The organism is Kribbella sp. NPDC031520 (genome assembly GCF_055580825.1).
The window spans coordinates 1062138-1116197 of sequence record NZ_JBVIKS010000001.1 but is presented as its reverse complement, the minus strand read 5'-3'; the positions used below and the strand labels follow the sequence as shown (position 1 = coordinate 1116197).

Sequence of the window (54060 nt, the reverse complement as noted above, 5' to 3'; positions counted from 1 at the left end):
TACTGCTGAACTATGAGCAGGTGCTCGAGCTGCTGCCAGACCTGCTCGCCACCGCGAACGCGATCAGTGCCGACTACAAGTGAGAGGTCTCATGTCCGACAAGAGCGCAGTGTCCACGACCGACGCGCCGCCGCCGATGCCCGTGTTCTCGCAGGGCGTCCGCAAGGGCAACATCCTGCAGGTGTCCGGTCAGGGCTCGGTCGACCCGGCCAGCGGCGACTTCGTCTTCGCCGGTGACGTGAAGGGCCAGACCACTCGGGTCCTGCAGAACATCGAGGCCATCCTGAAGGCCGGCGGCGCGAGCATCGACGACGTGGTGATGCTGCGCGTGTACCTCACCCAGCGCGAGGACTTCGCCGCGATGAACGAGGCCTACGCCGACTTCGTCTCCACCCGCACCCCGAGCGGCGTCCTGCCGTCCCGCACCACCGTCTTCACCGGCCTCCCCCTCCCGGACATGCTGGTCGAGATCGACGCCCTGGCTGTCCTCAGTTAGTTCTTCAGTGGTACGCGGACCAGCGGCTCGTCGTTCACGCTCCGCTGGTCCGGGCCGCGATCCCACCAGAGCTCCTGGCGGGTGGTGAGGTACGGGTACCAGCCGTTGACGCCGGTGCCGTGGTGCAGCGAGTGCACCACCTCCGCGAGGTACGTCCCGAGGTCCGGCCACGAGGCCGTGAATTCCCCGACCCCGTCGTGAGCCGCCATCCCCAGCCGCCCGCGCGACGGGCCCGGCCGTAGGTCGATGACCTGCAGGTCACCGTCACTGTCCGCCCACGGGATCCATGCCGGATGCCAGTAGGGCTCCGAGGCAGGGTCGGCGACGACGTAGTCCTCGGCCAGGTCCATCCGCAGTTGCCAGTTCTCGGCAATCTGGGCCGCACTCGACGGCAACGCCTCGGGCAGGAGGTTGGCCCAGGCCGTCACGCCGTTGTGGCAGCTCAGCGACTCGACGAGCTCGGATGGCAGCTCCGGCGCGCTCTGCAGGTCTGCGGAGGTGGCGGGCGGAGCGAGTACGGCGTATGTCGCCGGAGCATGTTGCGCGAGCCAGTGGTCGAGCTGGGTCCAGGAGGCGGTGATGCTCACCGGCTGGACACTACCTCGACAGGTTTCCCGTATTGCGGGATATGGTTTCACCATGCAGGAAGCGCGTGGTTCGGTTCAGTCGATCGACCGGGCCGTGGCGATCCTGCGCTGCTTCGACGCGCGGACCCCGGATCTCGGGATCAGTGACCTGGCCCGCGCGACGGGGTTGTCGACGAGCACCGTGCATCGGTTGTTGCTGGCGATGCAGGAGAACGGGCTGGTCCGGCAGACGGCTCATCGGCGGTACGCGATCGGGCCGCTGGTTGTGCAGTTGGCGCACAGTGGTGGGATTCCGGCCGGTCTGCGCGACGCGGCCCTGCCGGTGCTGCGTGCACTCCGCGATGACACAGGCGAGACCGCGGCCGTGCACGAGCTGTTGCCGTCAGGGCAGCGCGTCGTCCTGGACCAGGTCGAGAGCTTCCACCAGTTGCGCCGTACGTACACCGAGTTCGGCCTGCCGGTCGCCTTGCCGCAGGGGGCGCCGGGGAAGGCGTTGCTGGCGTTCTTGCCGTTCGAGCGGCAGCAGGAGGTTCTGAAAGGCCCGCTGGAGAAGGTGCAGCCGGCAACGATCACGGACCCGGAGGTGCTCGCGCAGCAGTTCGCGGAGATCCGGCGGCGCGGCTACGCGATGTCACGGACCGAGCGGACCGCGGGGATCTGCAGCGTGGCCGCACCGGTGTTCGGCTACTCCGGCCAGGTCGCCGGTTGTCTGAGTGTGTCCGGCCCCGAGATGCGGATGCCGGTGGAGCGGATGGAGGAGTTCGGGATGAGGGTCGCCGAAGGTGCCTGGTCGGTGTCGGAGTTGCTGGGAGCCACCCCAGCCACCCGGGACCGCAGTACGGCGCTGGCCGGCGGCCGGTGATGTCACAGGCCCGGAGTCTCTGGAAGATCGCACCTGCTGTTTATCTGCCTGCACTGCTCTACGGGATCGGACAAGGCGCTATCGCGCCGGTTGTCGCGCTCTCGGCCACCCACCTCGGTGCGTCGGTCGCTGTAGCAGGTCTGGTCGTTGCGGCAGCCGGTCTTGGGCAGGTGATCGGTGACATCCCGGCAGGTGCGTTGACGAACCGGATCGGTGAACGCAGCGCGATGCTGGCGGCCACGGTCTTCGTTTCGTTTGCTCTGGCAGCCTGTCTGGTCGTCCCTAATGTCTGGGGCTTGGCCATTGCTATCGGCTGCACCGGACTGGCCGGTGCGGTCTGGGGCCTTGCCCGGCAGGCCTATCTGAGTGAGGCGGTGCCTGTTGAACTCAGAGCACGGGCCTTGTCGACGCTTGGCGGTGTACAGCGCATCGGGTCGTTCATCGGTCCGTTCCTCGGTGCGGGCGCGATGAGGTTCCTCGGTACGGACGGTGCGTACTGGGTGCACCTGGTAGCCGCACTACTGGCCTGTGGCGTCCTGCTGAGCCTCCCGGACGTAGAGCACCGGCGTAGCCGAGGCCCCGTGGCTGCCCAATCCACCTGGGTTGTCATCCGCGACCACTTCCCGGTACTGCGGACCCTTGGCGTCGGGGCACTCCTTGTCGGCGCTGTGCGTGCGTCGCGGCAGGTGGTGATTCCCCTCTGGGCGTTGCACATCGGGCTGGATCCGCAGACGACCAGTGTGATCTTCGGGCTGTCCGGTGCGGTGGACATGCTGCTGTTCTATCCAGCTGGGTCCGTGATGGATCGGCTCGGGCGGAAGTGGGTCGCCGTACCGTCGATGGCTGTGCTGGGGTTGGCGCACTTGCTGCTGCCGTTGACGCATACGACCGTGACCCTGACCGCGGTGGCGTTGCTGATGGGGATCGGGAACGGATTGGGCGCCGGGGTGATCATGACGCTGGGGGCGGATGCGTCGCCGCCGGTCGGGCGGGCGCAGTTCCTGGGGGCGTTCCGGCTGTTCGCGGACACTGGGAACGGTGCTGGGCCGTTGCTGCTCGCGGGGGCTACGGCGGTGCTCGGACTGGCGCCGGCGATCGTCATCATGGCGGGCACGGGATGGGCCGCGGCCACCGCGATGCACCGCTGGATCCCACCCCATCCGCAACGGATTTGATAAAGCAGGTGTCCAGCAGGCACACTGTCTACTGCCGAAGACCGCTGGTCGCTGCCCTAGGTAGCTGAAGGTCCCACTCAGGTGGGCGGCCCGCGCAGGTGACTTGGAAGTGACACAGTATGTTTCACGCCCTTGCGCCTGCGCAGGGGTGTTTCTTCTTTTCAGGGGTCCGAGGCGTGGAAGCCGATAGAAGGAGACCCCCATGGCGAGGCCGGACAAGGCAGCCGCTGTCGCGGAGCTGACGGACGAGTTCCGTAGTTCCAACGGCGCCGTGCTGACCGAGTACCGCGGTCTCACCGTTGCGCAGCTCAAGCAGCTTCGAGTTTCGCTCGGTGACGACGTGAACTACGCCGTGGTGAAGAACACGCTGACCAAGATCGCGGCCAAGGACGCCGGCGTCGACTCGTTCGACAGCCTGCTCGAAGGCCCCTCGGCAATCGCCTTCATCAAGGGCGACCCGGTGGTTGCGGCCAAGGGTCTGCGGGACTTCGCCAAGGCGAACCCCCTGCTCGTCATCAAGGGTGGAGTGCTGGACGGTAAGGCACTCGGCTCTGACGAGATCAACAAGCTCGCTGACCTGGAGTCGCGTGAGGTCCTCCTCGCGAAGCTCGCAGGTGCGATGAAGGCGGCCCCGCAGCAAGCGGTGTCGCTGTTCGCTGCTCCGCTGTCGCAGGCCGCGCGCCTGTTCGCGGCGCTGCAGGACAAGCTACCGGCCGACGCTGCTCCGGCAGCGGTCCAGGACGAGGTCCAGGACACGGTCGAGGCACCTGCCGAGGCGAGCACCGAGGAGACCGCCGCAGCGGACAGCTGAGGCATCTCACGTAACACCCCATCAGTGATCACCAAGCAACATTTTGTCAGGAAGGACCGCCATCATGGCGAAGCTCAGCACCGAAGAGCTCCTCGGCCAGTTCAAGGAACTGACCCTGCTGGAGCTGTCGGAGTTCGTTAAGGCGTTCGAGGAGGAGTTCGGCGTCACCGCCGCCGCCCCGGTCGCCGTTGCCGCTGCTCCGGCAGCCGGTGGCGCCGGTGGCGCTGCCGAGGAGGCCGCCGAGCAGGACGAGTTCGACGTCGTCCTCGAGTCGGCCGGCGACAAGAAGATCCAGGTCATCAAGGAGGTGCGCGGTCTCACGAGCCTCGGCCTGAAGGAGGCCAAGGACCTCGTCGAGTCGGCCCCGAAGGCCGTCCTGGAGAAGGTCGACAAGGCTGCCGCGGAGAAGGCCAAGGAGGCCCTCGAGGGCGCCGGCGCCACCGTCACCCTGAAGTGACCTCAGTTACGTTCTGTCAAGGAGCGTAACGAATGTGTAGAGAAGGGCGGTTCCCGCTAAGGGGCCGCCCTTCTGACGTTCGGTCTCGCTAGGATCGCGATCGCAATCGCTTGACAGCTAGGGGTTACGCAAAACCGTACTCGTGCGTAACCTAGGCCACTGCCCCGTCGTTGGGACGGCATAACGTCGTCGGTCGGGGACCAGCAGACATCCCGTGAGGAGGGCCGGTGGGCGTAGAAGTCCGCGTCGAAGGTCTCACCAAGTCCTTCGGCAGCCAGCTGATCTGGGGCGACGTGTCCCTGACCCTGCCGGCCGGTGAGATCTGCGTGATGCTCGGTCCTTCCGGTACCGGCAAGTCCGTGTTCCTGAAGACGCTGATCGGCCTGATCAAGCCGGACCGCGGGCATGTCTTCATCGAGGGCACCGACATCGCCACCTGCAGCGAGCGCGAGCTGTACGAGGTACGCCGGCTGTTCGGCGTGCTGTTCCAGGACGGCGCGATGTTCGGCTCGATGAACCTGTACGACAACGTCGCCTTCCCGCTGCGCGAGCACACCAAGAAGTCCGAGTCCGACATCCGCTCCATCGTGATGGAGAAGATGGAGATGGTCGGCCTGGTCGGCGCCGAGCGGAAGCTGCCCGGCGAGATCTCCGGCGGTATGCGCAAAAGAGCGGGCCTGGCCCGCGCGCTCGTCCTGGACCCGGAGATCCTGCTCGTCGACGAACCCGACTCCGGTCTGGACCCGGTCCGTACGTCGTTCCTGAACCAGGTCATGATCGACCTGAACGAGGCGTTCGGCGCCACCTTCCTGATCGTCACGCACGACATCAACACCGCGCGGACCGTGCCGGACAACATCGGCATGCTGTACCACCGGCACCTGGCCATGTTCGGCCCGCGGGAGATGCTGCTGTCCAGCGAGGAGCCGGTCATCCGGCAGTTCCTGAACGCGCAGATGATCGGCCCGATCGGCATGTCCGAGGAGAAGGACGCCGACGAGCTGGCCCGGGAGAGCGGCCAGGAACTGCCGCCGTTGCCGCCGATCCCGATCCAGCAGCTGCCCAGCAGCGGCATGCTCCGCCCGACCCAGCGCCCACCGGGCGAGTGGTGCCGGGAGAACGGCATCACCCCACCACCGGGCTCGTTCGCCACTTCGACCGTGGGGGCCAGGTGACCGTATCTGCGACCGCCCCGCTGAAGCACGCAGGATCGCTCTTCGCGTTTGCTCTCGACACCTTCCGGGCCATGTTCCGGCGGCCGTTCCAGCTGAAGGAGTTCCTCCAGCAGGCGTGGTTCGTGGCGAGCGTGACGATCATCCCGACCGCGCTGGTCGCGATCCCGTTCGGTGCGGTGATCGCGCTGCAGGTCGGTGGCCTGATCAAGCAGTTCGGCGCGCAGGCGTTCACCGGTTCGGCCGCCGTACTGGCCGTGGTCCGGGAGGCGTCGCCGATCGCGACCGCGCTGCTGATCGCCGGGGCTGGTGGCTCGGCGATCTGCGCGGACCTCGGCTCCCGGAAGATCCGCGAGGAGCTGGACGCGATGATGGTGCTCGGGATCGACCCGATCCAGCGCCTCGTCGTCCCGCGGGTGCTGGCCACGATGCTGGTCGCGTTCTTCCTGAACGGCTTCGTCAGCGTCGTCGGCGTGATGGGCGGCTACGTCTTCAACGTCGTGCTCCAGGACGGTACGCCCGGCAGCTACATCGCGTCCTTCACTGCTCTGGCGCATCTCCCAGACCTGTGGCAGGGCCAGGCGAAGGCCCTGGTGTTCGGGGCGATCGCCGCGGTCGTCGCGGCGTACAAGGGTGTCAACGCGGGCGGTGGCCCGAAGGGCGTCGGCGACGCGGTGAACCAGTCGGTCGTGATCACGTTCATGCTGCTGTTCGTCGCGAACTTCTCGATGACGGCGATCTACTTCCAGCTCGTCCCGCCGAAGGGGGCCTGACGTGTCGGCCCTGATGGACACCCTGGTGAAGAAGCCGCTGAACTCGCTCGACAAGCTCGGCGAGCAGCTCGCGTTCTACATCAAGGCGCTGGCCTGGTCCGGGAAGTCCGTCACCCGGTACCGCAAGGAGATCCTCCGGCTGCTCGCCGAGGTCACGCTCGGCACCGGTGCGCTCGCCGTGATCGGCGGCACCGTCGGCGTGATCACGTTCCTGGCCTTCTTCACCGGTACCGAGGTCGGCCTGCAGGGCTACTCGGCGCTGAACCAGATCGGTACGTCGGCCTTCGCCGGTTTCGTGTCGGCGTACATCAACACCCGTGAGATCGGTCCGCTGATCGCCGGGATCGCGCTCGCCGCGACCGTCGGCTGCGGGTTCACCGCGCAGCTCGGCGCGATGCGGATCAGCGAGGAGATCGACGCCCTCGAGGTGATGGCGATCCCGTCGCTGCCGTTCCTGGTCACCACCCGGATCATCGCGGGCCTGGTCGCGGTCATCCCGCTGTACGTCGTCGGCCTGCTCGCGTCGTACTTCGCGACCCGGCTGACCGTGACCACCTTCTACGGGCAGAGCACCGGTACGTACGACCACTACTTCCACCTGTTCCTGCCACCCGGGGACGTGCTCTGGTCGTTCGGCAAGGTGCTGGTGTTCTCGGTGCTGGTCATCCTGGTGCACTGCTACCACGGGTACCACGCGACCGGCGGCCCCGCGGGCGTCGGCGTCGCCGTCGGGCGGGCCGTGCGTACGTCGATCGTCGTCATCAACGTCGTCGACCTGCTGCTGTCGATGGCCATCTGGGGTACGACGACCACGGTGAGGCTGGCCGGATGACCCGACTCATCTCGCACAAGGTGCTGGGCGTCGCGTTCATCGGCGTACTGGTGTTCCTGCTCTGGCTGACGTACGCGTTCTACGCGAAGGTCTTCGTCAAGACCGTGGACGTCGAGCTGAAGACGAGCCACATCGGCCTGCAGCTGAACAGGCACGCGGACGTGAAGCTGCGCGGGATCATCGTCGGCGAGGTCCGCAAGGTCTCCACCGACGGCGACGAGGCGACCGTCGACCTGGCCCTGAAGCCGGACCAGGTGGACGAGATCTCGGCCGCGGTGAGCGCCCGGATCCTGCCGAAGACGCTGTTCGGCGAGAAGTACGTCGCCCTGGTCCCGCCGAACGGCCCGCAGGGCGCGCACATCAAGGCCGGCGACGTGATCAGCCGGGACCGGACCGCGGTCGGCATCGAGATCGAGAAGGTGCTGAACGACGCGCTCCCGCTGCTCCAGGCGGTTGACCCGGCCGACCTGAACGCGACGCTGAACACACTCGCGACCGCGCTCGAGGGCCGCGGTACCGAGATCGCCGGCACCCTCACCCAGCTCGACGCGTACCTGAAGAAGCTGAACCCGAGCATCCCGAAGCTGATGGACGCGCTCGCCAAGCTCAGCCAGGTCTCGGACCTGTACGGCGACGTGACACCCGACCTCGTCCGTGCCCTGCGCAACCTGACCATCACCGGCAACACGGTCGTCGAGAAGGAGAAGCAACTGCAGGCGTTCTTCGTCGACGTCCAGCAGCTGTCGACGACCGGCGACGCGTTCCTGAAGGCGAACGAGGACCGGGTGATCCGGCTCGGCCAGGTGAGCCGCCCGGTGCTGGACCTGCTGGAGAAGTACTCGCCCGAGTTCCCGTGCTTCCTCGGGGTGATGGCCGACACCTTGCCGCGGCTGAACGACACCTTCCGCGACGGCCGGCTGAACATCAACCTCGAGCTGATCACCAACCAGCCGACGCCGTACGAGCCGAACGAGCTCCCGGCGTACAAGGACCACCGCGGCCCGACCTGTGTCGGCAGGAACTACAGCGTCCCGGGGGAGAAGCCCGGCCCGTACAACCAGGAGAACCCGGCGCCGTACGTGACCGGTGACGACGGCGTGATCGGCGACCACAACAAGAACCAGCGCTTCCCGCTCAACCTGCAACTGAACCGCGCGATGCCCGGGTTCGCGATGGACACCCAGGGCGTCGGTACGCCGGCCGAGCAGCGGGTCGTCGATGCGGTCGTCGGCCCGGAGATGGGTCTCGCACCGAACGACGTACCGGACCTGACCACGCTGATGGTCGGCCCGCTGCTGCGCGGAGGCCAGGTGAATCTGAGATGAGCCTCTTCGACAAGAAGACCACCCTCGACACCGTCCGCCTCGGGATCTTCGTCGTGGTCACCACGATCGCGACCGCGCTGCTGGCGGTGACGATCGGGAACATCACCTTCAACACGACCACGAAGTACCGCGCGGTGTTCACCGACGCGGTCGGGCTGAACCAGGGCGACGACATCCGGATCGCCGGCGTGAAGGTCGGCCAGGTCGACAAGATCCAGCTGTACCAGGACTCGCTGGCGATGGTGACGTTCAGCGTCGACTCGAACGAGGTCCTGGACACCTCGACGCACGCCACGCTGCGCTACCGGAACCTGGTCGGCAACCGGTACATCGCGCTCACCGACGGCGTCGGCGGCGGCCCGCGGCTGAAGAAGAACGGCATCATCCCGAAGGAGCGGACGACGCCCGCGCTGGACCTGTCCGTACTGTTCAACGGCTTCAAGCCGCTGTTCACCGCGCTCACCCCGGCGGACGTGAACCAGTTCGCGTTCGAGGTGATCAAGGTACTGCAGGGCGAGGGCGGGACGATCGAGTCGCTGCTCGCCAAGACCGCGTCGCTGACCACCACGCTCGCGGACGCCGACCAGGTGATCGGCGACCTGATCACGAACCTCACCTCGACCCTGCAGATCGTCTCGCAGCGGCAGCAGAACTTCTCCCAGTTGCTGGTCAACCTGCAGCAGTTCATCACCGGCCTGAGCCAGGACATCAACCCGATCCTCGGTTCGCTGACGTCGATCAACTCGCTGAACACCAAGACGGCCGGCCTGCTGCAGCAGACCCGGGTACCGATCAAGGCCGACCTGAACCGGCTCCGTACGGTCGCGACCACGCTCGACGACACCCAGTCGATCTGGGTGAAGACGCTGCAGTTCATGCCGGAGAAGCTGAACACGATGACCCGGACGGCGTCGTACGGCTCCTGGTTCAACTTCTACCTGTGCAACTTCGACGGCAACGTCACGCTGCCGACCGGCACCCGCATCCCGGTCTCGTACGACCTCAACTCGGCGAGGTGCAAGAAGTGAAGCCGTTCCGGGAGCAGAACCAGGTGACGATCGGCGTCATCGGCCTGACCGTGATCGGGCTGATCATGCTGGCCGCGTTCAAGGCGCAGGACCTGCCGCTGATCGGCGGCGGTACGAAGTACTCCGCGCAGTTCTCCGAGGCCGGCGGCCTGAAGGCGAACGACGAGATCCGGGTGGCCGGGGTCCGGGTCGGCAAGGTCCGCGACGTCGTGCTCGAAGGCACCCACGTCCGGGTCGACTTCGTCGTCGACAAGGGCGTCAAGCTCGGCGACCAGACCGGCGCCGAGATGAAGATCAAGACGCTGCTCGGGCAGAAGTACCTGAAGCTCGACCCGGCCGGTTCGGGGCAGCTGAAGCCCGGCTCGGAGATCCCGCTGGACCGGACGATCTCGGCGTACGACGTGGTCGACGCGTTCACCGACCTGGCGAACACGACCGAGCGGATCAACACCGCGCAGCTGGCGAAGGCCCTGGACACGTTGTCGGCGACGTTCAAGAACACGCCCGACGAGGTGCAGGCCTCGCTGACGGGCCTGTCCCGGCTCTCGAGGAACGTCGCCGCCCGGGACCAGCAGCTCAAGCTCCTGCTGCAGCACTCGAACGTGGTCACCAAGGTCCTTGCCGACCGCAACCAGCAGCTGATCAAGCTGATGAAGGACGGCAACAAGGTCTTCCAGGCGGTACAGGCCCGGCGCGTGCTGATCCACCAGCTGCTGGTGTCGACGCAGGCGCTGTCCGCGCAGATCACCGCACTCGTACGGGAGAACCGCAAGGACCTCGCGCCGACGCTGCAGAAGGTGAACGCGGTGCTCGCGGTCCTCCTGCAGAACCAGAACTCGCTGGACGCGAGCCTGAAGGGCCTGGCGCCGTTCGTCCGGGTCTTCACCAACACGCTCGGCACCGGGCCGTGGTTCGACACGTACCTGCAGAACCTCGCGCCGGTCCCGGAGATCCCGCTGCCCAAGGTGCTGCCCACCGGGTTGCCACCGATCCTGGGAGGTGGCGGCTGATGCGGGTGAACGCACTGTCGCGGCTGATCGCGGTGGCGGTGGTCCTGGTGATCATCGTGGTCAGCGCAGTCACGTTGTGGCCGAAGCCGAAGCGGGTGACCGCGACGGCGTACTTCCCGCGCGCGGTCTCGATCTACCCGGGCTCGGACGTCCGGATCCTCGGCATCAAGGTCGGCGAGGTGGAGAGCATCACGCCGGCCGGCCGTTCGGTCCGGGTGAAGTTCTGGTGGGACGCGAAGAACAAGGTACCGGCCACCGCGAAGGCGGTGATCGCGTCGCCGTCGATCGTCGCGGACCGGTACCTGCAGTTGACGCCGGCGTACTCCAAGGGCGCGGTGATGGCCGACGGCACCGAGATCCCGCTCGACCGGACCGCGGTACCGCTGGAGCTGGACCAGATCTACCAGAGCCTGAACGACCTGTCGGTGGCGCTCGGCCCGAAGGGCGCGAACGACCAGGGCGCGCTGTCCCGGCTGCTGGACGTCTCCGCGAAGAACCTGAACGGCCAGGGCGCGAAGATCAACCAGACGATCACCGACGTGTCGAAGCTGACCAGCACGCTGTCGGGGAACTCGTCCGCGCTGTTCAACACGATCCGGCAGCTGCAGACGTTCGTGTCCGCGCTGGCGGCGAACGACGGGCTGGTCCGGCAGTTCAACGCGAACTTCGCCGCGACCTCGACCACGCTGGCCGCCGAGCGCAAGGACCTGGGCAACGCGCTGGCGATGCTGGCGACCGCGCTGACCGAGGTCGGCACGTTCGTCCGGGACAACCGCACCCTGATCAAGGGAACGGTCTCCCAAGCCACCCAGCTGTCCCAGATCCTGGTGAAGGAGAAGGCCGCGATCGCCGAGGTACTGGACACCGCGCCGCTCGGGCTCGGCAACCTGGCCCGGATCTACAACCCGCAGTTCGGCACGCTGGACCAGCGGATCAACCCCGGCCAGCTGGACGACCCGGCGACGTTCATCTGCTCGATCCTGCTGCAGGCGAACCAGTCGATGTCGACGTGCTCGGCGCTGAAGCCGGTGCTCGACGCGCTCGCGAAGCTGCCGCTGATCACCCAGCTGACCGGTGCCAACGCGCCGATCAGCGGTGGCCCGGGCGGTACGCCGTGGGCGCCCGCGCCGCAGCCCCCGCTGAACAGGCCGGACCCGGTCGACCCGACGCTCGGGGGGCTGGTCAAGTGAGACGCCGTACCTCTTTCGTCGCCGGAGTCGCCGCCCTCGCGATGCTGCTGTCCGGGTGCGACTTCTCCGTGTACTCGCTGCCGCTGCCCGGTGGCGCGAAGATCAAGGGCCCGTCGTACACCGTCACCGTCGAGTTCGCCGACGTATTGGACCTGGTACCGAAGTCGTCGGTGAAGGTCGACGACGTCACCGTCGGCACGGTCCAGAAGGTCTGGCTCGACGGGTACGTCGCCAAGGTGCGGATCAAGCTGCCGAAGAGCCTGGACCTGCCCGACAACACGCACGCCACGATCCGCCAGACCAGCCTGCTCGGTGAGAAGTTCGTGTCGCTGTCCCGGCCGACCGGGTCGGAGCAGCCGCGCGGCAAGCTGGAGAACGGCGAGCTGATCCCGCTGTCCCGGACGACCAGCAACGTCGAGGTCGAGGAAGTCCTGTCGGCGCTGTCCCTGCTGCTGAACGGCGGCGGTGTCGCCCAGCTGCAGATCATCACCCAGGAGCTGAACAAGGCCCTGACCGGGAACGAGCCCGCCATCCGCAGTGTGCTGACCCAGCTGAACACGTTCGTCGGGACGTTGGACCAGAACAAGGCGACGATCATCACCGCGATCAAGTCGGTGGACGCGCTGGCGAAGAAGCTGAACGCGCAGAAGGCGACGCTGGCGACCGCGATCGACTCGCTGCCGAAGTCGATCAAGACGCTCGACCAGCAGCGGGCCGCGCTGGTGAAGACACTGCAGGCGCTGGCCACGCTCGGCAACACCGCGACCCGGGTGATCACCTCCTCGCAGAAGGACCTGGTCGCGAACCTGCAGTCGCTGTACCCGACGCTCACCAAGCTGGCCGAAGCGGGTGCGAACCTGCCGAAGTCGCTGGAGCTGCTGTTCACGTATCCGTTCCCTGACCAGGCCGCCAGGGCCGCGAAGGGCGACTACACCAACCTCGGGATCACGCTCGACGTCAACACCCAGAAGGCGCTCCAGGGCCTGCTCGGGCTGAAGCTGCCGACGGTCGGGCCGACCGCGCTGCCGACACTCGGGATCAGCCTCCCGCTCCACCTGTCGACCGGTCCGGGCGCCGGTGGCACCGTGCTGCCGTCGCTTCCGGTGCCGACCGGTACCACGACGACCTGCATCACGCTGCTCGGGCTGCCGGTCTGCTCTGCACAGCTCAAGCGGTCCGGGTTCGATCCCGACCTGGCCCGGGCACTGATGCCGGGGGCGGTCTCATGATCACCAGAGCGGTCCGGATCCAGCTGATGGTGTTCCTGCTGATCACCGTCGTCGGCGTCGCCTTCGTCGGCGCCCGGTACGCACAGGTCGACCAGCTGGTGGTGAAGAAGAACTACACGGTCAGCGCGAGCTTCGCCGAGTCCGGTGGGATCTTCTCCGGCGCCGAGGTGACGTACCGCGGTCAGCCGGTCGGGCGGGTCGGCGAGCTCAAGCTGCTGCCCGACGGCGTCGACGTGAACCTCGAGATCGACAAGAAGTTCAAGATCCCGAACGACCTGCTCGCGGTGGTCGCGAACCGGTCCGCGATCGGCGAGCAGTACGTCGACCTGCAGCCGCGCCGCGACGGTTCGCCGTACCTGCAGGACAACTCCAAGATCGCCCGCCAGGACACCGCCGTACCGATCGACACCACCGAGCTGCTGCTGAACCTCGACCAGCTGGTCAACTCGGTCGACAAGGAGAGCCTGCGGACGACGGTGCACGAGCTCGGGGCGGCGCTGAAGGGCAAGGGCACCGACCTGCAGAAGATCATCGACAGCTCCGGCAAGCTGATCGACAACGCGGACGCGAACGTGCTGCAGACGATCAAGCTGATCAACGACGGCGACACCGTGCTGGCCACCCAGGTCGCCAGCGGTGACGCGATCAAGACCTGGGCGAAGAACCTCGCGCTGCTGTCCGACACCCTGGTGGCCTCGGACAAGAACCTGCGTACGGTGGTCGACCAGGGCTCGTTCGCGTCCACCCAGCTGACCGGCCTGATCCGGGACAACAGCGCGGACGTCGCGGTGCTGCTCGGTAACCTGCTGACGGTGAGCGAACTGACCGCGGTCCGGCTGGATGCCGTCGAACAGCTGATGGTGGTGTACCCGGCGGCGGCGATGGGCGGGTACGTCGTACCCGCGAAAGACCCGGGCACCGGGCACTACGACGCGCACTTCGGGCTGGTCGTCGGCCTCAGCCCGCCGGCCTGCCGGCCCGGGTACGGCGGCACCGACAAGCGGGTGCCGCAGGACGTGACGGCCACCCCGGCGAACACCAAGGCGGGCTGTACGGCGAGCCCGTCGAGCGGGATCAACGTCCGCGGTTCACAGAACAAGCCGGCCCCCTCGTCGCGGTACCTGAACCGCATCGGGTACGGCGTCGGCTACGACCCGGCGACGGGCCAGGCGGGCGGCTCCGGCGGGATGCCGTCGATGGTGCTCGGCTCGACCGGCGGACAGCAGGAGTTGCTCGGCAGCGACTCCTGGAAGGCTCTCATTCTCGGACCGGTGACCGGCCAGTGATCGCACGGAACGGCCGGCTGCTGCTGGCCTGGGCGCTCAGCGTGTTGCTCGTGGTGGCACTCGCCGGGCTGACGTTGTCGGTGGTCGCGCTGCGCAAACAGCGGGCGGAGGACGCCGAGCGCGACGGCGCGATGAAGGCGGCGCGGCAGCTCGCGCTGGACTTCACGACGTACGACTACCAGACCTCGGACGCGGACTTCCAGCGCGTGATCGACGAGTCGACCGGGCAGTTCAAGCAGGAGTTCCAGACCGGGATCGACGCGGTCCGGACCGAGGTGGTGCAGAACAAGGCGACCTCCAAGGGGGACGTCAAGGAGGCGGGCGTGGTGTCGAACGACAAGGACTCCGCCCAGGTCCTGGTGATCGTGAACGCGGTGGTGACCAACACGGCCTCGGCCACCGGGACCGAACGCCGGTACCGGATCAAGCTGGACATGGTCCGCGAGAAGAACCGCTGGCTGACCGCCGACCTCCAGGTGGTGGGCTGATGCCGGGCTCACGGAACCGCCCCCGAATCGCAGGCCAGCGTCGTACGGCGAAACCTGACGAACCGAACGTCATCGACCCAGGACTCGAGTCAGAGGTCGCCCCAGAGCTCGAGCCAGAGGTCGAGCCGGAGGTCGAAGAGCAGCGTCCCGAGGATGTGACCCCGGCCACAGAGGAGCCGGAGAACGAGGCAGCAACCGCGTCGCCCACTCCGGAATCGTCTACGGAGAGTGACCAGAATCGCGGGCTCGGGAACACGCTGACGGCCGCGCTCGGCGTGGTCGTCGTACTGACCCTGGCCGTCGCCGCGGTGCTCGGGGTGAAGGCCTGGCACGGCAAGGAGGCCGAGGACGCCCGCGACCAGGCGGCCGCGGCCGGCCGGAAGGCGGCCGAGACCGCGCTCAGCTACGACTACCGTGACCTGGACAAAAGCTTCGCCGCGGCGCGGGCGACGATGACCCCCGACTTCGCCGCGAAGTTCGACGAGACCGCCAAGGTGGCCGGCGAGCTGGCCACCAAGACCAAGGCCACGGTGAAGGCCGACGTCCGCGAGGTGGCGGTCCGCGACGGCAACGCCGACCGGGTCACGCTGATCATCTTCGTCAACCAGACGACCACCAGCACGATCACTAAGGGTAGTCCCCGGGTGGACCTGAACCGGACCCGATTCACAATGGTCCGAAACGGCCGTCAATGGCTGGTCCAGGAGATCGCCGGACTGTAACCTCTAGGTGACTCCGCACCAGAGGGGCGCCGGAGGTCTCGTGGGTGATCTACCTGCTGGAGATCCCGGGTCGGTCCTTGACGGAGAGGGTGGTCCGACGGCAAACTGTTGGACCCCATTGGACAGGCTTGCCTGGATCATGTAGCCTATTGCTTTGCGCTGCCTTTCTCTCGCCTCTGCTCGGGTCTCCGACTTGACTGGGGCGGCTTGGCGTGCGCTCCCAGCACCGATGTGATTTTGCGAGCCCGTGGAAGGACGCCCCTTGGTCGCCTCGCGCAACCCCCAGTCCGACAGCATTTCCAACGTCACCGGCCCCCGCCGCATCTCCTTCGCAAAGATCTCCGAGCCGCTCCAGGTTCCGGATCTGCTTGCGCTTCAGGTGGACAGTTTCGACTGGCTGGTCGGCAACGAAACGTGGCAGGCCCGAGTGGCCGCCGCCGAGGCCGAGGGACGGTCGGACCTGTCCGGCCCCAGCGGCCTGGAAGAGATTTTCGAGGAGATCTCCCCGATCGAGGACTTCAGCGGCACCATGTCGCTGTCGTTCCGCGACCACCGCTTCGAGCCGCCGAAGAACACGGTCGACGAGTGCAAGGAACGGGACGTCACGTACTCCGCTCCGCTGTTCGTCACGGCCGAGTTCATGAACAACGAGACCGGCGAGATCAAGAGCCAGACCGTGTTCATGGGCGACTTCCCGCTGATGACCCGCAAGGGCACGTTCGTGATCAACGGCACCGAGCGTGTCGTGGTCTCGCAGCTCGTCCGGTCCCCCGGTGTGTACTTCGAGCGCACCCCGGACAAGACCTCGGACAAGGACATCTTCACCGCCAAGATCATCCCGTCGCGCGGCGCGTGGCTGGAGTTCGAGGTGGACAAGCGCGACATGGTCGGCGTCCGCCTCGACCGCAAGCGCAAGCAGAACGTCACCGTGCTGCTGAAGGCGCTCGGCTGGACCGACGCGCAGATCCTCGAGGAGTTCGGCGACTACGAGTCGATCCGCCTCACCCTGGAGAAGGACCACACCTCCGGGCAGGACGACGCGCTGCTGGACATCTACCGCAAGCTGCGTCCGGGTGAGCCGCCGACCCGCGAGGCCGCGCAGGCGCTGCTGGAGAACTACTACTTCAACGGCAAGCGCTACGACCTGGCCAAGGTCGGCCGCTACAAGATCAACAAGAAGCTCGGCCGGGACGAGGCGCACGACCAGGCGGTGCTGACTGTCGACGACATCGTCGCCACGATCAAGTACCTGGTCGCGCTGCACGAGGGCAAGACCGAGCTGCCGGCACCGCGCGGCGAGATCGTCGTCGAAGAGGACGACATCGACCACTTCGGCAACCGCCGGCTGCGTACCGTCGGTGAGCTGATCCAGAACCAGCTGCGCACCGGCCTGGCCCGGATGGAGCGCGTGGTCCGGGAGCGGATGACGACCCAGGACGTCGAGGCGATCACGCCGCAGACCCTGATCAACATCCGTCCGGTGGTGGCGGCGCTGAAGGAGTTCTTCGGGACCTCCCAGCTGTCGCAGTTCATGGACCAGACCAACCCGGTCGCGGGCCTGACCCACAAGCGCCGGCTGAACGCGCTCGGCCCGGGTGGGCTGAGCCGTGAGCGGGCCGGCTTCGAGGTCCGCGACGTGCACCCGTCCCACTACGGCCGGATGTGCCCGATCGAGACCCCGGAAGGCCCGAACATCGGCCTGATCGGTTCGCTCGCGTCGTACGGCCGGGTGAACGCGTTCGGCTTCGTCGAGACGCCGTACCGCAAGGTCGTCGAGGGCCAGGTCACCGACCAGGTCGACTACCTGACCGCGGACGAGGAGGACCGGTTCGTCATCGCGCAGGCGAACGCGGCGCTGAACGACGACAACCGGTTCGCCGAGGAGCGCGTGCTGGTCCGTCGCCGGCACGGTGAGGTCGAGCTGGTGCCGGTCGACGACGTGGACTACATGGACGTCTCGCCGCGCCAGATGGTGTCGGTGGCGACCGCGCTGATCCCGTTCCTCGAGCACGACGACGCCAACCGCGCGCTGATGGGTTCGAACATGCAGCGCCAGGCGGTGCCGCTGATCACCTCGGACGCCCCGCTGGTCGGTACCGGCATGGAGTTCCGCGGTGCGGTCGACGCCGGCGACGTGGTGGTGTCGGACAAGGCGGGTGTGGTCAAGGAGGTCTCGGCCGACCTGATCGAGATCGCCGCTGACGACGGCACGTACCAGACCTACCGGATGGCGAAGTTCCGCCGCTCGAACCAGGGCACCTGCATCAACCAGCGCCCGCTGGTCGACGCCGGGCAGCGGGTCGAGATCGGTACACCGCTGGCCGACGGTCCGTGCACCGACGAGGGCGAGATGGCCCTCGGCCGGAACATGCTGGTCGCGTTCATGACGTGGGAGGGCTACAACTACGAGGACGCGATCATCCTCAGCCAGCGCGTCGTGCAGCAGGACCTGCTGACCTCGATCCACATCGAGGAGCACGAGGTCGACGCCCGCGACACCAAGCTGGGTCCGGAGGAGATCACCCGGGACATCCCGAACGTCTCCGACGAGATGCTGTCCGACCTGGACGAGCGCGGCATCATCCGGATCGGCGCCGAGGTCACCACCGGTGACATCCTGGTCGGCAAGGTCACCCCGAAGGGCGAGACCGAGCTGACGCCGGAGGAGCGGCTGCTGCGCGCGATCTTCGGTGAGAAGGCGCGCGAGGTCCGCGACACGTCGCTGAAGGTGCCGCACGGCGAGGAGGGCACCGTCATCGGTGTCCGCGTCTTCGACCGCGACAACGGCGACGAGCTGCCGCCGGGCGTCAACCAGCTGGTCCGCGTCTACGTGGCCCAGAAGCGGAAGATCTCGGTCGGCGACAAGCTGGCCGGCCGGCACGGCAACAAGGGCGTCATCTCCAAGATCCTTCCGGTCGAGGACATGCCGTTCCTCGAGGACGGCACCCACGTCGACGTGATCCTGAACCCGCTGGGCGTGCCCGGCCGGATGAACGTCGGCCAGGTGCTGGAGACCCACCTCGGGTGGATCGCCTCCCGCGGCTGGGAGGTCGACCCGGAGAACGAGGAGGAGTGGGCGCAGCGGCTGATCAAGCTCGGTGCCGGTTCGGCCGAGCCGATGACGAACGTCGCCACCCCGGTCTTCGACGGCGCCACCGAGGAAGAGGTCACCGGCCTGCTGTCCTCGACGCTGCCGAACCGGGACGGTGTCCGGATGGTCAACGGCCAGGGCAAGGCCCGGCTGTTCGACGGCCGTTCGGGTGAGCCGTTCCCGGACCCGATCGGTGTCGGCTACATGTACATGCTGAAACTGCACCACCTGGTCGACGACAAGATCCACGCGCGCTCGACCGGTCCGTACTCGATGATCACCCAGCAGCCGCTGGGCGGTAAGGCCCAGTTCGGTGGCCAGCGCTTCGGCGAGATGGAGGTGTGGGCCCTGGAGGCCTACGGTGCCGCCTTCGCGCTGCAGGAACTGCTCACGATCAAGTCCGACGACGTCGTCGGGCGGGTCAAGGTGTACGAGGCGATCGTCAAGGGCGAGAACATCCCGGAGCCGGGTATCCCGGAGTCGTTCAAGGTTCTGGTCAAGGAAATGCAGTCCCTCTGCCTCAACGTCGAGGTGCTCTCGTCCGACGGAAGCCGGGTCGAGATGCGCGACAGCGAGGAGGACGTCTTCCGGGCGGCGGAGGAACTGGGCATCGACCTGTCCCGGCGCGAGCCGAACAGTGTCGAGGAGGTCTGAGCGGGTTGCCGCTTGACATCAACAACCAACCCACTCAGACCACTTTTAGCAACGGGAGATAACACATCGTGCTCGACGTGAACTTCTTCGACGAGCTTCGGATCGGCCTGGCCACCGCGGACGAGATCCGCCAGTGGTCTCACGGCGAGGTCAAGAAGCCGGAGACGATCAACTACCGGACCCTCAAGCCCGAGCGTGACGGTCTGTTCTGCGAGAAGATCTTCGGTCCCACCCGGGACTGGGAGTGCTACTGCGGCAAGTACAAGCGCGTTCGCTTCAAGGGCATCATCTGCGAGCGGTGTGGCGTCGAGGTCACCCGCTCCAAGGTGCGCCGCGAGCGGATGGGCCACATCGAGCTGGCCGCGCCGGTCACCCACATCTGGTACTTCAAGGGTGTCCCGTCGCGGCTCGGCTACCTGCTCGACCTCGCCCCGAAGGACCTGGAGAAGGTCATCTACTTCGCGGCGTACATGATCACCGACGTCGACGACGAGGCGCGGCACCGCGACCTGTCCTCGCTCGAGGGTCGCGTCGACGTCGAGCGCAAGCAGCTCGAGAACCGTCGTGACAACGACATCGAGACGCGGATGAAGAAGCTCGAGGAGGACCTGGCGCAGCTCGAGGCCGAGGGCGCCAAGGCCGACGTCCGCCGCAAGGTCAAGGAAGGCGCCGAGCGTGAGGTCAAGCAGCTGCGCGACCGCGCGCAGCGCGAGATCGACCGCCTCGACGAGGTCTGGACCCGGTTCAAGAACCTGAAGGTCCAGGACCTGGAGGGCGACGAGATCCTCTACCGCGCCATGAAGGAGCGGTTCGGCAAGTACTTCGAGGGCGCCATGGGTGCCGCCGCGATCCAGCGCCGGCTGGAGACCTTCGACCTGAAGGCCGAGGCGGACAACCTGCGCGAGACGATCAAGACCGGCAAGGGCCAGCGCAAGACGCGTGCCCTGAAGCGGCTCAAGGTCGTCACCGCGTTCCTGGCCACCAACAACAGCCCGATGGGCATGGTCCTGGACTGCGTCCCGGTCATCCCGCCGGACCTGCGTCCGATGGTCCAGCTCGACGGTGGCCGGTTCGCCACCTCGGACCTGAACGACCTGTACCGCCGGGTGATCAACCGGAACAACCGGCTCAAGCGGCTGCTCGACCTGGGCGCGCCGGAGATCATCGTCAACAACGAGAAGCGGATGCTGCAGGAGGCCGTCGACGCGCTGTTCGACAACGGCCGCCGTGGCCGTCCGGTCACCGGTCCGGGCAACCGGCCGCTGAAGTCGCTGTCCGACATGCTCAAGGGCAAGCAGGGCCGGTTCCGCCAGAACCTGCTCGGCAAGCGCGTCGACTACTCCGGCCGTTCGGTCATCGTGGTCGGCCCGCAGCTCAAGCTGCACCAGTGCGGTCTGCCGAAGGCGATGGCGCTGGAGCTGTTCAAGCCGTTCGTGATGAAGCGGCTGGTGGACCTCAACCACGCGCAGAACATCAAGTCCGCCAAGCGGATGGTCGAGCGCCAGCGCGCCCAGGTCTGGGACGTGCTGGAAGAGGTCATCACCGAGCACCCGGTCCTGCTGAACCGTGCACCAACCCTGCACCGGCTCGGCATCCAGGCGTTCGAGCCGCAGCTGATCGAGGGCAAGGCGATCCAGATCCACCCGCTCGTCTGCTCCGCGTTCAACGCGGACTTCGACGGTGACCAGATGGCGGTGCACCTGCCGCTGTCGGCCGAGGCGCAGGCCGAGGCCCGGATCCTGATGCTGTCGACGAACAACATCCTGAAGCCGGCCGACGGTCGTCCCGTCACCATGCCGACCCAGGACATGATCATCGGCATCTACTTCCTGACCATGCTGAAGGACGGCGTGAAGGGTGAGGGCCGGGCGTTCGGTTCGGTCGCCGAGGCGATCATGGCGTTCGACCACGGTGAGCTGTCGCTGCAGGCGAAGATCACGCTCCGGCTGAGCGGTTCGGCCGCTCCGGCGGACGCGACCGAGCTGGCCGGCGGTGGCTTCGGGCTGGAGACGACGCTGGGCCGTGCGCTGTTCAACGAGGCGCTGCCGGCGGACTACCCGTTCGTCGACACCGAGGTGGGCAAGAAGCAGCTCGGTGGGATCGTCAACGACCTGGCCGAGCGGTACACCAAGGTCGAGGTGGCGCACGCGCTGGACGCGCTGAAGGACCTGGGCTACTACTGGTCCACCCGGTCCGGTGTCACGGTGTCGATCGACGACTTCAGCACGCCGCCGAGCAAGCCCGAGATCATGGCCCGGTACGAGGCCCAGGCCGAGAAGGTCCAGAAGCAGTTCGAGCGGGGTCTGATCACCTCGTCCGAGCGGCGCCAGGAACTGATCGAGATCTGGACCGGCGCCAACGCCGAGGTCGGTAAGGCGATGGAGGAGAACTTCGCCAAGGACAACCCGATCTGGATGATGGTGCACTCCGGTGCCCGAGGCAACATGATGCAGATCCGGCAGATCTCCGGTATGCGTGGTCTGGTGGCCAACCCGAAGGGCGAGATCATCGCCCGGCCGATCAAGTCCAACTTCCGTGAGGGCCTGTCGGTGGTCGAGTACTTCATCGCCACCCACGGTGCCCGGAAGGGTCTGGCCGACACCGCGCTGCGGACCGCCGACTCGGGTTACCTGACCCGTCGTCTGGTGGACGTGTCGCAGGACGTGATCATCCGCGAGGAGGACTGCGGGACCGAGCGGGGCCTGCCGAAGAAGATCGGCGAGAAGGGCCCGGACGGCAAGGTCGTACACGCCGAGAACGTGGAGACCAGCGCCTACGCGCGGACCCTGGCGACCGACTCCTTCGACCCGGACGGCAACCTCGTCCTGGCCGCCGGCAGCGACCTGGGCGACGTCTCGATCGCCAAGCTGGTCGCGGCCGGTGTGGAGGAGGTCAAGGTCCGGTCGGTGCTCACCTGTGACGCCAAGACCGGTACCTGCGCCAAGTGCTACGGCCGTTCGCTGGCCACCGGTAAGCCGGTCGACATCGGTGAGGCGGTCGGCATCATCGCCGCCCAGTCCATCGGTGAGCCGGGTACCCAGCTGACCATGCGGACCTTCCACACCGGTGGTGTCGCGGGTGATGACATCACCCACGGTCTGCCGCGTGTGGTCGAGCTCTTCGAGGCTCGCCAGCCCAAGGGCAAGGCGCCGATCTCGGAGGCCGCCGGCCGGATCTCGATCGAGGACACCGACAAGAGCCGGAAGCTGGTGCTGACGCCGGACGACGGTTCCGAGGAGGTCGCCTACCCGGTCTCCAAGCGTGGCCGCCTGCTGATCGAGGAAGGTCAGCACGTCGAGGTCGGTCAGCAGCTGACGCAGGGTACGCCGGACCCGCAGGAGGTTCTGCGGATCCTGGGTGTCCGCAAGGCGCAGGAGCACCTGGTGGACGAGGTCCAGGAGGTGTACCGGTCGCAGGGTGTGGCCATCCACGACAAGCACATCGAGATCATCGTCCGGCAGATGCTGCGCCGGGTCACGGTGATCGAGTCGGGCGACGCCCAGCTGCTGCCGGGCGAGCTCGCGGACCGGGTCACCTTCGAGGCGGAGAACCGCCGCGTGGTGGCCGAGGGCGGTACGCCGGCCTCCGGGCGTCCGGTGCTGATGGGTATCACCAAGGCCTCGCTGGCCACCGAGTCGTGGCTGTCGGCCGCCTCCTTCCAGGAGACGACCCGGGTCCTGACCGAGGCCGCGATCCACGGCAAGTCCGACTCGCTGGTCGGTCTGAAGGAGAACGTCATCATCGGAAAGCTGATCCCGGCGGGTACCGGCATGGACCGTTACCGCAACATCCGGGTGGAGCCCACCGAGGAGGCGAAGGCCGCGATGTACTCGATGGTCGGCTACGAGTCGTACGACTACGACTTCGGCCCGTCCAGCGGTCAGTCGGTCCCGCTCGACGACTTCGACCTCGGTTCGTACCAGAACTGAGCCGAATCACCCCGCCGAGGGCGGTACTTCCCAACCCGGGAGGTGCCGCCCTCGCGGCGTTTACCGGCCGGTACGACGGGTGCCGGAAAAGACACTCGGGGTGGCGGCTGAAAGTGTGCCCGGGATAGGCCAAGATTGGTGCATGACGGATCTGCCGGCCTACCTGCGGCCTTTCGTCTTGGGGGTTCTGGAAGGTTCTGGCGTACGCGTCGATCGCCTGGGGGAGATCGACCTGTACCGTCCGCCCGGTACCGCCCGAGGCGGCGCAATTCTCTTCGTGCACGGGGGACCCGGACCGGACGGCCTCGAGGTGATGCCTCGGGACTGGCCGGTCTACAAGGGCTACGCGACCGCTGCCGCCAGGCGAGGCCTGGTGGCCGCAGTCGTCGACCACAGCCTGATCCACGGACTCGACCGCCTGGTCGTGGCCGCGGACGAGGTGGAGGCCGCGGTCGCCGTACTGCGTTCGGATCCACGGGTCGACCCCGATCGGGTCGGGTTGTGGTTCTTCTCGGGCGCCGGCCTGCTGGCCGGGGAGTGGCTGGACAGCCGCCCCGACTGGCTGCGCTTCGTGGCCCTGAGCTACCCGTTGCTCGCCACCCCGCCCGGTGTCGACGATCTGGTAACCGCTGCCGAAGTCATCGGCAAACACAAGGACCTGCCGGTGCTGCTGACAAGAGTCGGACTCGAGCGTGAGGAGCTCGCCGGTCCGGTAGCGGAGTTCGTCTCCGCGGGCGGTGCCGCGCTGGACATCATCGACGTACCGAAAGGGCACCACGGGTTCGACATGCTCGACCACACCGAAGAATCACGCGCCGCCGTGACCAAGGCTCTCGACTGGGCGATCGCCCACCTCGGCGAGCAGCCTGGCGACGACGGCAAGCTCCTCGTCCCACCACCACCTGCCAAGAAGAAGACCACCACTACCCGCCGTCCGGCCAAGACCGCCGTGGCCGCCGCGAAGGCACCTGCCGACCCCGCTACTCGGCAGATACCGACCGCACCTGCTGCTCGGCAGATACCGACCGCACCTGCCGAACCCGCTGCTCTGCGGGCACCGAAGGCCACTCCGGCACCGGTCACTCCCGCACCGGTCGCACCGGCCGTCCAGACCCCGGTCCAGGCGCCGCTCGTGGACCTGGGGGTGACGACCGTGGCCCCCGTCACCGGCGAGACCCCCGCTTCGCGGGTCGTCGGCCGGGAGCACGCGGCGTACGCCGTCCACGACCTGGAGGCGTTCCTGGCCAAGTACTCGCCGACCGCGCGGATCCTGCTCGCGAACGGCACCGAACTGAAGGGCCGCCGGTTCCTCCGCGAGTACTACCGCCCGCGCTTCGACGTCGGGCGCTGCAAGGCGGAGGTCGTCCAGCGGATCACCCTGGGGGAGTGGGTGGTGGAGCACGTGAACAGCTACGACGACGACGGATCCACCCCGCAGCTGGCCATCTACCGGGTCGTCGACGGCCTGATCACCGACGTCGAGTTCCGTTCCTGACCGACTCGTCCATCGCACCCAGTTCGAGCGTGCGGCCGCGGACCCCGCGGCCGCCCTCGGGTGGCATGAGACGGTCATCCAGCTGGTGGACCCCACCCAGGCGGGACCGGCGGCGGAGGAATCCGGGCTTGGCGGTCCCGCTGCCGGCGATCGCGACCGACGACGTGGAAGAGGTGTCCTGCTGCGGATGCCGGCCCGAGGTTCGCGCCTGTGGAAGCGTTTGCCAGGGCCGTGCCGACAGTCGAGGGTGATACCGCCGTCGCCGCCGATCTCCCGACCGGAGGGGTCACTCCGTAGGCCCTGTACACTGAAAGGGCGGAGGGCTCTCGATCGCGGCCGGTTACTCATTTTGACCGTGCTTGAGGCACCCGCTAGTCTTAACGATCGTGCCCGGGGTCTTTCCTGGGCCGTCATGCGTGCCCCTCGGTCAACGGGTCGGGCCGCGTGGCACGGGACTCCTGCCGACAGTCTGGAAGATTACGGCGTCGGTCTGCTCGTGCGCACGCGACACACCCGACCGCGGGGGTCAGGTGAAGCTACAAACCCAGCCGGACGACAGAAAGAGACCCACGCGGTGCCCACCATTAACCAGCTGGTCCGCAAGGGCCGCCAGGACAAGGTGTCCAAGAACAAGACGCCGGCCCTGAAGGGTTCCCCTCAGCGTCGTGGTGTGTGCACGCGCGTCTACACGACCACGCCGAAGAAGCCGAACTCGGCCCTTCGTAAGGTTGCCCGTGTCCGCCTGACCAGTGGTATCGAGGTCACCGCCTACATTCCGGGCGTCGGCCACAACCTGCAGGAGCACTCGATCGTGCTCGTCCGTGGCGGCCGTGTGAAGGACCTCCCGGGTGTCCGGTACAAGATCATCCGCGGTTCGCTCGACACCCAGGGTGTGAAGAACCGTAAGCAGGCTCGCAGCCTCTACGGCGCGAAGAAGGAGAAGAGCTAATGCCGCGCAAGGGCCCCGCCCCGAAGCGCCCGGTCATCATCGACCCGGTCTACAGTTCGCCGCTCGTCACCCAGTTGATCTCCAAGATCCTGGTCGACGGCAAGAAGCAGATCGCGCAGAGCATCGTCTACACCGCGCTCGAGGGCACTCGCACCAAGACCGGCACCGACCCGGTGATCACGCTGAAGCGTGCGCTGGACAACGTGAAGCCGAGCATCGAGGTGAAGAGCCGCCGCGTCGGTGGTGCGACCTACCAGGTGCCGATCGAGGTCAAGCCGGGCCGGTCGACCACCCTGGCGCTGCGCTGGCTGACGACGTACTCGCGGGCCCGTCGCGAGAAGACCATGTCCGAGCGGCTGATGAACGAGATCCTGGACGCGTCCAACGGTCTCGGTGCGTCGGTGAAGCGTCGCGAGGACACGCACAAGATGGCCGAAGCCAACAAGGCTTTCGCCCACTACCGCTGGTGATCCGGGGTCCGATCCGGACCCCAGCGCTCACCCTTTGACAGCAGTACAGAATCGAGAGGTAGACCACCGAGGTGGCCGTACAAATCACCACCGACCTGGCCAAGGTCCGCAACATCGGGATCATGGCCCACATCGACGCCGGCAAGACGACGACGACCGAGCGGATCCTCTTCTACACCGGTATCACTTACAAGATCGGTGAGGTCCACGACGGCGCCGCCACGATGGACTGGATGGAGCAGGAGCAGGAGCGCGGCATCACGATCACGTCCGCCGCGACGACCTGCACCTGGAAAGACCACACCATCAACATCATCGACACCCCCGGACACGTCGACTTCACCGTCGAGGTGGAGCGCTCGCTGCGCGTGCTGGACGGCGCGGTCGCGGTGTTCGACGGTGTGGCCGGTGTCGAGCCGCAGTCCGAGACCGTGTGGCGTCAGGCCGACCGGTACGGCGTACCCCGGATCTGCTTCGTCAACAAGCTGGACCGGACCGGCGCGGAGTTCATGCGCTGTGTCGACATGATCGTCGACCGGCTGGCCGCGGTGCCGCTGGTGCTGCAGCTGCCGATCGGGTCCGAGGCCGACTTCATCGGTGTCGTCGACCTGATCGGGATGCGCGCGCTGACCTGGCGCGGCGAGACCACGATGGGTGAGGACTACACCGTCGAGGAGATCCCGGCGTCGCACACCGAGATCGCTGCCGAGTGGCGCGACAAGCTGATCGAGACGCTGGCCGAGGCCGACGACGAGATCATGGAGCAGTACCTGGAGGGCGAGGAGCCGACCCAGGAGCAGCTCGTGGCGGGTATCCGCCGGGCGACCCTGGCGAGCAAGCTGACCCCGGTGCTGACCGGCACGGCGTTCAAGAACAAGGGCGTCCAGCCGCTGCTCGACGCGATCAACGCCTACCTACCGAGCCCGATCGACGTCCCGGCCATCGAGGGCCACGACGTCAAGGACCCGGAGCAGGTCGTGCTGCGCAAGCCGGCCGACGCCGAGCCGTTCTCGGCGCTGGCGTTCAAGATCGCGGCCGACCCGCACCTGGGCAAGCTGACCTTCATCCGGGTGTACTCCGGCAAGCTGGAGACCGGCACGCAGGTGCTGAACCCGACGAAGGGCCGCAAGGAGCGGATCGGCAAGATCTACCGGATGCACGCGAACAAGCGTGAGGAGATCGCGTCGATCGGCGCCGGCCACATCGTCGCCGTGATGGGCCTGAAGGACACCACCACCGGTGAGACCCTGTGCGACCCGGCCAAGCCGGTCGTGCTGGAGTCGATGCAGTTCCCGGCCCCGGTGATCTCGGTCGCCATCGAGCCGAAGTCGAAGGCCGACCAGGAGAAGCTGGGCGTCGCGATCCAGCGGCTCGCCGAGGAGGACCCGACCTTCCAGGTCCGGACCGACGAGGACACCGGCCAGACGATCATCGCCGGTATGGGCGAGCTGCACCTCGAGGTGCTGGTCGACCGGATGAAGCGCGAATTCCGGGTCGAGGCCAACGTCGGCAAGCCGCAGGTCGCCTACCGCGAGACGATCAAGAAGAAGGTCGAGAAGATCGACTACACGCACAAGAAGCAGACCGGTGGTTCGGGTCAGTTCGCACGCGTGATCATCGACATCGAGCCGACTTCGGTCGAGGCCGGTGGCGAGGGTGGCTACGAGTTCGTCAACGCCGTCACCGGTGGCCGCATCCCCCGGGAGTACATCCCGTCGGTGGACGAGGGCGCCCAGGAGGCGATGGAGTTCGGCGTACTGGCCGGCTACCCGATGGTGGACGTCAAGGTGACGCTGCAGGACGGCGCCTACCACGACGTCGACTCGTCCGAGCTCGCCTTCAAGATCGCCGGTTCGATGGCCTTCAAGGACGCCGCCCGGCGGGCGGATCCGGTCATCCTGGAGCCGATGTTCGCAGTCGAGGTCACCACCCCCGAGGACTACATGGGTGAAGTGATCGGCGACCTCAACTCCCGCCGTGGCCAGATCCAGTCGATGGACGAAGGCCCCGGAGGCAGCCGGGTCGTCAAGGCCCTGGTGCCGCTGTCGGAGATGTTCGGGTATGTCGGTGACCTGCGGTCGAAGACCCAGGGCCGCGCGTCGTACTCGATGCAGTTCGATTCCTACGCCGAGGTTCCGAAGAACGTGGCGGAAGAGATCATCAAGAAGGCCCGGGGCGAGTAACAACTCGTTCCTGGCCACCACACCCAAAGCGCGTCGGCGTACGGCGTAGTCAACATTTATCTAGGAGGGCCCCAGTGGCGAAGGCGAAGTTCGAGCGGACTAAGCCGCACGTCAACATCGGCACCATCGGTCACATCGACCACGGTAAGACCACTCTTACCGCGGCGATCACCAAGGTGCTGCACGACAAGTACCCGACGCTCAACGAGGCATCGGCCTTCGATCAGATCGACAAGGCGCCGGAAGAGCGTCAGCGCGGTATCACCATCTCCATCGCGCACGTCGAGTACCAGACCGAGGCCCGGCACTACGCCCACGTCGACTGCCCGGGTCACGCGGACTACATCAAGAACATGATCACCGGTGCGGCCCAGATGGACGGCGCGATCCTGGTCGTTGCCGCCACCGACGGCCCGATGCCGCAGACGCGTGAGCACGTGCTGCTCGCCCGCCAGGTCGGCGTGCCGGCCATGGTGGTCGCGCTGAACAAGTGCGACATGGTCGACGACGAGGAGATCCTGGAGCTCGTCGAGCTCGAGGTCCGCGAGCTGCTCTCGGAGCAGGAGTTCGACGGCGACAACGCGCCGATCGTCCGGGTCGCCGCTCACCCGGCGCTGCAGGGCGACGCCAAGTGGGGCGAGACGATTCTCGAGCTCATGAACGCGGTCGACGAGTACATCCCGCAGCCGGAGCGCGAGATCGACAAGCCGTTCCTGATGCCGGTGGAGGACGTCTTCACCATCACCGGTCGCGGTACGGTCGTCACCGGCCGGATCGAGCGCGGTGTCATCAAGGTCAACGAGACCGTCGACATCGTCGGCATCCACGAGACCAAGCTGACCAGCACGGTCACCGGCATCGAGATGTTCCGCAAGCTCCTCGACGAGGGCCAGGCCGGTGAGAACGTCGGTCTGCTGCTTCGTGGCACCAAGCGCGAAGAGGTCGAGCGCGGCATGGTCGTCATCAAGCCGGGCACCACGACGCCGCACACGAACTTCGAGGCGTCGGTCTACATCCTTTCCAAGGAGGAGGGCGGCCGTCACACGCCGTTCTTCCAGAACTACCGCCCGCAGTTCTACTTCCGTACCACCGACGTCACCGGTGTCGTCACGCTGCCCGAGGGCACCGAGATGGTCATGCCGGGCGACAACACCGACATGACGGTCGAGCTGATCCAGCCGATCGCCATGGAGGACGGTCTGAAGTTCGCGATCCGGGAGGGTGGCCGCACCGTCGGCGCCGGCCGGGTCACCAAGATCATCAAGTGATCTCATGAGGTCCGCGCGGGCTCTCCCGCGCGGACCTCTGCTTTACGCCCGATCCGGCGCTCAGGTGGTACCGGATCGGGCCGTGAGGCCCCCGATTGGCGTTCCGGCGCCGATCTCTGGCACAATATTCAGGTTGCTCAGGCTAGGCCGCCGGGGTGCGCCCCAGATCTTCTTGATCTGGCTGGTGCGCCGGACCGGAGACCATGCCGAGGTTCCGGTCCGAGACCGGGGCCCCGATCTCCACCCCAGGTGAAAAACGGTGAGTCACGCGCGTGCCGCGTACGCGACACACCCGACCGCGGGGGTCGGAGCAACAGCCCGAAAGACGATAGAGAAGGACGAAGCGAAGCGATGGCGGGACAGAAGATCCGCATCCGGCTGAAGGCCTACGACCACGAGGTCATCGACAGCTCGGCACGCAAGATTGTCGACACGGTGACGCGTACTGGTGCGAAGGTTGCTGGCCCGGTGCCGTTGCCGACGGAAAAGAACGTGTTCTGCGTCATCCGCTCGCCGCACAAGTACAAGGACAGCCGCGAGCACTTCGAGATGCGCACCCACAAGCGGCTCATCGACATCATCGACCCCACGCCGAAGACCGTCGACTCGCTGATGCGTCTCGACCTGCCGGCCGGTGTCGACATCGAGATCAAGCTCTGAGGACGCGGAAAGACCAATGAGCAACGTGAAGAACACGCGCGGTCTGCTGGGCACCAAGCTCGGCATGACCCAGACCTGGGACGAGAACAACCGAGTCGTCCCCGTCACCGTGATCCAGGCCGGCCCCTGCGTCGTCACCGGCGTCCGTACCTCGGACCGCGACGGCTACGACGGCGTCCAGATCGCCTTCGGCGACATCGACCCCCGCAAGGTGACCAAGCCCATGCGCGGCCACTTCGACAAGGCCGGCGTGACGCCGCGGCGCCACCTGCTGGAGCTGCGCACCGCCGACGCCAGCGAGTACACCCTGGGCCAGGAGATCAAGGCCGAGGCCTTCGCGGCCGGTGAGCGGGTCGACGTCTCCGCGACCAGCAAGGGCAAGGGCTTCGCCGGTGTGATGAAGCGGCACGGCTTCCACGGTCTGCGCGCCACCCACGGTGTGCACAAGAAGCACCGCTCGCCGGGTTCCATCGGCGGCTGCGCCACCCCGGGCCGGGTCTTCAAGGGCCTGCGGATGGCGGGCCGGATGGGCCACGAGCAGGTCACCACCCAGAACATCAGCGTGCACGCGATCGACACCGAGCGCGGCCTGATCCTGCTCAAGGGCGCCGTACCCGGCCCCAAGGGCGGCCTGGTGCTGATCCGCAACGCCGCGAAGGGAGCTGCCAAGTGAGCACCGTCGACGTCGTCGTCGTCAAGGGCGACAAGGTCAGCAAGAAGGGTTCCGCCGAGCTTCCGGCCGAGCTGTTCGACGTCCAGGTGAACGTGCCGCTGATCCACCAGGTCGTGGTGGCCCAGCTGGCCGCGGCCCGTCAGGGTACGCACAAGGCGAAGTCCCGGGGCGAGGTGTCCGGCGGTGGCGCCAAGCCGTACCGCCAGAAGGGCACCGGTCGCGCCCGCCAGGGCTCGACCCGCGCGCCGCAGTTCACCGGTGGTGGCGTCGTCCACGGCCCGGTGCCGCGCGACTACAGCCAGCGGACCCCGAAGAAGATGATCGCCGCCGCGCTCCGCGGCTCGCTGTCGGACCGGGCCCGTGACGGCCGCGTGTTCGTCGTCGAGAGCTTCGTGGACGGCGACAAGCCCTCCACCAAGTCGGCGCTCAAGGTGCTCGCCGAGGTCACCGACCCGGGCAAGGCGCTGGTCGTGGTCGACCGCGCCGACGAGCTCACCTGGCTGAGCCTGCGCAACGTGCAGCACGTGCACCTGATCGCGGCCGACCAGCTGAACGCGTACGACGTGCTGTGCAGCGACGCGGTCGTGTTCACCAAGAGCGCGCTCGACTCGTTCGTCGCCGGCGCGCCCAAGGGCAAGTCCGTCAAGGCCGTCGCCACGTCGACCGAGGCCGAGGAGGTAGAAGCATGAGCCACGGAATCAACAAGGACCCGCGGGACGTGCTGCTCCGGCCGGTCGTCAGCGAGAAGAGCTACGGCCTGCTCGACGAGCAGAAGTACACGTTCGAGGTCGCCCCGGACGCCAACAAGACCGAGATCAAGCTCGCGGTCGAGAAGGTGTTCAAGGTCAAGGTGACCGACGTCAACACGCTGAACCGCAAGGGCAAGCGCCGCCGCACGCGTGCGGGCTGGGGCAAGCGCCCCGACACCAAGCGGGCGATCGTGACCCTCAAGGGTGACGACCGCATCGATATCTTCGGAGGCCAGTCGTAATGGGAATCCGCAAGTACAAGCCGACGACCCCGGGCCGCCGTGGCTCGAGTGTGGCCGACTTCGTCGAGCTCACCCGTTCGACCCCCGAGAAGTCACTGCTGCGTCCGCTCCCGAAGAAGGGCGGCCGGAACAGCTCCGGCAAGATCACCACCCGGCACCACGGTGGCGGTCACAAGCGGGCGTACCGGCTGATCGACTTCAAGCGCTACGACAAGGACGGCGTGCCGGCCAAGGTCGCGCACATCGAGTACGACCCGAACCGGACCGCGCGGATCGCGCTGCTGCACTACGTGGACGGCGAGAAGCGCTACATCCTCGCCCCGTCCAACCTGCAGCAGGGCACGGTCGTCGAGAACGGCCCGGCCGCCGACATCAAGATCGGCAACAACCTGCCGCTGCGCAACATCCCGGTCGGTTCCACCATCCACGCGGTCGAGCTGCGGCCGGGCGGTGGCGCCAAGATGGGCCGCTCCGCCGGTGCCAGCATCCAGCTGGTCGCGAAGGAAGGCCGGATGGCCACCCTGCGGATGCCGTCCGGCGAGGTCCGGATGGTCGACGTGCGCTGCCGCGCCACCCTCGGTGAGGTCGGCAACGGCGAGCAGTCGAACATCAACTGGGGCAAGGCGGGCCGGATGCGCTGGAAGGGCAAGCGCCCGACCGTCCGCGGTGTCGCGATGAACCCGGTCGACCACCCGCACGGTGGTGGTGAGGGTAAGACCTCGGGTGGTCGCCACCCGGTGTCCCCGTGGGGCCAGCCGGAAGGCCGGACCCGCACCCGCAAGGAAAGCGACCGAATGATCGTCCGGCGCCGCAAGGCCGGCAAGAAGCGCTGATAGGGAGCCGGCCACATGCCACGCAGCCTCAAGAAGGGCCCGTTCGTCGACCACCACCTGGCCAAGAAGGTGGAGGTGCAGAACGAGAAGGGCACCAAGAACGTCATCAAGACCTGGTCCCGCCGATCGATGATCGTGCCGGACATGATCGGCCACACGATTGCGGTGCACGACGGCCGCAAGCACGTGCCGGTGTTCGTGACGGACTCGATGGTCGGGCACAAGCTCGGCGAGTTCGCCCCGACCCGGACGTTCAAGGGTCACGAGAAGGACGACCGGAAGTCACGGCGTCGCTGATCCCGCCAGGGACCAGTGACGAAGCGAAAGCAATCTACGGAGAGATTCGAACATCATGAGCGTTCAAGAGCGTAGGGCGATCAGCGCCCGTCGCGAGAGCCTGCTGGGCGAGCAGCCCGGGGCCTTCGCGGTCGCGCGCTTCGTCCGCGTGACGCCGATGAAGGCGCGCCGCGTGGTCGACCTGGTGCGCGGTCTGGGCGTCGACGACGCACTCGCCACTCTGAAGTTCGCCCCGCAGGCCGCTGCCGCGACCGTGTACAAGGTCGTCGACAGCGCCGCGGCGAACGCCGAGGGCACCGAACACCTGAACCGGGCCGACCTGATCGTGGTCAAGGCCTACGTGGACGAGGGTCCGACGCTGAAGCGTCACCGCCCGCGTGCACAGGGCCGGGCCACCCGGATCGACAAGCGGACCAGCCACATCACCGTGGTCGTCGGCCCGCGTGAGACCGACGAGCCCGCCGAGAAGGCGCCGGCCAAGAAGGCGGCCGCCAAGAAGACCGCTGACGCGGCGGACAAGGCCACCAAGGCCCCGGCGAAGAAGGCCGCCAAGAAGGCAGCCGCGCCTGCCGAGGACGCGGCCGACAAGCCGGCCAAGAAGGCGACCGCGAAGAAGGCCGCCAAGAAGGCCACCGCTGAGAAGAAGGAGTCCTGACGTGGGACAGAAGGTTAACCCGCACGGGTTCCGTCTCGGCATCAGCACCGACCACAAGAGCCGTTGGTACGCCGACAAGCTGTACAAGGACTACGTGGGCGAGGACGTCAAGATCCGCCGCCTGCTGAGCAAGGGCATGGAGCGCGCCGGCATCTCCCGCGTGGAGATCGAGCGCACCCGTGACCGGGTCCGGGTCGACATCCACACCGCTCGTCCGGGCATCGTCATCGGTCGCCGTGGCGCCGAGGCGGACCGGATCCGGGGCAGCCTGGAGGAGCTCACCGGCAAGCAGGTGCAGCTGAACATCCTCGAGGTGAAGAACGCCGAGGTCGACGCCCAGCTGGTCGCACAGGGTGTGGCCGAGCAGCTGTCCGGCCGCGTGGCGTTCCGCCGCGCGATGCGCAAGGCGATGCAGACCACCATGCGTGGCGGCGCCCTGGGCATCCGGATCCAGTGCTCCGGCCGGCTCGGTGGCGCGGAAATGTCGCGGTCGGAGTTCTACCGCGAGGGCCGCGTCCCGCTGCACACGCTGCGGGCCGACATCGACTACGGCTTCTACGAGGCCCGGACCACCTTCGGCCGGATCGGCGTGAAGGTCTGGATCTACAAGGGCGACGTGGCCGGCACCCGCGCGGAGCGCGAGGCGCAGGCCGCTGCCCGCGCCGCGACGCAGCAGCGTGGCCGTCCGGCCCGCCGTGACGGTGGCGACCGCGGTGACCGTGGCGGTCGTGGTGGTGACCGGGGTGGCCGTGGTGGCGACCGTGGTGGCCGTGGCGACAACCGTCGGGACGCGCGCAACGACAACGCAGCCCCGGCTGCCGAGGCAACCGCGCCGGCTGCTGACAAGGCGACCGAGACGACCGGAACGGAGAGCTGACCGATGCTCATCCCCCGCAAGGTCAAGCACCGCAAGCAGCACCACCCGACGCGCTCCGGCGCGGCCAAGGGTGGTACCTCGCTCGCCTTCGGTGAGTTCGGCATCCAGGCCCTGGAGAGCCACTACGTCACCAACCGGCAGATCGAGGCCGCTCGTATCGCGATGACCCGGCACATCAAGCGTGGCGGCAAGGTGTGGATCAACATCTACCCGGACCGCCCGCTGACCAAGAAGCCGGCCGAGACCCGGATGGGTTCCGGTAAGGGTTCGCCGGAATGGTGGATCGCCAACGTGAAGGCCGGTCGAGTGATGTTCGAGCTCTCCGGCGTTCCGGAGGAGATCGCTCGCGAGGCGATGCGCCGCGCGATCCACAAGTTGCCGATGAAGTGCCGCTTCATCACCCGAGAGGCAGGTGAGAACTGATGGCTACCCTGACCGCCGCCGAGCTGCGGAACCTGGGCCGGGACGAGCTGATGACCAAGCTCGGTGAAGCCAAGGAGGAGCTGTTCAACCTCCGGTTCCAGGCTGCCACGGGCCAGCTGGAGTCCCACGGCCGGCTGCGCGCCGTCCGCAAGGACATCGCCCGCATCTACACCGTCCTGTCGGAGCGCGCGCTCGGTATCACCGAAGACGTCGACGCTTCGATCGAGGCGGCCGAGGCCGCGGACGCTGCGGACGACAGTGAGAAGGCGAACGCATGACCGAGAACGTGAAGGACGAGACCGTGAGCACGACCCCCGCCGAGGCGCGAGGCCGCCGGAAGACCCGTGAGGGCCTGGTGCTGAGCGACAAGATGGACAAGACCGTCGTGGTCGAGGTCGAGGACCGGGTGAAGCACCACCTGTACGGCAAGGTCATCCGCCGGACCAGCAAGCTCAAGGCCCACGACGAGCAGAACGCCGCCGGCATCGGCGACCGCGTCCTCCTGATGGAGACCCGGCCGCTGTCGGCGACCAAGCGCTGGCGCGTCGTCGAGATCCTCGAGAAGGCCAAGTAGCTGTTCCCGGTCGCAAGATCGGCAACCAATTCGAAATTATTCGTTCCGCAAGGCTCACGTGAGTGAGAACCAGCGAGACAACCAGGAGATCAACAGATGATCCAGCAGGAGTCGCGACTGAAGGTCGCCGACAACACGGGCGCGAAGGAGATCCTTTGCATCCGCGTTCTCGGTGGCTCCGGTCGGCGCTACGCCGGTGTCGGTGACACGATCGTCGCCACCGTCAAGGACGCGATCCCCGGCGGTGGTGTGAAGAAGGGTGACGTCGTCAAGGCGGTCGTCGTGCGTACCGTGAAGGAGCGCCGGCGTCCGGACGGCTCCTACATCCGCTTCGACGAGAACGCCGCGGTGATCCTGAAGGCCGACGGCGAGCCGCGCGGCACCCGCATCTTCGGCCCGGTCGGCCGGGAGCTGCGGGAGAAGCGCTTCATGAAGATCATCTCGCTCGCACCGGAGGTGCTCTGAGATGGCCCAGCGCAAGTTGCACGTGAAGAAGGGTGACCAGGTCCGCGTGATCTCGGGTCGCTCGAAGGGCCTCGAGGGCAAGATCATCCAGGTCTTCCCGAACGACGAGAAGGTCATCGTCGAGGGCGTGAACCGGGTCAAGAAGCACACCAAGGTGCAGCAGGCCCAGCGCGGCGGCACCACCGGTGGCATCGTCACCCAGGAAGCCCCGATCCACGTCTCCAACGTGATGCTCGTGGTCGAGGTCGAGAAGGACGGCAAGAAGCAGAAGGTGACCACCCGCGTCGGCTACAACCGCGTCGAGGTGCAGAAGCGCCGTCCCGACGGTTCGACGTACACCGGTTACCGGAGCGTCCGGATCGCCCGGCGTACCGGCGAGGAGATCTGATGAGCACGGCAGTTACCGAAAGCAAGGTCGCTCCGCGGCTGAAGACGAAGTACCGCGAGGAGATCGTCGGCAAGCTGCACGAGGAGTTCAAGTACGCGAACGTCATGCAGGTGCCCGGCCTCACCAAGATCGTGGTGAACATGGGCGTCGGCGAGGCCGCGCGGGACTCCAAGCTGATCGACGGCGCGGTGAAGGACCTGGCCGCGATCACCGGCCAGAAGCCGCAGGTCACCAAGGCCCGCAAGTCGATCGCGCAGTTCAAGCTGCGTGAGGGGATGCCGATCGGCGCCCACGTGACGCTGCGCGGCGACCGGATGTGGGAGTTCCTGGACCGGCTGCTGGCGCTCGCGCTGCCCCGGATCCGCGACTTCCGCGGCCTGTCTCCGAAGCAGTTCGACGGCACCGGGAACTACACCTTCGGTCTGACCGAGCAGGTGATGTTCCACGAGATCAACCAGGACCGGATCGACCGCGTCCGGGGCATGGACATCACCGTGGTGACCACCGCGACGAACGACGACGAGGGTCGGGCCCTGCTGCGGGCGCTCGGCTTCCCGTTCAAGGAGAACTGACGTGGCGAAGACAGCACTCAAGGTCAAGCAGGCCCGGAAGCCGAAGTTCGCGGTGCGCGGTTACACCCGTTGCCAGCGCTGCGGCCGGCCGAAGGCGGTCTTCCGCAAGTTCGGCCTGTGCCGGATCTGCCTGCGGGAGATGGCGCACCGGGGCGAGCTGCCCGGTGTCACCAAGTCCAGCTGGTGACCGTCTCCACCCCCGAACTTCTCCCCATTCAAAATCTAGTCACCGTAGGTCGCCGAACGGCGAAACCACGGCGGGAAAGAGGCCCCAGGCCATGACGATGACCGACCCGATCGCAGACATGTTGACACGTCTGCGTAACGCCAACCAGGCGTACCACGAGTCGACCACGATGCCGTACAGCAAGATCAAGCAGGGCATCGCCGACATTCTCCAGCAGGAGGGCTACATCGCCTCCTACAAGGTCGAGGAGCCCAAGGAGGGCGCCGTCGGCAAGACCCTGATCGTCGACCTCAAGTTCGGCCCGAGCCGGGAGCGCTCCATCGCGGGCGTGCGCCGGATCTCGAAGCCGGGCCTGCGGGTCTACGCGAAGTCGACCAACCTGCCGAAGGTCCTCGGTGGCCTGGGCGTCGCGATCATCTCGACGTCCCAGGGACTGCTGACCGACAAGCAGGCCAAGAACAAGGGCGTTGGCGGGGAAGTCCTCGCCTACGTCTGGTGACGAAGAACCGGAAGGAGGACCACAAGAATGTCTCGCATCGGTAAGCTCCCGGTCACGGTCCCGTCCGGCGTCGACGTCACGATCGACGGCCAGACGGTCACCGTGAAGGGTCCGAAGGGTCAGCTGTCGCACGTCGTCGCTGAGCCGATCGTGGTCAACCGGGAAGAGGACGGCGCGATCGCCGTGACCCGCCCCGACGACCAGCGCAAGAGCAAGGAACTGCACGGTCTGTCCCGCACCCTGATCGCCAACCTGGTGACCGGCGTGACGGACGGCTACGAGAAGAAGCTCGAGATCGTCGGCGTTGGTTACCGGGTGATCTCCAAGGGCCCGACCCAGCTGGAGTTCTCGCTGGGGTACAGCCACACCATCACGGTGGACGCGCCGGAAGGCATCACGTTCAACGTGGAGGCGCCGACCCGGTTCTCGGTGATCGGCATCGACAAGCAGTCGGTCGGTGAGGTCGCCGCGAACATCCGCAAGCTGCGCAAGCCCGAGCCGTACAAGGGCAAGGGTGTGCGGTACGCGGGCGAGCAGGTGCGCCGCAAGGTCGGAAAGGCTGGTAAGTAACCATGGCGATCGGACTGCGGCACAACAAGCACTCCGCCAAGAAGACGGCCTCGCGTGTGCGGCGCCAGATTCGGGTCCGGAAGAAGATCAACGGCACGGCCACCCGGCCGCGGCTGGTGGTCACGAAGTCGTCGCGGCACCTGTTCGTACAGGTGATCGACGACGTCGCCGGCAAGACGCTGGTGTCCGCCTCCACCATGGAGGCCGACCTGCGCGGCGCGTCGGACAACAAGACCGACAAGGCCAAGACCGTCGGCGGGCTGATCGCCGACCGGGCCAAGGCCGCCGGCATCGACTCGGTCGTCTTCGACCGGGCCGGTAACAAGTACCACGGCCGCATCGCAGCCCTGGCCGACGCCGCCCGCGAGGGCGGGCTCGGGTTCTGACATGGCGTACACAAAGGAAGGTAGTTCGAAATGAGCGGAGGCCAGCAGCGTCGCGGAGGCGGCGCCGGTGGTGAGCGCCGTGGCCGCGACGGTGGTCGCGGTCAGCAGGCGGACAAGACCGCCTACATCGAGCGCGTGGTAGCCATCAACCGGGTCGCCAAGGTCGTGAAGGGTGGTCGGCGCTTCAGCTTCACCGCCCTTGTGGTCGTCGGTGACGGTGAAGGCACCGTCGGTGTGGGTTACGGCAAGGCCAAGGAGGTGCCCGCGGCGATCGCCAAGGGTGTCGAGGAGGCCAAGAAGGCATTCTTCAAGGTGCCGAGGATCCAGGGCACCATCCCGCACCCGGTCCAGGGTGAGAAGGCCGCTGGCGTGGTCATGCTGCGTCCGGCCGCGCCCGGTACCGGTGTGATCGCGGGCGGTTCGGCGCGCGCCGTACTGGAGTGCGCCGGGATCCACGACATCCTCAGCAAGTCGCTGGGCTCGTCCAACTCCATCAACGTGGTGCACGCCACCGTTGAGGCGCTGCGCAGCCTGGAGACCCCGGAGGCCGTGGCCGCGCGCCGTGGCCTGCCGGTCGAGGACGTCGCTCCGGCAGCCCTGCTGAAGGCGCGGGCGGAGGTGGCTTCCTGATGGCACGCCTGAAGGTGACCCAGGTCCGTTCGGGCATCGGTGGCAAGCAGAACCAGCGCGACACGCTGCGTACCCTGGGCGTCAAGCGGATCGGCGACAGCGCCGTCCACGAGGACAAGCCTGAGGTCCGGGGCATGGTGCGTGCGGTTCGCCACCTCATCACCGTCGAGGAGGTCGACTGACATGGCGCTCAAGGTTCATCACCTGCGTCCGGCGCCCGGCGCCAAGACCGCCAAGACCCGCGTGGGTCGTGGTGAGGGCAGCAAGGGCAAGACCGCCGGCCGCGGCACCAAGGGCAGCAAGGCGCGTAACAACATCCCCGAGTACTTCGAGGGTGGCCAGATGCCGCTGCACATGCGGCTCCCGAAGCTGAAGGGCTTCAAGAGCAGGAACCGGGTGGAGTTCCAGGTCGTTAACCTGGACAAGCTCGGACAACTGTTTCCCGAGGGTGGCGAGGTCGGCGTGGCCGAGCTGGTCGCCAAGGGCGCGGTCCGTCGTGGTCAGCCGGTGAAGGTGCTGGGTGACGGCGAACTGACCGTGGCACTGCAGGTCTCGGCGCACAAGTTCTCCAAGTCCGCCACGGACAAGATCCAGGCGGCCGGGGGGACCACGACCGAGGTGTGACACGAGGTCCAGGGCTCGTAACGGGCGGTGCTTGATATCCTGCGCCGGTCGGACGGGCCCTGGTTCGTCTCTTGCCCAGCGGTTAGCTAGGCCCCTGCCGTGCCCGCGGCAAGGGAAACTTGTGGGAGGACAGGGTGTTAAGCGCCTTCGCCAACGCGTTCAAGACGCCGGACCTGCGCCGGAAGATCTTGTTCGTGCTCTTCATCGTCGTGATCTTCCGGATCGGCTCCGTGGTGCCGGCTCCGGGTGTGAACGTTCAGTCGCTGCACACTTGTATCAAGATCTCCCAGGGCGGCCAGAACGCCAACCTGTACAACTTGATCAATCTGTTCTCCGGTGGCGCACTGCTGCAGCTCGCGATCTTCGCGCTCGGCATCATGCCGTACATCACCGCCAGCATCATCCTGCAGCTGCTCACCGTGGTGATCCCGCGGCTGGAGTCGCTGAAGAAGGAAGGCCAGGCGGGACAGGCCAAGATCACCCAGTACACCCGGTTCCTGACCGTGGGCCTGGCGATCCTGCAGTCGACCGCCTTCGTGGCGCTGGCCCGGACGCCGGGCCGGCTGTTCCAGGGCTGCAGCGAGCCGCTGCTCTACAAGGACGACTGGTTCACCGTCATGGTGATGGTGCTGACCATGACCGCCGGTACCGGCGTGATCATGTGGCTCGGTGAGCTGATCACCGACCGCGGCGTCGGCAACGGTATGTCGATCCTGATCTTCACCCAGATCGTCGCCACCTTCCCGACCCAGCTGTGGAGCATCCGCAAGCAGAAGGGCGTCGCCACCTTCGTCGTGGTGATCGCGATCGGTCTGGTCATCATGGCCGCGGTCATCTTCATCGAGCAGGCGCAGCGCCGGATCCCGGTCCAGTACGCCAAGCGCATGGTCGGACGGAAGATGTTCGGCGGCACCTCGACGTACATCCCGCTGAAGGTCAACCAGGCCGGCGTCATCCCGGTCATCTTCGCCTCCAGCCTGCTGTACCTCCCCGTCCTGGTCAGTCAGTTCCAGCAGGGCAAGAGCTGGTCGAACTGGATCCAAGGCAACCTGGTCAAGGGCGACCACCCGATCTACATGGTGACGTACGTCGCCCTGATCATCTTCTTCACGTACTTCTACGTCTCGATCACCTTCAACCCGAAGGAGGTCGCCGACAACATGAAGAAGTACGGCGGCTTCATCCCGGGCATCCGGGCCGGGCGGCCGACCGAGGAATATCTGAAGTACGTGTTGGACCGCATCACGCTGCCGGGCGCGATCTACCTCGCGGCGATCTCGATGATCCCGCTGGTGGCCCTCGTCCTGCTGAACGCGAGCCAGAACTTCCCGTTCGGTGGTACGTCGATCCTGATCATGGTCGGCGTCGGACTCGACACGGTGAAGCAGATCGAGAGTCAGCTGCAGCAGCGTAACTACGAAGGGTTCTTGCGCTGATGAGAATGTTGCTGATGGGTCCGCCCGGGGCGGGCAAGGGCACGCAGGCAAAGGTGCTTGCGGAACGCCTGAATATCCCGGCCGTGTCCACCGGCGACATCTTCCGTGCGAACGTGAAGGACGAGACGCCGCTCGGTGTCGAGGCGAAGCGCTACATGGACGCCGGCGACTACGTCCCGGACGAGGTCACCAACGCGATGGTCCGGGACCGGCTGTCCGAGGCCGACGCCGGTGACGGCTTCCTCCTCGACGGGTACCCGCGGACGCTGGCCCAGGTCGGCACGCTGGACGAGATCCTCGCCGACCACGGCCACAAGCTGGACGCCGTGGTGGCGCTGGTCGCCGATATCGACGTACTGGTCGGCCGGATGCTCAAGCGGGCCCAGACCGACGGCCGTACGGACGATTCCGAAGAGGTCATCCGGCACCGCCAGGACGTGTACGTCGCCGAGACCAAGCCACTCCTGCAGGTGTACGCCGAGCGCGGCCTGCTGGTCGAGGTGGACGGCGTCGGCGAGATCGACGAGGTCAGCGAACGCGTCCTCGCCGCACTCAAGTCGATCACGGAGTAACGGCAAGAACGTGATGTTCAGGGACCGCGGTATCGAGATCAAGACCCGCGAGCAGATTCTGGCGATGCGCAAGGCCGGCCTGGTGGTCGGCCGCACGCTGGAGCTGCTCCGCGGAACGGTGCGGGCCGGGATCAGTACCGCCGAGCTGGACGCGATCGCCGAGGACAACATCCGGTCCTCCGGCGCGGTCCCGTCGTTCAAGGGGTACCACGGGTTCACCGGCTCGATCTGCGCGTCGGTGAACGACGAGATCGTGCACGGCATCCCGGGCGGCCGGGTGCTCGCCGACGGTGACCTGATCTCGATCGACTGCGGTGCGATCGTCGACGGCTGGCACGGCGACGCGGCGATCACGGTCGGCGTCGGTGAGGTCGCCGACGAGCTGCTCGAGCTGGCCCGGGTCTGCGAGGAGTCGATGTGGCGCGGGTTCGCCGCCGCCCGGCTCGGTGGCCGGCTGTCCGACATCTCGGCCGCGGTCGAGGCGCACGTCCGCGCGAACTCGTCGTACGGGATCGTCGAGGACTTCGTCGGGCACGGGATCGGCTCGGCCATGCACCAGCCGCCGAACGTGCCGAACTTCGGCCGTCCCGGCCGCGGGCCGAAGCTGGTCGAGGGGATGGCGCTGGCGGTCGAGCCGATGCTGACCCTCGGCAAGCAGGACAACCACACGCTCGAGGACGACTGGACGGTCGTTACCGACGACGGCGAGGCCGCCGCTCACACCGAGCACACGTTCACTCTCACTCCGCAAGGCCCGTGGGTGCTGACCGCCCTCGACGGCGGCGAGGCGAAGCTCGCCGAACTCGGCATCGAGTTCGGGCCGCTCGCCGACTGATCGACGGACCTCTTGGGTCCACCCGTTGGGGGACGCGGGGGGAACCGGAGCTGAGGCACACTTGAGACATGCCTCAGTACCAGCCGTACCAGCGATTCACCGAAGCCGACCGCGACAAGATCGCCGGCCGGTTGCGGGACGCGTTCGCGGACGGCCGGCTGGACCAGCCCGAGTTCTCGTCCCGGCTCGACCAGCTCTACGCCGTGCAGACGTACGGCGAGCTCGAGCCGCTGGTGCGTGACCTGCCGCCGGTGCAGACGTACCAGACGCCCGAGGTGGTCAAGGACACCAAGCCCGCGCCGGAGCCGGGCAGCTTCCCGGAGCGCAAGCGCGAGAACCACCCGCACCGCCGCGGTAACGCGGTCGGCGGCTTCACCGGCGTGGTGCTGATCAACGTGGTGATCTGGTTCGTGATCGGGCTCGGCAACGGCGGTCACTGGCCGCACTTCTGGCCGGTCTGGCTGCTGATCCCGTGGGCGATCATCGCCCTCGGCGGTCTCGGCAGGCGCCGTTGACCGCGCCCCCGGTCAGTCGCGACGCGGCAGGCCCGCGGTTGCGGGCGGATCTGGCGTGGCAGTTGCACCAGGGGACCGCGATCGTCTACGTGATCTGGTTCGTGGTCGCCGTACCGCTGGCGATCGCCGGGCTGTTGCTGGAGCCGCGGTGGGTGGGGTGGGTGCTGCTCGCCTGGTTCCTGGCGCTGGTGGTGTTCACCGTGGCGCTCCGGATCGGTGACGGCCGGCGGCGGCGCGAGTGGGTGGACACGGCCGGGCAGCTGGGCTGGCGGGTGAGCGCTTCCGGGGACGAGCTGCTGGACCGTTGGCCGTTCCCACCTTTCGACGCCGACCCGAAGGCCGGCGTCGTCGACGTCACGTCCGGCCGGCACCGCGGGCGGGAGTTCTGGACCGGGAGGTTCCGGCACAAGGTACGGCGGCGCGAGCTCGGCTTCGACTTCCTCGACCTGCAGGTGGATCGGCCGTTGCCGCCGCTGCAGGTACTGCCCACCGGCCTCGCGCCGGTCGCGGCGGCCAGCCTGCTTCCGCTGCCGGTCGAGGTCGACGGGCTGAAGACGCGGTACCGGTTGTACAACGGACGCGAGGACCACGCGCGGGCGGTGCTGCACCCGCGGGCGGTGGAGGCGCTGGCCGGCGTACCCCCGTTCGGCTTCAGCTGCGAGGGGCGGCGGTTCGTCGCGATCCTTCCCGCGTACCGCGAGTCCGGTACCGCCCTGGCGCAGCTCGACGCGGCCTGCGACCTGCTCGACCTGATGCCCGAACAGGTCTGGCGCGCCGGCGAACAGTGGGCCGCCGGCCGTAACCCTGAGTAGCGCGCGGGGGAGCCGGAGAGTACCCGCTGAGGGCTCGATTGGGATGATGGCCGCGCGTGGCGTACACTTTTTCCTTGGCTCTTTGTAGCCATAGCCAGTCACGTCTACAGAAGTGCGAGGACATGCCCAAAAAAGAGGGAGTTATCGAACTCGAGGGCACCATCGTCGAGGCCCTGCCGAACGCGATGTTCCGTGTTGAGCTGTCCAACGGGCACAAGGTGCTCGCGCACATCAGCGGCAAGATGAGGCAGCACTACATCCGGATCCTCCCCGAGGACCGGGTCGTCGTGGAGCTGTCGCCGTACGACCTCACCCGGGGTCGCATCGTCTATCGGTACAAGTAACACCACCAACACCTGTCGAAGAAAGTAGCTCGATGAAGGTCAACCCGAGCGTCAAGAAGATCTGCGACAAGTGCAAGGTGATCCGCCGGCACGGCCGGGTCATGGTGATCTGCGAGAACCCGCGGCACAAGCAGCGGCAGGGCTGACAAGCCTCTTGCAGTAACACAGCACTTTCGCACCACAGCGCGCATGCTCATCCGGCACCGGAACCACGCCGGATGTCGCCCCCGGAACAGAGGCCGGGGCCTTGCCGGTGACGAACTCACCGAGGCGGGCAAGGACGCAGCGCGCCACCACACCTCTGCCGACGAAAGGAACACCGCCACATGGCACGCCTCGTTGGAGTGGACCTGCCGCGCGACAAGCGCATCGAGGTCGCTCTCACGTACATCTTCGGTGTGGGCCGCACACGCGCCCACGAAACGCTGAAGAACACCGGGGTCTCCCCGGACAAGCGCGTCCACGAGCTGGGCGACGACGAGCTGGTCAAGCTCCGGGACTGGATCGAAGGCAACTACAAGATCGAAGGTGACCTCCGTCGCGAGGTGACCGCGGACATCCGCCGCAAGATCGAGATCGGGTCGTACCAGGGTCGCCGGCACCGCAGCGGGCTTCCGGTGCGCGGTCAGCGCACGCGGACCAACGCCCGTAGCCGCAAGGGTCGCCGTAAGGCGATCGCCGGCAAGAAGAAGAAGTGACCCGGATGACTTACGACCAGCCCAGGAGCAACTGACCTATGCCTCCCAAGAGCCGCACGGCGGCCGGCGCGAAGAAGGTGCGCCGCAAGGAGAAGAAGAACGTGGCCGCCGGCCACGCGCACATCAAGAGCACGTTCAACAACACGATCGTGACGATCACCGACCCGACCGGCGCGGTCATCTCGTGGGCCTCCGCGGGCACCGTCGGCTTCAAGGGTTCGCGCAAGTCGACCCCGTTCGCCGCGCAGATGGCCGCCGAGGCCGCCGGGCGCCGCGCGATGGAGCACGGCATGCGCAAGATCGACGTGTTCGTCAAGGGTCCCGGCTCCGGCCGTGAGACCGCGATCCGTTCGCTGGGTGCGGTCGGCCTCGAGGTCGGCACCATCCAGGACGTCACCCCAGTCGCCCACAACGGATGCCGCCCGCCGAAGCGGCGCCGGGTCTGACCCCAGAGAGAGGAAGGTAGCGAACCATGGCCCGTTACACCGGACCTATGACCAAGAAGTCGCGCCGTCTCGGGGTCGACCTCGTCGGTGGCGACAAGGCGTTCGAGCGTCGTCCGTACCCGCCGGGTATGCACGGCCGCGGCCGCCCGAAGGAGAGCGAGTACCTGCTCCAGCTGCGCGAGAAGCAGAAGGCGCGTTACTCGTACGGCGTTCTCGAGAAGCAGTTCCGCCGGTACTACGAGGAGGCCTCGCGGCGCTCCGGCAAGACCGGTGACAACCTGCTGCAGATCCTCGAGTCCCGCCTGGACAACGTGGTCTACCGCTCCGGCCTGGCCCGGACCCGCCGGCAGGCCCGTCAGCTCGTCGTCCACGGTCACTTCACCGTGAACGGCGTCAAGGTGAACATCCCGTCGTACCGCGTCGCTGCCCACGACATCATCGATGTCAAGCAGAAGTCGGTCGAGACGACGCCGTTCATCATCGCCCGGGAGACGCACTCCGAGCGCGTCGTACCGGCTTGGCTCGAGGTGATGCCGGAGCGTCTGCGGATCCTCGTCCACCAGCTGCCGACCCGGCAGCAGATCGACACCCAGGTCGCCGAGCACCTGATCGTCGAGCTCTACTCGAAGAACTGACCGCGCGCCGGCCGGTGGCCCCCGGGCTGCCGGCCGGTCCGGTGCGTTCTTCACCCCCTCGCGACCTCAAATAGTGGTCGTCGCGACGAAAGAAGGAACCAGAAGTGCTTATCGCACAGCGCCCCACCCTGACCGAAGAGGTCGTCGACGAGTACCGCTCGCGGTTCGTGATCGAGCCGCTGGAGCCGGGCTTCGGCTACACCCTCGGCAACTCGATCCGCCGGACCCTGCTGTCCTCCATCCCCGGTGCCGCCGTCACCAGCATCAAGATCGACGGTGTCCTGCACGAGTTCTCGACCGTTGCCGGGGTCAAGGAAGACGCCACCCAGCTGATCCTGAACCTGAAGGACCTGGTCGTCTCCTCCGAGCACGACGAGCCGGTCACCATGTACCTGCGCAAGCAGGGCCCCGGTGACGTCACCGCCGCCGACATCGCGCCGCCGGCCGGTGTCGAGGTGCACAACCCGGACCTGAAGATCGCCACCCTGAACGAGAAGGGCCGGCTCGAGATGGAGCTGGTCGTCGAGCGGGGCCGCGGCTACGTGTCCGCCGTACAGAACAAGTCCGCCGACGCCGAGATCGGCCGGATGCCGGTCGACTCGATCTACTCGCCGGTCCTCAAGGTCACCTACAAGGTCGAGGCCACGCGTGTCGAGCAGCGTACCGACTTCGACCGGCTCGTGGTCGACGTCGAGACCAAGCCGTCGATGCTGCCCCGCGACGCCGTCGCGTCGGCCGGTAAGACCCTGGTCGAGCTGTTCGGTCTGGCCCGCGAGCTGAACGTCGAGGCCGAGGGCATCGACATCGGCCCGTCGCCGGTGGACGAGCAGATGGCCGCCGACCTGGCGCTGCCGGTCGAGGACCTGCAGCTGACCGTCCGGTCGTACAACTGCCTGAAGCGCGAGGGCATCCACACCGTGGGTGAGCTGATCTCGCGCAGCGAGCAGGACCTGCTGGACATCCGGAACTTCGGTTCCAAGTCCATCGACGAGGTCAAGCTGAAGCTGGCCGAGATGAGCCTGTCGCTGAAGGACTCGCCTCCTGGCTTCGACCTCCGCGCCGCGTCCGGTGCCTACGGCAACGAGGCGGACGACGAGGACGAGAGCTTCGCCGAGACCGAGCAGTACTGAGCTGACCAAGGCCCGTCGGGCCCTACACCCCTTCGGCCCGACGGGCCTTAGATTCCTGGAGTTATGAGATGCCAACCCCCACCAAGGGTGCCCGGCTGGGCGGCAGCCCGGCGCACGAGAAGCTGATCCTCAGCAACCTCGCGACGTCGCTGTTCGAGCACGGCGCCATCACCACCACCGCGGCCAAGGCCAAGCGCCTGCAGCCGCTGGCGGAGCAGATGATCACCAAGGCCAAGCGTGGTGACCTGAACTCGCGCCGCCAGGTGATGAAGCGGATCAAGGACAAGAGCGTCGTGCACGTGCTCTTCACCGAGATCGGTGAGCGGTACGCGGACCGCCAGGGTGGCTACACCCGGATCACCAAGCTCGGCCCGCGTAAGGGCGACAACGCCCCGATGGTGAAGATCGAGCTGGTCGAGGCGCTGTCCGAATCGCCGAAGGCGAAGAAGACCGCGGCCAAGAAGGCCCCGGCGAAGAAGGCCGCCGCGCCGAAGGCCGAGGAGAAGGCCGACGAGCCGAAGGACGAAAAGGTCCAGGACGTCGTGGCCGGCAAGTTCGACAACTCCGCCGCGCCGCTCGAGGACGGCTCCGTCCCCGAGGGCTTCACCGTCAAGGGCAACGAGAACTCGATGAAGTACCACACCACCGAGTCGCCGTGGTACGACCAGACGGTCGCCGAGGTCTGGTTCAAGACCGAGGCAGATGCCGAGGCCGCAGGCTTCACCAAGGCCGGCGAGACCGAGGACGACGACAAGTAAGCACTCCTTCAGTGCTCCTCAGGGCCCCCTCACCGCACGGTGAGGGGGCCCTGTTGCGTTAGATTGCCGTGTGCGTTGGCGGATAGACCTCAGGTACGACGGAACGGGCTTCCACGGCTGGGCCCGTCAAGAGGGACTCCGTACGGTGCAGGGCACGCTGGAGGAGGCCGTCCGCGTCGTACTGCGGCTGCCGGAGCCGCTGACCGTGACTTGTGCCGGCCGGACCGACACAGGCGTGCATGCTCGCGGTCAGGTCACCCATCTGGACGTTGAAGGCGCTGTAGACCCGCTGAGGCTCCTGAGAGGGCTGAACGGCGTCCTGCCCGAGGACGTAGCTGTCACAGCCGTCACGGCGGCTCCAGAGGGCTTTGACGCCAGGTTTTCCGCTCTCGCCCGGCGGTACGTGTACCGGCTGTGCGACGACCCGGCCGGGTGGGATCCGCTGACTCGGGGACATGTGCTTCGGGTGGGGCGACCGCTCGATGTGGATCGGATGAACGCGGCCGCGGCGGGGCTGCTCGGGGAGCATGATTTCGCGGCGTTCTGCAAGAAGCGGGAGGGCGCCAGTACGGTACGGGCGCTGCTGGAGTTCTCGTGGCAGCGGACCGGTGTGGGGCAGCTGGAGGGGACTGTGATCGCGGACGCGTTCTGCCACTCGATGGTGCGGGCTCTTGTCGGTTCGATGATCCCCGTGGGCGACGGACGGCGGGACGTGGCTTGGCCGGCCGCAGTACTGGCTGGGAAGGTGCGGGACTCGGCGGTGTCGGTGCTGCCGGCGCACGGGCTGACGCTGGAGGAAGTGCGTTATCCGGCGGACGAAGAGCTGGCGGCGCGGGCGTTGCAGGCCCGGCAGGTGCGTGGGGAGGTACATCAGCGTGGGTGACCACTTCTTCTCGGCAGAGCCTGCTTCTGCAGACGTACGACGTACCGTCGAGGCACAGATCTGGGGCAAGCCGTACGTCTTCACAACGGCCACCGGGGTGTTCTCCCGGGACCGGTTGGACATCGGTACGTCGGTCCTGCTGCGCTCGGTGGAACCGCCGAGCGCGGCGGGGACGTTCCTCGACCTGGGGTGTGGCTACGGGCCGATCGCTTGCGCACTGGCCGTCGAGGCGCCGGCCGCGACCGTGTGGGCCGTCGACGTGAACAACCGCGCCCTGGAGCTCACCCAGCTGAACGGTGAGGCCGCGGGCGTTTCGGATCGGGTGCGGGTGGCCCTGCCGGACGACGTACCCGCTGAGCTGCGGTTCGACCAGATCTGGTCCAACCCAGCCATCCACATCGGCAAACCAGAACTCCACAAGATGTTGCTCCGGTGGCTGGACCGCCTGGGCCCCGACGGCGTCGCGTGGTTCGTCGTGGGGAAGAACCTGGGCGGCGACTCGTTGCAGCGCTGGATGACCGACCAGGGCTACCCGTGCGAGCGAGTAGGCAGCGCCAAGGGCTTCCGCGTCCTACGAGCCACCCGCTGACCTGCCCGAGCCGTCAGACTGGGCACCACAGCTGCAACGAACACGGGTTCATCGCCGTCCTGAGGGATATGGAGGCAGCCTTGGCGGCAGCGGAGGTGCGGGTCGAGCCGCTCGACTTCGAGGTGTGGGTCACCGAGAAGGCCGATGCGTTGCTGCGGTTCGCCTATGTGCTGACCGGCGACTCCAACCTGGCCGAGGACGCCGTCCAGGACGCCCTGACGACCGCTTGTGCCCGCTGGGGCCGGGTGAGCCGCGCTGACGACCCAGAGGCGTACGTGAAGCGGATGGTGGTCAACGCGCACATCTCCTGGTGGCGCAGGTTCCGGCGACGGGAGGCACCGGTCGACGACCCGGTACGTACCGCCCGTGCGGTTCCGGACGGTACGGCCGCACGCGCGGAGGCCGACGCGGTCTGGGACCTCTGCGCGACATTGCCGGACAAGCAGCGCGCTGCCGTTGTACTGCGGTTCTACGAGGAGCTGTCGTACGCCGAGATCGCCCAGCTGCTGCACTGCGCGGAGGCGACGGCAAGGTCTCACGTACACCGCGCGCTGGCGTCGCTGAAAACCACTCTGAGTACGGAAGGAGCCGAGGATGCCTGAGCAAGACCCTGAGCAGGAGCTCGGCCCCAAGATCAGTGCCGCACTGCAGGACCACGCCGGCCTGACAGGACTGCAGAAGACCGGACTCGCGAGCGAGGCACGTCGCCGCGTGCACAAGCGCCGGCAGGCGTGGTCTGTGGCTGCTGGCGCGGTACTGGTGGCTGCTGCCGTCGGTGGCGTGTGGGGGATCGTTGGTGGTGGGTCACCTGTCAGCACGAGCCAGGGCGACGCTGCTTCTGCTCCTTCTGCCGCATCGAACAAGAGCGGGGAAGGCATCGCACCGAAGACCCAGCAGACTGGCTGCGCGCCGCAGGCCGCGATCACCCAAGCACAGTCCCCGAACGCCTTGCCGCCTGGTACTGGCCTCGACTTGAACACTCCGGTGACCGGTCTGCGCGCTTGCCGCTACAACATGGCCAGCGGCGCGGTCATTGGCCAGCAGGTCTTCGATGCTGCTGTGGCTCAGCAGGTAGTGGACGCGATCAAGGTCCTACCAGAACGCAACCCGGCCCTACCGGTCTTCAAGTGCGCTCCCCAGACCGCCAAGCCCGCCGAGGCGATCGCCCTGCGCTTCACCACTGCGGACGGCACTCGCGAAGTCTGGGTCCAGTACGACGGCTGCGACTCCCCAGGCTTCTTCACGGGGAGCAAGGTCTACGGCCTGTACTCCGCTCCACTGAAGCTGTTCATGGTCGGCGACGTCCGCCCAACCGGCGGTACGTACCTGAACGCCCTGAAGGACTGGTAGCTCAGTCGACCTGTCGGGCGGCGCGACGCTCGCGATGCACGTCGAGTGGCCGCACGTTGTCGGGCCGCTGATCGGAGGTTGTCTGCACGCCTCGGCTGCCGGCCCCGGTGAAGTGGCCCAGGAACCGTTGCAGATCGGCGATGTCATCGGCGACGCCGGGCCGTTCCGGTCCGTCGGTGTCGTGCTGCCCGTCCATCCGCACCCCTTCCTCACGTGTGCTGATCTTCACTCACGACCAGGCCGGGGCGTTACCCGGGTGGAGGCTGCTCGACCGTTGCCAGCACCCGGAGCAGGTGTGCCATCAGCCGCGCGACCACGGCCTGCTGCTTGGGCCGCAGATCGTCCATCAGCGCCCGGAGCCGCTTCACAGCGTCCATCAGCTCGTACCACCTGGCCGGTCCGATGGTACGAGAGCTCAAGGCGTCGTCGTACACCCTCTGCGCCTCACTCAGGGCGTCCATCCGCGGCTCTCCTCACTCTCGGACCCAGCCGATCATCACCTGTCGAAGGGTCGCCGCGACGATAACGGTTCGCCCGGATCAGGTGCGGCCCGTCAGACTGGGGGAATGGGTCATGTGGACGTCGCCGGTGTGGGTTACGAGTTGCCGGACGGCAGGGTGTTGCTGGACGACATCACGTTCCGGGTCGGCGACGGCGCGAAGGTCGCGCTGGTCGGCGCGAACGGGTCCGGGAAGACCACGCTGACCCGGATCATCGCCGGCGACCTGAAACCGCACAGCGGCAGCATCTCGCGGTCCGGCGGGCTCGGCGTGATGCGGCAGTTCGTCGGTTCCGTGCGGGACGAGTCGACCGTACGGGACCTGCTGCTCGGCGTCGCGCCGGAGGCGATCCAGCAGGCCGCGGCCAAGCTGGACAAGGCCGAGCTGGCGATGATGGAGGCCGACGACGAGAAGACCCAGCTCAAGTACGCACAGGCCGTCGCGGACTGGGGCGAGGTCGGCGGGTACGACGCCGAGGTGCTCTGGGATGTCTGTACGACGTCCGCGCTGGGCATCCCGTTCGACCGCTGCCGCTGGCGTGAGGTGAAGACCCTGTCCGGCGGTGAGCAGAAGCGCCTGGTGCTGGAGGCCCTGCTGCGCGGGCCGGATCAGGTGCTGATGCTGGACGAGCCCGACAACTACCTGGACGTACCAGGGAAGCGCTGGCTCGAGGAGCAGCTGCGGAACTCCGACAAGACCGTTCTGTACATCAGCCACGACCGGGAGCTCCTCGCCAACACTGCTACCCGCATCGTGACGGTAGAGCTCGGTGCAGCCGGTAACAGCGCGTGGACGCACGGCGGAGGCTTCTCGACGTACCACGAGGCCCGGCAGCATCGTTTCGAGCGTTTTGAAGAGCTACGCAAGCGCTGGGACGAGGAGCACGCCAAGCTGCGCGCGCAGATGCTGATGTACAAGCAGAAGGCGGCGTACAACTCCGACATGGCTTCGCGGTACCGGGCCGCGCAGACCCGGCTGCGCAAGTTCGAGGAGGCCGGTCCGCCGCAGGCGCTCCCGCGCGAGCAGAAGGTCAGCATGCGGCTGACCGGCGGCCGTACGGGCAAGCGGGCGGTCGTGTGCACCGAGCTCGAGCTGACCGGTCTGATGAAACCCTTCGACCTCGAGGTCTGGTACGGCGAACGCGTGGCCGTGCTGGGTTCGAACGGGTCCGGCAAGTCGCACTTCCTCCGGCTGCTCGCGAACGGTGGCTCTGATCCGGACGTGGAGCACCAGCCGATCGGCGACGTCAAGATCACACCTGTGGCGCACACGGGCAACGCGAAGCTCGGGGCGCGGGTGCGGCCGGGCTGGTTCGCGCAGACGCATGAGCATCCGGAGCTGGTCGGGCGGACGTTGCTGGAGATCCTGCACCGCGGTGACGACCACCGTGAGGGCATGGGCCGTGAGCTGGCGTCACGGAAGCTCGACCGGTACGAGCTGGCTCACGCAGCCGAGCAGACCTTTGACAGCCTGTCGGGCGGTCAGCAGGCCCGGTTCCAGATCCTCCTGCTGGAGTTGTCCGGTGCAACGCTGCTGCTGCTCGACGAGCCCACCGACAACCTGGACGTCGAGTCGGCCGAGGCGCTGGAGGAGGGCCTGGACTCCTTCGACGGCACGGTCCTCGCCGTCACCCACGACCGCTGGTTCGCCCGCGGCTTCGACCGATTCCTGGTCTTCGGCGCGGACGGCTCGGTCTACGAACCGGACGAGCCGGTCTGGGACGAAGGCCGCGTGGACCGCGCCCGCTAAGGCTGCAGGCACCAGCCGTCGCGGTAGGCCGTCCAGTCGTCGTCGCTGGCCGCGAAGTCGACGTACAGGGCCAGGCCGAAGTTCTGACGGGGTGAGTCGCCCAAGCCGAGCCGTGCGCCGCGCACTGCCGCGGCCACGGTCTCTGCGTGACCCCAGTGGGCCGCGTTGTTCTCCCAGTACGCCGGGAGGCCTATCAGCAGGTCCGTGGTCGGGGGAGTGACCTCCAGCGCCAGCCTGGTCTGCTTGGCGACGTAGCCGCCGTACAGGGACTCCAGTGGCATGGCGGTGTCGTACGACATCACGGCGATCTGGTTGACGCGTTCGGCGACCTGGCCGAAGTAGTCCTGCGACCACCACTTCCCGATCGGGATCGCGTGCAGGTACCAGAGCGGGTCGAGCTGCGCCGCCGCGACCGACAACCTCGTACCGAGGGCGCGTGTCTCGTCGAGCACTGCCAGGTACCCCTTCGAGCCGGACTGCACCGGTTCGAAGTCGTAGTGGATGCCCTGGAACCCCTGCTGCAGGACGGCTTTCGCCGATGCGACCACCTGCTGCCGGACGGCTGGATCGTCGAGGTCCATCCCGGGATCCTTCCCCGGCCGTACGACGTCACCCAGCCAGGCGTGCACCCGTACGCCGGGCGCCGCCGCTCGGATCGCGTCCACGAACCACCGCGCCTTCGGTGAAACCTTTGCCAACGGCAACGAGCCGTCGTGCTCCAGCGGCCCGGTGTGGACGTACAGGTCGCGGATCCCGGTGCCGTGCAGGCGCTGCGCCAGGGCGGTCACGTCGGCGGCGGTCTTCCGGCCGTCGACCCAGGCGTGTCCGAGCCACAGCGCGTCCTGGTTCCGGGTCCGGGCGGTCGGGTCACCGGAATACTGCGCGCGGAGCGAGATCGCGTACGTCCCGAGCGGTGCGGCAATCAGTACGACTACTGTCAGTGCCAGCGTGACCAGGACCCGGCGCGGGCGTTTCACCCGCGCGGTTTGAGGCCGTCGTACACCAGGGCGAGCATCCGGTCG

At 67.3% G+C, this 54060-nt stretch carries 66 protein-coding genes and 1 pseudogene (2 of these 67 running past the window's edge); 62 read left to right on the top strand and 5 right to left on the bottom strand.

The genetic code is table 11. The features are described from left to right. Window positions 1-83: the end of an IclR family transcriptional regulator gene (locus tag ACZ5BU_RS05575; RefSeq protein WP_465695770.1), read on the top strand. The gene continues 652 nt to the left of window position 1, outside the view; the window shows 83 of its 735 coding nt (coding positions 653-735); its start codon lies off the left edge, out of view; the stop codon is at window positions 81-83. Window positions 84-91: 8 nt separating this feature from the next. Continuing rightward, entirely contained in the window at window positions 92-496 is a 405-nt protein-coding gene (locus tag ACZ5BU_RS05570; protein WP_465695769.1) for a RidA family protein, read from the top strand. Here the strand turns inward: ACZ5BU_RS05570 and ACZ5BU_RS05565 are convergent. Continuing rightward, complete coding sequence (locus ACZ5BU_RS05565) at window positions 493-1083, bottom strand: SMI1/KNR4 family protein (RefSeq protein ID WP_465695766.1); 591 nt, start codon at window positions 1081-1083, stop codon at window positions 493-495. The two genes, ACZ5BU_RS05570 and ACZ5BU_RS05565, sit on opposite strands and share 4 nt — an antisense overlap. A 52-nt stretch (window positions 1084-1135) precedes the next feature. Here ACZ5BU_RS05565 and ACZ5BU_RS05560 point away from each other — a divergent pair, with 52 nt between their 5' ends. From ACZ5BU_RS05560 to ACZ5BU_RS05270, 59 genes and pseudogenes are all read left to right on the top strand, one after another. After that, window positions 1136-1945 carry an IclR family transcriptional regulator gene (locus ACZ5BU_RS05560; protein WP_465695764.1) on the top strand — a complete coding sequence of 270 codons (810 nt, stop codon included), beginning with the start codon at window positions 1136-1138 and terminating at the stop codon, window positions 1943-1945. Then, window positions 1945-3120 carry an MFS transporter gene (locus ACZ5BU_RS05555; protein WP_465695763.1) on the top strand — a complete coding sequence of 392 codons (1176 nt, stop codon included), beginning with the start codon at window positions 1945-1947 and terminating at the stop codon, window positions 3118-3120. Before ACZ5BU_RS05560 ends, ACZ5BU_RS05555 begins: the two co-directional genes overlap by 1 nt. Window positions 3121-3322: 202 nt before the next feature. Beyond that, window positions 3323-3931, top strand: a complete 609-nt coding sequence (gene rplJ, locus ACZ5BU_RS05550; RefSeq protein WP_344191610.1) for a 50S ribosomal protein L10 — start codon at window positions 3323-3325, stop codon at window positions 3929-3931. A 64-nt stretch (window positions 3932-3995) separates the two neighbouring features. Next, a complete protein-coding gene (gene rplL / locus ACZ5BU_RS05545; protein WP_387653370.1) occupies window positions 3996-4388 on the top strand; it encodes a 50S ribosomal protein L7/L12 in 393 nt (130 codons plus the stop codon). Window positions 4389-4615: 227 nt separating this feature from the next. Continuing rightward, entirely contained in the window at window positions 4616-5563 is a 948-nt protein-coding gene (locus ACZ5BU_RS05540) for an ABC transporter ATP-binding protein (RefSeq protein WP_465695761.1), read from the top strand. After that, on the top strand, window positions 5560-6333 hold the full coding sequence (locus ACZ5BU_RS05535) for an MlaE family ABC transporter permease (protein WP_344191616.1): 774 nt from the start codon (window positions 5560-5562) through the stop codon (window positions 6331-6333). The genes ACZ5BU_RS05540 and ACZ5BU_RS05535 overlap by 4 nt, the downstream gene beginning before the upstream one ends. Before the next feature lie 13 nt (window positions 6334-6346). Then, complete coding sequence (locus ACZ5BU_RS05530; RefSeq protein ID WP_465696715.1) at window positions 6347-7165, top strand: MlaE family ABC transporter permease; 819 nt, start codon at window positions 6347-6349, stop codon at window positions 7163-7165. Then, complete coding sequence (locus tag ACZ5BU_RS05525) at window positions 7162-8490, top strand: MCE family protein (protein ID WP_465695759.1); 1329 nt, start codon at window positions 7162-7164, stop codon at window positions 8488-8490. The genes ACZ5BU_RS05530 and ACZ5BU_RS05525 overlap by 4 nt, the downstream gene beginning before the upstream one ends. Beyond that, a complete protein-coding gene (locus ACZ5BU_RS05520; protein ID WP_465695757.1) occupies window positions 8487-9518 on the top strand; it encodes an MCE family protein in 1032 nt (343 codons plus the stop codon). Before ACZ5BU_RS05525 ends, ACZ5BU_RS05520 begins: the two co-directional genes overlap by 4 nt. Then, window positions 9515-10528 carry an MCE family protein gene (locus ACZ5BU_RS05515; RefSeq protein WP_465695756.1) on the top strand — a complete coding sequence of 338 codons (1014 nt, stop codon included), beginning with the start codon at window positions 9515-9517 and terminating at the stop codon, window positions 10526-10528. Before ACZ5BU_RS05520 ends, ACZ5BU_RS05515 begins: the two co-directional genes overlap by 4 nt. Beyond that, complete coding sequence (locus ACZ5BU_RS05510) at window positions 10528-11718, top strand: MCE family protein (protein WP_465695755.1); 1191 nt, start codon at window positions 10528-10530, stop codon at window positions 11716-11718. The genes ACZ5BU_RS05515 and ACZ5BU_RS05510 overlap by 1 nt, the downstream gene beginning before the upstream one ends. Continuing rightward, the gene (locus ACZ5BU_RS05505) at window positions 11715-12947 is read left to right on the top strand and encodes an MCE family protein (protein WP_465695753.1); all 1233 of its coding nucleotides are present in this window, start codon (window positions 11715-11717) and stop codon (window positions 12945-12947) included. The genes ACZ5BU_RS05510 and ACZ5BU_RS05505 overlap by 4 nt, the downstream gene beginning before the upstream one ends. Continuing rightward, the gene (locus ACZ5BU_RS05500; RefSeq protein WP_465695752.1) at window positions 12944-14233 is read left to right on the top strand and encodes an MCE family protein; all 1290 of its coding nucleotides are present in this window, start codon (window positions 12944-12946) and stop codon (window positions 14231-14233) included. Before ACZ5BU_RS05505 ends, ACZ5BU_RS05500 begins: the two co-directional genes overlap by 4 nt. After that, the gene (locus tag ACZ5BU_RS05495; RefSeq protein WP_465695751.1) at window positions 14230-14721 is read left to right on the top strand and encodes a hypothetical protein; all 492 of its coding nucleotides are present in this window, start codon (window positions 14230-14232) and stop codon (window positions 14719-14721) included. The genes ACZ5BU_RS05500 and ACZ5BU_RS05495 overlap by 4 nt, the downstream gene beginning before the upstream one ends. Further along, entirely contained in the window at window positions 14721-15443 is a 723-nt protein-coding gene (locus ACZ5BU_RS05490) for a hypothetical protein (RefSeq protein WP_465695749.1), read from the top strand. The genes ACZ5BU_RS05495 and ACZ5BU_RS05490 overlap by 1 nt, the downstream gene beginning before the upstream one ends. A 262-nt stretch (window positions 15444-15705) precedes the next feature. Next, window positions 15706-19188: a DNA-directed RNA polymerase subunit beta gene (gene rpoB / locus ACZ5BU_RS05485; protein WP_465695748.1), complete on the top strand. Its 3483-nt coding sequence runs from the start codon at window positions 15706-15708 to the stop codon at window positions 19186-19188. Between the two features lie 68 nt (window positions 19189-19256). Beyond that, window positions 19257-23117, top strand: coding sequence for a DNA-directed RNA polymerase subunit beta' (locus ACZ5BU_RS05480; protein WP_465695747.1), 3861 nt, complete (start codon window positions 19257-19259; stop codon window positions 23115-23117). A gap of 142 nt (window positions 23118-23259) precedes the next feature. After that, complete coding sequence (locus ACZ5BU_RS05475; protein WP_465695745.1) at window positions 23260-24612, top strand: nuclear transport factor 2 family protein; 1353 nt, start codon at window positions 23260-23262, stop codon at window positions 24610-24612. A 574-nt stretch (window positions 24613-25186) separates the two neighbouring features. After that, window positions 25187-25561, top strand: coding sequence for a 30S ribosomal protein S12 (gene rpsL, locus ACZ5BU_RS05470; protein ID WP_130384649.1), 375 nt, complete (start codon window positions 25187-25189; stop codon window positions 25559-25561). Continuing rightward, window positions 25561-26031, top strand: a complete 471-nt coding sequence (gene rpsG / locus ACZ5BU_RS05465) for a 30S ribosomal protein S7 (RefSeq protein ID WP_131361025.1) — start codon at window positions 25561-25563, stop codon at window positions 26029-26031. Before rpsL ends, rpsG begins: the two co-directional genes overlap by 1 nt. A 71-nt stretch (window positions 26032-26102) precedes the next feature. Continuing rightward, window positions 26103-28214, top strand: coding sequence for an elongation factor G (fusA, locus tag ACZ5BU_RS05460; protein WP_465695742.1), 2112 nt, complete (start codon window positions 26103-26105; stop codon window positions 28212-28214). A 74-nt stretch (window positions 28215-28288) separates the two neighbouring features. Beyond that, entirely contained in the window at window positions 28289-29482 is a 1194-nt protein-coding gene (gene tuf, locus ACZ5BU_RS05455) for an elongation factor Tu (protein ID WP_465695741.1), read from the top strand. 351 nt (window positions 29483-29833) lie between these two features. Next, the gene (gene rpsJ / locus ACZ5BU_RS05450) at window positions 29834-30142 is read left to right on the top strand and encodes a 30S ribosomal protein S10 (RefSeq protein ID WP_012923688.1); all 309 of its coding nucleotides are present in this window, start codon (window positions 29834-29836) and stop codon (window positions 30140-30142) included. Between the two features lie 16 nt (window positions 30143-30158). Next, entirely contained in the window at window positions 30159-30815 is a 657-nt protein-coding gene (gene rplC, locus ACZ5BU_RS05445; protein WP_465695739.1) for a 50S ribosomal protein L3, read from the top strand. Then, window positions 30812-31504: a 50S ribosomal protein L4 gene (gene rplD / locus ACZ5BU_RS05440; RefSeq protein ID WP_465695738.1), complete on the top strand. Its 693-nt coding sequence runs from the start codon at window positions 30812-30814 to the stop codon at window positions 31502-31504. Before rplC ends, rplD begins: the two co-directional genes overlap by 4 nt. Next, window positions 31501-31806 carry a 50S ribosomal protein L23 gene (gene rplW, locus ACZ5BU_RS05435; protein WP_387653321.1) on the top strand — a complete coding sequence of 102 codons (306 nt, stop codon included), beginning with the start codon at window positions 31501-31503 and terminating at the stop codon, window positions 31804-31806. Before rplD ends, rplW begins: the two co-directional genes overlap by 4 nt. Next, complete coding sequence (rplB, locus tag ACZ5BU_RS05430) at window positions 31806-32639, top strand: 50S ribosomal protein L2 (protein WP_465695737.1); 834 nt, start codon at window positions 31806-31808, stop codon at window positions 32637-32639. Before rplW ends, rplB begins: the two co-directional genes overlap by 1 nt. 15 nt (window positions 32640-32654) lie before the next feature. Then, window positions 32655-32936, top strand: coding sequence for a 30S ribosomal protein S19 (gene rpsS / locus ACZ5BU_RS05425; RefSeq protein ID WP_130384641.1), 282 nt, complete (start codon window positions 32655-32657; stop codon window positions 32934-32936). Window positions 32937-32991: 55 nt separating this feature from the next. Next, window positions 32992-33435: pseudogene (gene rplV, locus ACZ5BU_RS05420) on the top strand (50S ribosomal protein L22); the annotation flags it as partial. Window positions 33436-33592: 157 nt separating this feature from the next. Further along, a complete protein-coding gene (rpsC, locus tag ACZ5BU_RS05415) occupies window positions 33593-34468 on the top strand; it encodes a 30S ribosomal protein S3 (protein ID WP_465695735.1) in 876 nt (291 codons plus the stop codon). Window positions 34469-34471: 3 nt separating this feature from the next. After that, complete coding sequence (gene rplP / locus ACZ5BU_RS05410) at window positions 34472-34891, top strand: 50S ribosomal protein L16 (RefSeq protein WP_141854806.1); 420 nt, start codon at window positions 34472-34474, stop codon at window positions 34889-34891. Beyond that, window positions 34891-35169 carry a 50S ribosomal protein L29 gene (gene rpmC / locus ACZ5BU_RS05405; protein WP_465695734.1) on the top strand — a complete coding sequence of 93 codons (279 nt, stop codon included), beginning with the start codon at window positions 34891-34893 and terminating at the stop codon, window positions 35167-35169. The genes rplP and rpmC overlap by 1 nt, the downstream gene beginning before the upstream one ends. Then, complete coding sequence (rpsQ, locus tag ACZ5BU_RS05400) at window positions 35166-35465, top strand: 30S ribosomal protein S17 (protein ID WP_465695732.1); 300 nt, start codon at window positions 35166-35168, stop codon at window positions 35463-35465. Before rpmC ends, rpsQ begins: the two co-directional genes overlap by 4 nt. A 96-nt stretch (window positions 35466-35561) precedes the next feature. Beyond that, window positions 35562-35930, top strand: a complete 369-nt coding sequence (gene rplN / locus ACZ5BU_RS05395; protein ID WP_012923677.1) for a 50S ribosomal protein L14 — start codon at window positions 35562-35564, stop codon at window positions 35928-35930. Between the two features lies 1 nt (window position 35931). Next, window positions 35932-36318 (top strand): 50S ribosomal protein L24, encoded by a 387-nt coding sequence (gene rplX / locus ACZ5BU_RS05390; protein ID WP_465695731.1) that lies wholly within the window; start codon window positions 35932-35934, stop codon window positions 36316-36318. Then, complete coding sequence (gene rplE / locus ACZ5BU_RS05385) at window positions 36318-36890, top strand: 50S ribosomal protein L5 (protein WP_465695730.1); 573 nt, start codon at window positions 36318-36320, stop codon at window positions 36888-36890. The genes rplX and rplE overlap by 1 nt, the downstream gene beginning before the upstream one ends. Window position 36891: 1 nt before the next feature. Then, the gene (locus ACZ5BU_RS05380; protein ID WP_012923674.1) at window positions 36892-37077 is read left to right on the top strand and encodes a type Z 30S ribosomal protein S14; all 186 of its coding nucleotides are present in this window, start codon (window positions 36892-36894) and stop codon (window positions 37075-37077) included. 91 nt (window positions 37078-37168) lie between these two features. Beyond that, a complete protein-coding gene (rpsH, locus tag ACZ5BU_RS05375; protein WP_141854799.1) occupies window positions 37169-37576 on the top strand; it encodes a 30S ribosomal protein S8 in 408 nt (135 codons plus the stop codon). 27 nt (window positions 37577-37603) lie between these two features. After that, entirely contained in the window at window positions 37604-38146 is a 543-nt protein-coding gene (gene rplF / locus ACZ5BU_RS05370) for a 50S ribosomal protein L6 (protein ID WP_465695728.1), read from the top strand. Window positions 38147-38148: 2 nt separating this feature from the next. Next, window positions 38149-38532, top strand: coding sequence for a 50S ribosomal protein L18 (rplR, locus tag ACZ5BU_RS05365; protein ID WP_465695727.1), 384 nt, complete (start codon window positions 38149-38151; stop codon window positions 38530-38532). Between the two features lie 30 nt (window positions 38533-38562). After that, a complete protein-coding gene (rpsE, locus tag ACZ5BU_RS05360) occupies window positions 38563-39162 on the top strand; it encodes a 30S ribosomal protein S5 (protein WP_141854793.1) in 600 nt (199 codons plus the stop codon). Further along, window positions 39162-39344 (top strand): 50S ribosomal protein L30, encoded by a 183-nt coding sequence (rpmD, locus tag ACZ5BU_RS05355; RefSeq protein WP_141854791.1) that lies wholly within the window; start codon window positions 39162-39164, stop codon window positions 39342-39344. Before rpsE ends, rpmD begins: the two co-directional genes overlap by 1 nt. Before the next feature lies 1 nt (window position 39345). Next, window positions 39346-39786 (top strand): 50S ribosomal protein L15, encoded by a 441-nt coding sequence (rplO, locus tag ACZ5BU_RS05350; RefSeq protein ID WP_141854789.1) that lies wholly within the window; start codon window positions 39346-39348, stop codon window positions 39784-39786. Between the two features lie 134 nt (window positions 39787-39920). Then, window positions 39921-41222, top strand: a complete 1302-nt coding sequence (gene secY, locus ACZ5BU_RS05345) for a preprotein translocase subunit SecY (protein ID WP_465695726.1) — start codon at window positions 39921-39923, stop codon at window positions 41220-41222. Next, window positions 41222-41794 carry an adenylate kinase gene (locus ACZ5BU_RS05340; protein ID WP_465695724.1) on the top strand — a complete coding sequence of 191 codons (573 nt, stop codon included), beginning with the start codon at window positions 41222-41224 and terminating at the stop codon, window positions 41792-41794. The genes secY and ACZ5BU_RS05340 overlap by 1 nt, the downstream gene beginning before the upstream one ends. A 13-nt stretch (window positions 41795-41807) precedes the next feature. After that, window positions 41808-42629: a type I methionyl aminopeptidase gene (gene map / locus ACZ5BU_RS05335; protein WP_465696713.1), complete on the top strand. Its 822-nt coding sequence runs from the start codon at window positions 41808-41810 to the stop codon at window positions 42627-42629. 68 nt (window positions 42630-42697) lie between these two features. After that, window positions 42698-43144 carry a DUF1707 SHOCT-like domain-containing protein gene (locus tag ACZ5BU_RS05330; RefSeq protein ID WP_465695723.1) on the top strand — a complete coding sequence of 149 codons (447 nt, stop codon included), beginning with the start codon at window positions 42698-42700 and terminating at the stop codon, window positions 43142-43144. After that, window positions 43141-43956: a type III secretion system chaperone family protein gene (locus ACZ5BU_RS05325; protein WP_465695722.1), complete on the top strand. Its 816-nt coding sequence runs from the start codon at window positions 43141-43143 to the stop codon at window positions 43954-43956. Before ACZ5BU_RS05330 ends, ACZ5BU_RS05325 begins: the two co-directional genes overlap by 4 nt. A 122-nt stretch (window positions 43957-44078) precedes the next feature. Beyond that, window positions 44079-44300, top strand: a complete 222-nt coding sequence (gene infA / locus ACZ5BU_RS05320) for a translation initiation factor IF-1 (RefSeq protein ID WP_012923661.1) — start codon at window positions 44079-44081, stop codon at window positions 44298-44300. A gap of 32 nt (window positions 44301-44332) precedes the next feature. Next, the gene (rpmJ, locus tag ACZ5BU_RS05315) at window positions 44333-44446 is read left to right on the top strand and encodes a 50S ribosomal protein L36 (protein WP_008361054.1); all 114 of its coding nucleotides are present in this window, start codon (window positions 44333-44335) and stop codon (window positions 44444-44446) included. 180 nt (window positions 44447-44626) lie between these two features. Further along, on the top strand, window positions 44627-44998 hold the full coding sequence (gene rpsM, locus ACZ5BU_RS05310; protein WP_184840609.1) for a 30S ribosomal protein S13: 372 nt from the start codon (window positions 44627-44629) through the stop codon (window positions 44996-44998). A 38-nt stretch (window positions 44999-45036) separates the two neighbouring features. After that, window positions 45037-45444, top strand: a complete 408-nt coding sequence (gene rpsK, locus ACZ5BU_RS05305) for a 30S ribosomal protein S11 (RefSeq protein WP_131286332.1) — start codon at window positions 45037-45039, stop codon at window positions 45442-45444. A gap of 26 nt (window positions 45445-45470) precedes the next feature. Beyond that, window positions 45471-46079 (top strand): 30S ribosomal protein S4, encoded by a 609-nt coding sequence (rpsD, locus tag ACZ5BU_RS05300; protein ID WP_465695720.1) that lies wholly within the window; start codon window positions 45471-45473, stop codon window positions 46077-46079. Window positions 46080-46183: 104 nt separating this feature from the next. After that, window positions 46184-47209 carry a DNA-directed RNA polymerase subunit alpha gene (locus ACZ5BU_RS05295; RefSeq protein ID WP_396401585.1) on the top strand — a complete coding sequence of 342 codons (1026 nt, stop codon included), beginning with the start codon at window positions 46184-46186 and terminating at the stop codon, window positions 47207-47209. Window positions 47210-47277: 68 nt separating this feature from the next. Further along, entirely contained in the window at window positions 47278-47967 is a 690-nt protein-coding gene (gene rplQ / locus ACZ5BU_RS05290; protein ID WP_465695718.1) for a 50S ribosomal protein L17, sunset domain variant, read from the top strand. Between the two features lie 70 nt (window positions 47968-48037). Further along, a complete protein-coding gene (gene truA, locus ACZ5BU_RS05285; protein WP_465695717.1) occupies window positions 48038-48850 on the top strand; it encodes a tRNA pseudouridine(38-40) synthase TruA in 813 nt (270 codons plus the stop codon). Further along, window positions 48843-49439, top strand: coding sequence for a class I SAM-dependent methyltransferase (locus ACZ5BU_RS05280; protein ID WP_465695716.1), 597 nt, complete (start codon window positions 48843-48845; stop codon window positions 49437-49439). Before truA ends, ACZ5BU_RS05280 begins: the two co-directional genes overlap by 8 nt. 80 nt (window positions 49440-49519) lie before the next feature. Continuing rightward, on the top strand, window positions 49520-50041 hold the full coding sequence (locus ACZ5BU_RS05275) for a SigE family RNA polymerase sigma factor (protein WP_465695714.1): 522 nt from the start codon (window positions 49520-49522) through the stop codon (window positions 50039-50041). After that, window positions 50034-50789: a hypothetical protein gene (locus tag ACZ5BU_RS05270; RefSeq protein ID WP_465695713.1), complete on the top strand. Its 756-nt coding sequence runs from the start codon at window positions 50034-50036 to the stop codon at window positions 50787-50789. Before ACZ5BU_RS05275 ends, ACZ5BU_RS05270 begins: the two co-directional genes overlap by 8 nt. A 1-nt stretch (window position 50790) precedes the next feature. Here ACZ5BU_RS05270 and ACZ5BU_RS05265 read toward each other — a convergent pair whose 3' ends face one another. After that, the gene (locus tag ACZ5BU_RS05265; RefSeq protein WP_465695712.1) at window positions 50791-50985 is read right to left on the bottom strand and encodes a hypothetical protein; all 195 of its coding nucleotides are present in this window, start codon (window positions 50983-50985) and stop codon (window positions 50791-50793) included. Between the two features lie 52 nt (window positions 50986-51037). Further along, the gene (locus tag ACZ5BU_RS05260; protein WP_465695711.1) at window positions 51038-51250 is read right to left on the bottom strand and encodes a hypothetical protein; all 213 of its coding nucleotides are present in this window, start codon (window positions 51248-51250) and stop codon (window positions 51038-51040) included. 105 nt (window positions 51251-51355) lie between these two features. Here ACZ5BU_RS05260 and ACZ5BU_RS05255 point away from each other — a divergent pair, with 105 nt between their 5' ends. Next, window positions 51356-53038 (top strand): ABC-F family ATP-binding cassette domain-containing protein, encoded by a 1683-nt coding sequence (locus tag ACZ5BU_RS05255; protein ID WP_465695709.1) that lies wholly within the window; start codon window positions 51356-51358, stop codon window positions 53036-53038. Here the strand turns inward: ACZ5BU_RS05255 and ACZ5BU_RS05250 are convergent. Then, the gene (locus tag ACZ5BU_RS05250; RefSeq protein ID WP_465695707.1) at window positions 53035-54015 is read right to left on the bottom strand and encodes a glycoside hydrolase family 18 protein; all 981 of its coding nucleotides are present in this window, start codon (window positions 54013-54015) and stop codon (window positions 53035-53037) included. The two genes, ACZ5BU_RS05255 and ACZ5BU_RS05250, sit on opposite strands and share 4 nt — an antisense overlap. Continuing rightward, window positions 54012-54060, bottom strand: the 3' portion of a protein-coding gene (locus ACZ5BU_RS05245; RefSeq protein WP_465695705.1) for a TetR/AcrR family transcriptional regulator. The gene runs 500 nt beyond the window's last position; only the last 49 of its 549 coding nucleotides appear in the window; its start codon lies off the right edge, out of view — the gene reads right to left on this strand; it ends in the stop codon at window positions 54012-54014. Before ACZ5BU_RS05245 ends, ACZ5BU_RS05250 begins: the two co-directional genes overlap by 4 nt.

What these genes read in the sequence shown, in the direction of transcription:
- ACZ5BU_RS05570 (WP_465695769.1), top strand. Translation starts at nt 92, where the DNA reads ATGTCCGACAAGAGCGCAGTGTCCACGACCGACGCGCCGCCGCCGATG.
- ACZ5BU_RS05560 (WP_465695764.1), top strand. Translation starts at nt 1,136, where the DNA reads ATGCAGGAAGCGCGTGGTTCGGTTCAGTCGATCGACCGGGCCGTGGCG.
- ACZ5BU_RS05555 (WP_465695763.1), top strand. Translation starts at nt 1,945, where the DNA reads ATGTCACAGGCCCGGAGTCTCTGGAAGATCGCACCTGCTGTTTATCTG.
- rplJ (WP_344191610.1), top strand. Translation starts at nt 3,323, where the DNA reads ATGGCGAGGCCGGACAAGGCAGCCGCTGTCGCGGAGCTGACGGACGAG.
- rplL (WP_387653370.1), top strand. Translation starts at nt 3,996, where the DNA reads ATGGCGAAGCTCAGCACCGAAGAGCTCCTCGGCCAGTTCAAGGAACTG.
- ACZ5BU_RS05530 (WP_465696715.1), top strand. Translation starts at nt 6,347, where the DNA reads ATGGACACCCTGGTGAAGAAGCCGCTGAACTCGCTCGACAAGCTCGGC.
- ACZ5BU_RS05525 (WP_465695759.1), top strand. Translation starts at nt 7,162, where the DNA reads ATGACCCGACTCATCTCGCACAAGGTGCTGGGCGTCGCGTTCATCGGC.
- ACZ5BU_RS05520 (WP_465695757.1), top strand. Translation starts at nt 8,487, where the DNA reads ATGAGCCTCTTCGACAAGAAGACCACCCTCGACACCGTCCGCCTCGGG.
- ACZ5BU_RS05510 (WP_465695755.1), top strand. Translation starts at nt 10,528, where the DNA reads ATGCGGGTGAACGCACTGTCGCGGCTGATCGCGGTGGCGGTGGTCCTG.
- ACZ5BU_RS05500 (WP_465695752.1), top strand. Translation starts at nt 12,944, where the DNA reads ATGATCACCAGAGCGGTCCGGATCCAGCTGATGGTGTTCCTGCTGATC.
- ACZ5BU_RS05490 (WP_465695749.1), top strand. Translation starts at nt 14,721, where the DNA reads ATGCCGGGCTCACGGAACCGCCCCCGAATCGCAGGCCAGCGTCGTACG.
- ACZ5BU_RS05475 (WP_465695745.1), top strand. Translation starts at nt 23,260, where the DNA reads ATGACGGATCTGCCGGCCTACCTGCGGCCTTTCGTCTTGGGGGTTCTG.
- rpsG (WP_131361025.1), top strand. Translation starts at nt 25,561, where the DNA reads ATGCCGCGCAAGGGCCCCGCCCCGAAGCGCCCGGTCATCATCGACCCG.
- rpsJ (WP_012923688.1), top strand. Translation starts at nt 29,834, where the DNA reads ATGGCGGGACAGAAGATCCGCATCCGGCTGAAGGCCTACGACCACGAG.
- rplC (WP_465695739.1), top strand. Translation starts at nt 30,159, where the DNA reads ATGAGCAACGTGAAGAACACGCGCGGTCTGCTGGGCACCAAGCTCGGC.
- rplW (WP_387653321.1), top strand. Translation starts at nt 31,501, where the DNA reads ATGAGCCACGGAATCAACAAGGACCCGCGGGACGTGCTGCTCCGGCCG.
- rplB (WP_465695737.1), top strand. Translation starts at nt 31,806, where the DNA reads ATGGGAATCCGCAAGTACAAGCCGACGACCCCGGGCCGCCGTGGCTCG.
- rpsS (WP_130384641.1), top strand. Translation starts at nt 32,655, where the DNA reads ATGCCACGCAGCCTCAAGAAGGGCCCGTTCGTCGACCACCACCTGGCC.
- rplP (WP_141854806.1), top strand. Translation starts at nt 34,472, where the DNA reads ATGCTCATCCCCCGCAAGGTCAAGCACCGCAAGCAGCACCACCCGACG.
- rpmC (WP_465695734.1), top strand. Translation starts at nt 34,891, where the DNA reads ATGGCTACCCTGACCGCCGCCGAGCTGCGGAACCTGGGCCGGGACGAG.
- rpsQ (WP_465695732.1), top strand. Translation starts at nt 35,166, where the DNA reads ATGACCGAGAACGTGAAGGACGAGACCGTGAGCACGACCCCCGCCGAG.
- rplN (WP_012923677.1), top strand. Translation starts at nt 35,562, where the DNA reads ATGATCCAGCAGGAGTCGCGACTGAAGGTCGCCGACAACACGGGCGCG.
- rplX (WP_465695731.1), top strand. Translation starts at nt 35,932, where the DNA reads ATGGCCCAGCGCAAGTTGCACGTGAAGAAGGGTGACCAGGTCCGCGTG.
- rplE (WP_465695730.1), top strand. Translation starts at nt 36,318, where the DNA reads ATGAGCACGGCAGTTACCGAAAGCAAGGTCGCTCCGCGGCTGAAGACG.
- rpsH (WP_141854799.1), top strand. Translation starts at nt 37,169, where the DNA reads ATGACGATGACCGACCCGATCGCAGACATGTTGACACGTCTGCGTAAC.
- rplF (WP_465695728.1), top strand. Translation starts at nt 37,604, where the DNA reads ATGTCTCGCATCGGTAAGCTCCCGGTCACGGTCCCGTCCGGCGTCGAC.
- rplR (WP_465695727.1), top strand. Translation starts at nt 38,149, where the DNA reads ATGGCGATCGGACTGCGGCACAACAAGCACTCCGCCAAGAAGACGGCC.
- rpsE (WP_141854793.1), top strand. Translation starts at nt 38,563, where the DNA reads ATGAGCGGAGGCCAGCAGCGTCGCGGAGGCGGCGCCGGTGGTGAGCGC.
- rpmD (WP_141854791.1), top strand. Translation starts at nt 39,162, where the DNA reads ATGGCACGCCTGAAGGTGACCCAGGTCCGTTCGGGCATCGGTGGCAAG.
- rplO (WP_141854789.1), top strand. Translation starts at nt 39,346, where the DNA reads ATGGCGCTCAAGGTTCATCACCTGCGTCCGGCGCCCGGCGCCAAGACC.
- ACZ5BU_RS05340 (WP_465695724.1), top strand. Translation starts at nt 41,222, where the DNA reads ATGAGAATGTTGCTGATGGGTCCGCCCGGGGCGGGCAAGGGCACGCAG.
- map (WP_465696713.1), top strand. Translation starts at nt 41,808, where the DNA reads ATGTTCAGGGACCGCGGTATCGAGATCAAGACCCGCGAGCAGATTCTG.
- ACZ5BU_RS05330 (WP_465695723.1), top strand. Translation starts at nt 42,698, where the DNA reads ATGCCTCAGTACCAGCCGTACCAGCGATTCACCGAAGCCGACCGCGAC.
- infA (WP_012923661.1), top strand. Translation starts at nt 44,079, where the DNA reads ATGCCCAAAAAAGAGGGAGTTATCGAACTCGAGGGCACCATCGTCGAG.
- rpmJ (WP_008361054.1), top strand. Translation starts at nt 44,333, where the DNA reads ATGAAGGTCAACCCGAGCGTCAAGAAGATCTGCGACAAGTGCAAGGTG.
- rpsM (WP_184840609.1), top strand. Translation starts at nt 44,627, where the DNA reads ATGGCACGCCTCGTTGGAGTGGACCTGCCGCGCGACAAGCGCATCGAG.
- rpsK (WP_131286332.1), top strand. Translation starts at nt 45,037, where the DNA reads ATGCCTCCCAAGAGCCGCACGGCGGCCGGCGCGAAGAAGGTGCGCCGC.
- rpsD (WP_465695720.1), top strand. Translation starts at nt 45,471, where the DNA reads ATGGCCCGTTACACCGGACCTATGACCAAGAAGTCGCGCCGTCTCGGG.
- rplQ (WP_465695718.1), top strand. Translation starts at nt 47,278, where the DNA reads ATGCCAACCCCCACCAAGGGTGCCCGGCTGGGCGGCAGCCCGGCGCAC.
- ACZ5BU_RS05270 (WP_465695713.1), top strand. Translation starts at nt 50,034, where the DNA reads ATGCCTGAGCAAGACCCTGAGCAGGAGCTCGGCCCCAAGATCAGTGCC.
- ACZ5BU_RS05265 (WP_465695712.1), bottom strand. Translation starts at nt 50,985, where the DNA reads ATGGACGGGCAGCACGACACCGACGGACCGGAACGGCCCGGCGTCGCC.
- ACZ5BU_RS05260 (WP_465695711.1), bottom strand. Translation starts at nt 51,250, where the DNA reads ATGGACGCCCTGAGTGAGGCGCAGAGGGTGTACGACGACGCCTTGAGC.
- ACZ5BU_RS05255 (WP_465695709.1), top strand. Translation starts at nt 51,356, where the DNA reads ATGGGTCATGTGGACGTCGCCGGTGTGGGTTACGAGTTGCCGGACGGC.